Here is a 55,969-nt window from a genome sequence, read left to right as displayed (position 1 = left end):
GAGCCGTCATTTCGGCCCTCTCTCCCGGCCTCGGCCATCTCGTACCATTCGATTAAATTGCTCCTATGTATATTAGCACTCGCTCAATTAAGCGCGCCGACAATGTCGGTGCGGCGGGCCAAAAACCAAAGGGTGTTGTCATGCGAAGTGATTTCGCCGCGGCGCGCGAGCTTTTGGAGTGCGCACAAAACCGCCTCTGCGGCGCGGATGAAACGAGCCGACGCGTCAACGAGGCCCTCGACGCGCTGATTGAAGAAATAGCCATCGCGGAATTCCGCAAGGCGCCACTGACGGTCGTGCCGTTTCCGCGAGCGCGGCCGCCTAAGCATGTTCGGTAGAGCGCTGATCGCCCGCGTTGACGAAGAGCCGGAAACTGGTGTTTCCGCAATCGCCCGTTGGAGCGTCGTTGAACGACCAAGCCGTTGACGATAGAGTTGCCGGGCAGTGGTGCTCTGAAACTCCGGAACCGATCCATGTCACGCTGTGGAGATGTCTACGAGAACAAGGTGACCGGCGAATATGCGGTCATCCTGCGTGGCACCGAAGACCGCGGCCAGGGACCTGGCATCGCTCATCTGACCGCCCGGCCGGGAGCCGCAGTGGTGGGCGAGCACTTCCACCCGAACCTGACGGAACGGTTTACCGTCCTCCGTGGCCGTCTCGACGCTTGCATCGCCGGGAAGACTTTGTCCCTGGAGCCTGGCCAATCCGCCACGGTCGAAGCAGGCGTCGCACATGATTGGTGGAACAGCAGCAAAACCGAAGAAGCGCATGTCCTGGTCGAAGTCGACCGGGCGCCAGGTGCGGACAATGTCGACCCGAACCGTTTCGAGCTGCTGATCGGCATGCTCTTCGGCTTGGCCAATGCCGGCAAGGTAGACAGAAAAGGTAGACCTTCGCCGCTTCAGGCAGCAGTCATCGCCAGGGAATTTGCCGACGTGATCGTCTTCACGCACCCGCCACCTGCGATTCAGCGAGTGGCGCTGGGGATCCTGGCGCCACTCGGCCATCTGCTTGGCTATCACGCGATCGACCCCGTCTACTGCAAGCCGCACGGGCATGTCATGCCGGCTCCTGAAATCCTCGCTCGAGCAGGCCTAACGGCTGGGTGATCCGGGTCCATACTAGGCGTTCGGCATTTTTTGTCGGCAGGATGCTGCCATGTCGCGAACTCTGATCGTGGTTGGTCTCAGCATAGTTGCCATAGGCCTGCTGTGGCCTTGGTTGGCTCGGACCGGCCTTGGCAGGCTGCCCGGCGATATCGTGATCGAGCGTGAGAACTTCAGGCTTTATGTCCCTATCACCACGGGGATACTGGTCAGCATCGTGCTCTCGGCCATTCTATGGCTGATCAACCGGTAGGCGATGCTCCGGCTGCGGCGATTTGTGTTGCAGGCCCAACTCGCCCTTGATCTTCTTACACTCCGATCGCCGCCACCAATATCCTGTTTTGCCGGCGTATTGCAGCGCGCAGCTCGGCAATCCTCGCCTCCTCGCGCTTCACGAATTCGATGAACATCATGTTCATGTTGTTGAAGATGAGTTCGCCGAGCGCCGGCCCGTCGATGTCGCGGCGCATCAGGCCGAGCGCCTGTAGCCTGGCGATCGGATCTGCTCGGTCAGGGCGCGGTCTAGCGCGGTATAGGCCTGGCCGAACGGGCTGTCGGGCAGTTGCGTCGAGATCGCCATCGCCTGCCGCCACATCTCCTTGCTGAGATAATGCAGCGAATGCTCGATATAGATGCCGAGCAGCGTATCGAGAGCGTCGCCGACATTGGCCGGCGGGTTGACGACGACGCCGCGCCCGGCATTGAGCACCTCGTTGACCTCCATCGAGACGATGGCGCCGAGGATGTCGCCCTTGTTCTGGACGTATCGGAATGAAGCTACGGCAACATTGCTTTACCATCGATCGTGAGCGGAAACGATGCTCTCAGCGCCGTGGATTTCACGGGACAGCATCAGGTCGATCATATCAAGGATCTTCGTCCTTGCCTCCGGACTTTTCTCTGACGAGACATACTCTCGTTTCAACATATCCTGCAGACGATGAACGTCGGTGCCCCGTCTTCCATTTTGATTACCATTTTTCGAGAGATCGATTATTGTTTGCCCTGCTGCTTCCACAACTAGGTCGAGGACATCACAGGTCGCGCCTTCGAGCATGTGAAGCACCGCAAAACCGCTGTCCGCGTATGCCGGAGATCGTAAAAACTCGCGGGTTAGATCACGGTATCGCGCGACTTCATCAGGGTTAATGCGCCGGAACGCGTCAGCCGCTTGGCTGCGGACTTCTTTGTCTTCGTCAGAAAAGAAACGCCTCAACAAAATATCGGCGCGATTAGCATGTTCCGCCCATGTCAGCACGTCTCCAGCGACGTCTGCCATCAACCTTCTATGGTCAACGCTCTTCGCACTCAGGTCGTCCGCATCTTGCGAGAATTCTGGGTGCCGGAAGCTTTCACCGAAAACGAACCAGGCCGCTATGAGTTCTTTGGTCCGATCCCCGCTTCCCAGAAGGTGCGAAATGAGCTCTCTGCCCAACTCAGGTAACCAACTCAGTACATAGGGGAACAGGCTGACACCCGTATGGGTAACAAGGGGCGCAAGGCGATTTATATGGGTCTCAATAGGTGAACCAGAAGCTATTCCCACGAGCTTTCTTAGTGTCGATTCAAATCGATTTTTGTCTGCATTGAACAAAGGCGTCAGCGGTTTCATCATGCAGCAGCGTACGCCAATGAGCATTTCTTGCTCAACGGCGATGTCCAAAGCATGCCAAACTGCGGACTCAAGTTTCGGCACGTGCCAGAGAACGACTCCCAACGCCTCCCAAGTCCAACCGCGCACGCCGTTGAGGCCTCGGATATGAAGTCCGCCGCCCCGTTGAATCAAATGATCGATGGTCAGCGTTTCACGCGCGACGCTAGTTGTGTCGGCATCTTCACTCTCGCTGGCTTCGCCATACATGGCATACCAGATCAAGGCATCTGCGATATCCGACGTTGCAGCTAAGTGCGGATGATTGATGAGGAGACGGGCGATTTCATTGCCGTATGGCCTTCCGTCGAGCTGATGTGCATGACGAATAGCGGTGATCAACCATTCGTCCAACGCGTTCTCCGCGTCGGCCAAACCTGACAATATGTGTCCGGCGTAGCTCTTATGGGCGGCTTCAGGAATTTGCAGCAGGAGCGCTGAAAATCGCTCGGGGTTTTTCTTGGCTGCTTCCTGGAGTTCGCCTGCCAACTGCCTCGCTCCTCCATCGACGAATCCCCGACCGCGCCGCCTGTCTTCATCATTGTCATAACGCTCAATGGCAGAAAGCCAGTGACGGTCGGACATGCGTTCGCAACTGTGTCGTTTGATCGGAGAGCCAACAAAATGTGCTTCGACTTGCGATGGTTCATCGACCTGCCAACCGCGAAATTTCCTCCTGAGTTGTGAGAGCTGTAGCCTGCTGGTCTGGCTTAGGCGGTCCTCTCCAATTGTTTCCAGAATGCACCACCGTTTGTGGCCAGAGCGGTTCAATGCATGAAGTGCGCTCCCTCTTGTCCAAAACGGGCCGGTCTCTCCTGCCTCTTTGATGCGACGCAGTAACCGCGACGCGTGTTCGATTTCTTCATTTTGCTGGGAGATACGATCTTCAATTAGACACCTTTGATCAGCGACAAGGTGAGGAAAAACTTCACGGCAGGCTGTAGCCAGCGACATCCAATCGGCCCCCTGCCAGCCTGATTCAAAGGCAAGCTTGTTGGCCACGAGGTTAGGCAGTCGCTCGGCCAGAGCGGTCGGATTTGCTTGGATGGTTTCCAAGTGGATATGCATGAAGCACTCATGCTTATCCGGATCCAACCGAGCTAGGAATTCGGCCGCGTCGGATGGATCCTTCTCCGCCACTTTCTTTAAGGCCGCGACGTAGACCCCCAGAAAATGGTCAAAGCCAAAGCGATTGCCTGAATAGCTTCTATAGTTAAATGAATACCAGCTTGAGCCGCCTCGCCCTTCAGCTATAACCAAATCAACAGCGCGTGCCAAAGCGCCAGTGAAACCTATTGCAAGGGCTTTCGGAGCTTTCTTTAGTAGCTCCTCCAATGAATACCCTTCGATGACTTTCTCCTGATCGCGATCAAATGGATTTTGACCAGGATGTTGGGCATACCAGGCATCGAAAATGGCCTCAATTAGCTGCCCGCATTTCTCCGGTGATTTTTCTCCCCAAACGTGAAGTAGCATCGTGATACGATCACGCCCGCGGTCTTTGAAAAGCTCCAGTGGGTGTGATGCGACAACATCGCAACAAAGCTGAAGGAGATCATCGTCGGATTGCTTCCGATGGACAAATCCGAACCAGCTTACCAATTGCTCCGCTTTTGCAGCATCGCCGGCCCACCACCTGCGAAGCAGTTCACTAATTTCCCGCGGCCTCTCGCCTGCTATGCTGGACAACCACCAAAGAAGAGTATCCGTGCGCTTTTCCGATCGGCATTCCAGTTCTGTATAAATCCATTGCTTCGCGCTGAGGAAATCAAACCAAACGTGGCTCGATAGAACCGCGCGGCGAAACAGCTGGTTGTATTTATCCGGTAAGGTGTCGAGATCTTGAACGATTTCAAACTCACGGTCGGTCGGAGTTTCGATGGTCGTTAGCCACTGGCAAATGGCGAATTTGATGTGAAAACGGATCTTTTCACCGAACAGCAGCGATGACAATTCATCCGCATAACGCGAGAAATCATTCTGCCGAAGCGCCTCGAGAATTTGCCGGACTTGAGTCCGGCGGAAGAGATGCTGTTCAGTCTCGCGGAGCATGTCGGCCAAGCGCTGTTCGCGAAAGACAAAAGATCGTGCAAAGATATGATCGAAAAAACTCTCGTGAAAGAAATTCACTCGGCCACGCGACAGTACGATAAGCCCCTCGGAGGTCAGGACATCTATGGCCCTTGGGAATGGGTCGAGGACCGAGATTGGGGCATCAAGTTGCTGGCGCTTGCTCATCCATTCGCACATCGCTCCAAGAGCCTGTACGACCGTCCATGCGGGTCTAAGCGTTTTGGAGATGACCCGCTGTTTCTTTTCAATCAACTTTTCATGCAGAGCCGATCGAGATTGGAAAACGAGATGTTTCTCATCGATTTCCAAGAAAACCGCGAGATTGATGGGAAGCTCCAGGAGGCGACGCTGAGGTCCGCTCAATTGATCAACAGGGACATTCTTTGAGACTAAAATCGGCTCGACATCAGTGCCCCAACTGAAGAGCGGGACGTCAATTTGCTTCGCTCGCCGCACTTCCTTCAACTGCTTCAGCCGTGGATCACTTTCGAGGTCAAAGGTCCTGCAAATCACCACGACTTTGATACTCTGAAAATTGTGAGCATCGGCAATCAGCCGGAATATGACCTCTTTGACCTTTCCGTCTCGGCCAGAGACTTCGCTGATAGCGTCAACTTGATCTATAATCAGGACAGATCGAGTAGATGGAAACGCACCCTTCAAGGTGCTCGCGGGACCTTCTTCCCGGCCGAATAGGTGCCTTCCGAGTTCTTCCCTAGTGCTACAATGCAGGCATTGATCGACCCGAAATGCTAGGTGCGGAATCCCGAATGATACCAAGTCGGATATTGCGGAACGGACGATTCCGGATTTTCCGGAGCCCGCCACGCCTGTCAGCAATATTAGCTCTGCACCGTTGGGATCGAGAATTTCCTGGATCAACAGGTGACTCTCGCTTCGTTGGATCACTTCCCCACCAGCGCCAAAAGGCACATAGGTGCCAAGATATGCCTCCGTTTCTTCTTTGAGCCTTTCTCCGATTGTTGGATCAAGCGCCCAATCCTTGATTGTCAGAACGCCGTTTTCCCTTATTAATGATCGCAGTGATGCGCCTGTCAGCAGCTTGTTGAAATTTTTCTCGGCAATATCTCGCAGGTTTGCAAAAGCACTCGCTCCGCCATTCAAAAAATAAAGATCGCCGAACGACTGGATCGTCCACTCCAAGGTTGTTTCTGAAATTGTTACTACATGGCTCCTCTGAAGCCACTCATACGCCGTGTCAGGCGACGTCGTCGCCCACTTTGCCAAGAGCTGTTGAAAGGCGTCGTTTTGGTCTTGCGACAGGGCGTCGAGGAATTGGCGCGTGCCATTTGCTAACCGAGCCTTTTCCGTCAGCTTATGGAAGGTGCCAGCGTTATCTTGCGAAACGAAATGACAATGAGCGGTGGCATCTTTGGATAAGCGGTTCGCAAAAGCGCTCAAAATACCTTCACGACCGAGGGCGCCGATTGCCCAATTTCCCCCTGGAGACGATATCTTAGTCTGATGCCACTCAGTGAGACCATCCCTCCTTATGCCGAATTCGAAGCCGTGGAATTCGGTATCGATATTTTCGAATTGAAGCCATTCAGCCTTCCCGCTGAGCACGTCCATCAGGGAACGAACAAGCCATTTCGCTTCATAGCGATTTCCAAGTTTGTCCGCGATGCCTCCAGGTATCATGTACGACAGTCCGCAACGATGGTTGCTATCTTTAACAATAGAATCGGATCAATCGGGAACGGTAGGCGTACTGCTTGGGAAATGTCTATGACATGCAAGCCTGCGTGCGATCGAGATTGATCTTGGCTGAGGCCTAGCGTCGTTGATTTTAGCCGCTCCGTACGACCGGACCAGGCTTTAGCGTCCGATCGTCGGTCCGAGGCCGACAGTCACCGCAGGGCTCGCTTTTCACCCCTCACGTCGCAATCGCCGCCACCAATATCCTGTTCTGCCTGCGTATCGCCGTGCGCAGTTCGGCAATCCTCGCCTCCTCGCGCTTCACGAATTCGATGAACATCATGTTCATGTTGTTGAAGATGAGTTCGCCGAGTGCCGGCCCGTCGATGTCGCGACGCACCAGGCCGAGCGCCTGCAGGCGGACGATCAGCGCGCGGATCTGCTCGGTCAGGGCGCGGTCCAGCCCCGTATAGGCCTGGCCGAACGGGCTGTCGGGCAGTTGCGTCGAGATCGCCATCGCCTGCCGCCACATCTCCTTGCTGAGATAATGCAGCGAGTGCTCGATATAGATGCCGAGCAGCGTATCGAGAGCGTCGCCGACATTGGCCGGTGGGTTGGCGACGACGCCGCGCCCGGCATTCAGCACCTCGTTGACCTCCATCGAGACGATGGCGCCGAGGATGTCGCCCTTGTTCTGGTAGTAATTGTAGATGGTACCGACCGAGACTTCGGCCTGCGCCGCGATGGTCTCGATCTTGGCGCCTTCATAACCGGCATCGCGGAAAAGCGCCGCCGCCGCCTCGATGATGCGGCGGTGCCGATCCGCCTTCTGCCTTGCCCGCAATCCGCTCATAACGGCTGTTTGCCACAAAAACAGAATTGACTCAATTTTAGAATTGGTTCAATTTTTCCTACAAGCCAAAAAGGCAAGGGAGAACACTCGATGTCCGTCAATCCAAAGACCCCCAATCCAACCGTCAGGAATCCGCTTTCCGTTCTGAAGAGCCATCTCCAAGGCGCGTGTGCCGCGGCAGCACTGCTGCTGGCGGCGGGCAGCCTCGCTCAGGCGCAGGATCTCAACGCGCTGATCTGGTGCGATCACGCCGATCCGGCGCTGCTGCAGCCGTTCGAGGAAGCGAACGGCGTCAAGGTCAATGTCAAGGAGTTTGAAGGCACGGGCGCCGGCCTAGCGATCGTCGAACAATCGCAGCCCGGCGACTGGGACGTGATGGTGATCGACAGCATCGACGTACCGCGCGGCGTCGAAAAAGGCCTGTTCGAGCCGCTACCGGAAGACAAGCTGCCGCTGGCTGACCTGTTTCCGCAGGTGAAGATGGATAGCTCCACCGTCGTCGACGGCAAGCGTTACGGCATCACCGAAAAGTTCGGCTACAACACGATCGGCTACAACAAGACCAAGGTCGACCCGGCCGACATGCAGTCGCTTGCCGCGCTGACCGGCGACAAATACAAGGGCAAGATCGCCATCTACGATTATTACCTGCCGGTCATCGGCATGGCCGCACTGGCGATCGGCAAAAAGACCGCCGACCTGACCGAAGCCGACCTTCCCGCCATCAAGGAAGAGCTGCTCAAAATGAAGGCCAATGCCAAGCTGGTCGGCGAAGTGACCGCCAGCCAGACGGCGCTGGCGACCGGCGAGGTCGACATTCTGGTCGGCGGCGGCGAATGGGTGACGGCGGGGCTGGCCAAGGAAAACCCTGCCCTCGACTTCTCGATCCCGAAAGAAGGCGCCGTGCTGTGGTCGCAGTCGCTGGCAATGTTCAAGGATTCCAAGAACAAGGAGCTGGCGCTTAAATTCATCCAGTACATTATGAGCCCCGAAGGCCAGGCGCGGCTCGCCACCTCGTCCTGCTATTGGGGCATGCCGGCCAACAGCAAGGCGGCGTTGAGCGACGAGCAGAAGAAGATCCTGCGCTTCGACGAGCAGCCGGAATTCCTCGCCCGCGCCCAGTCCTATCCTGCGCCGAACGCCGACCTCGACAAGAAGATGCAGGACGTCTGGACCGAAATGCTGCAGGCGCAATGACCGGCTGCCGGTCGTGAACGCCGTCAACAGTGGGCGTGCCCTGCCCTGGGCGCTGGTCGCGCCGGCGCTCGGCTGGACGCTGGTGTTTTTTGTGCTGCCCTTCGTCGCCATGGCGGTATCCAGCCTGACGGCACATGAAGGCGGCGGCTTCACGCTGTCCAACTACAGCCAGTTCTTTGCCAATCCGTCCTACTGGCAGGCGATGGTGAACTCGCTGCAGGTCACAGCGATCGTCACCGTGATCTCGGTGCTGCTTGCCTATCCTTTTGCCTGGATCCTGGCCGAACAGGTGCCGGAGCGCTGGCAGCGGCTGGCGCTGATGCTGGCGGTGCTGCCGTTCTGGACCTCCTATGTCGTGCGCTCCTATTCGTGGCTGCTGGTGCTGGCGCAAAACGGCGTCGTCAACCGCGCACTGACAGGCTCTGGCCTGTCCAGCGAACCGCTGCAGCTCGCCAATACGCGGCTGGCCACCATCACCGGCTTCGTGCATTTCTTCGTCATGCTGTTGACGCTGACGATCTTCGCCAATCTGAAGCAGCTTAGCCCCAGTTATCGCAAGGCCGCCGCCGACCTCGGCGCCGGGCCGGTTCGGACTTTCCTGCATGTCGTTCTGCCGCTGACGCTCCCCGGTATCATGGTCGGCGCCTTCCTCACCTTCGTGCTGTGCATCGGCGACTACATCACGCCGCAGATCCTCGGCGGCAACAACGAGCTTTTGATGCCGCAGCTCGTCATGATGCAGATCGGCCGGCGCGGCGACTTTCCGCTCGCTTCGGCGTTGTCGATCATCCTGATGGCGGTGGTCACCATTACCTATCTCGCCTGCTCCCGCTGGCTGAAGATCGAGCGGGCCTGACCATGCGCGCGCTCATCCGCCTCGTCTCCGGCCTTTACGCCATCGCAATCTACGGCTTCATCTTTCTACCGGTCATCGTTCTGGTGCTGTTTTCGCTGCAGGCGACGTCGTTTCCGATCCCGCCCTTCACCGGACCGTCGCTGCGCTGGTACGAGGCCGTGCTCGCCGACACGCGGCTGACTTCGGCTCTGGTCAATTCGCTGCTGGTGGCGGTCGTCTCCTCGGCTGCCGCCGTCACGTTGGGCTTTCTCTCCGCCTGGGGTTTTGCGCGCTTCGCTTTGCCGGGCTCGGGCCTGATGCGCGGGCTGATCACCTTGCCACTGACCGTCAGCTATCTCATCATCGGCATGGGGCTGCTGGTGCTGTTCAACTGGGCCGGCGTGCCGAAGTCGCTCACTGCCGCCGGAATCGGCCACGTCGTGATCAACCTGCCGCTCTGCTTTGCCATCGTCTACAGCCAGATGGGCGACCACCAGATCAACATCGAGCGCGCCGCGCGCGACCTCGGCGCGCCCGAATGGAAGGTGCTGCTGCTGATCACCGTGCCTGTCATGGCACCGGCGATCTTCGCCGGTTTCTTTCTGTCGATGACCTTCTCCTGGGACGAATTCGTCATCTCGTTCCTGTTGACGCGCTTCGATACGACGCTGCCGGTCGAGATCTGGAACCTGCTGCGCTCCGGCCTCAATCCCAAGACCAACGCCGTCGGCTCGCTGGTCTTCGCCGTCTCCATCGTGCTGGTGGTATTGTTCGAGCTGATGCTGTTGCGGAGGAAGCCGGCATGAGTGCGCCACTGGTCGATATAAGCTCCGTCTCGCATCGCTTCGGCCAGCATACCGTGCTGAAGAACGTCTCGCTGACGATCGAGCCTGGCAGCTACACGATCCTGCTCGGGCCGTCCGGGTCCGGCAAGACGACGCTTCTGTCCATCCTCGGCGGCTTCGTCACGCCGAGCGAAGGCAAGGTGCTGATCCGCGGCGAGGACTGCACTGCCGTGCCACCGGCGAAGCGGCCGACGACGACCGTGTTCCAGGACTACGCGCTGTTTCCGCATATGAGCGTCGGCAGCAATGTCGGCTTCGGCCTGCGCATGCGGGGTGTCGATGCCGCAACCCGGGCAGCAAGGGCGCGCGAGGCGCTGGCGCTGGTTGGGCTGGCCACTGCCTTCGACAAGAAGCCGCACCAGCTTTCCGGCGGTCAGCGGCAGCGCGTGGCACTGGCGCGCGCCCTGGTGGTCGAGCCGGCGGTGCTGTTGCTCGACGAGCCGCTCGGCGCGCTCGACCTGAAATTGCGCCGGCAGATGCAGGACGAGTTGAAGGCGATCCAGAAACGCGTCGGCACCGCCTTCATCCACGTCACTCACGATCAGGAAGAGGCGATGGCGCTGGCCGATCATTGCGTGGTGATGAATGACGGGCGCATCGAGGACGAAGGACCGCCCGAGCGCGTCTATGCACGGCCAGCGACGCGCTTTTCCGCGACTTTCATGGGCGAAAGCACACTGTTATCGGGAACGGTGACCGAGGCGAAGAGCGGCAAAATCACCGTCACCACGAAGCTTGGGTCGCTCTCGCTGCCCGGCACATTGCCGCCCGGCTTGGCCGTTGCGCTGGCCATCCGCCCGGAGCATCTTGTTCTCGGCGCTGCAGGCGGTGCTGTGGCGCTTGGCATGGTCAAGGTCAGCGACGTCGTCTTCCAGGGCAGCTTCAAGCGTGTGCTGGGGACCTCCACGACCGACCCGGCGCTGCACTTCATCGCCAAGGTCGCGGCCGCATCGGCCGTCCAGCCGGGCGACGTTGTCGCGGTATCGTGCGATGCTGGCGACATCATCCTGCTTGCGGACCAAACATGAGCACGCTTCCAATCATCGACGCTCCTAACTGGTACGAAACTATCCGCATGGGCGATGGCGTGACGCTGATCCACGAGCCGTGGATCAAGCCGTTCTTCCGCTGCAACATCTGGCATGTGCGCGGCCGCGACCGCGATCTTCTGTTCGACACCGGCCTCGGCCATTTCAGCCTGCGCCGCCACGTGCCGCTGGTCACGCAGCGCAAGCTCACCTGCGTGGCCAGCCACACGCATTTCGATCATATCGGCTGCCATCACGAATTTCCCGACCGCTGCGTCCACCCGGCCGAGGCCGAAATTCTCGCCGACCCGCGCAACGAATGGACGGTTGCCGACCGCTATGCCACCGACGAGATGTTCGACGGCATGCCGCAAGGCTGGGACACGAAGCGCTACCGGATCCTGCCCGCACCAGCCGGCCGGTTGCTCGAGCAAGGCGACATCGTCGATCTCGGCGACCGTGCCTTCGAGGTCATCCACACGCCCGGCCATTCACCCGGCGGCATTGCGCTCTACGAAAACAGGACGGGCATCCTGTTTTCCGGCGACATCATCTATGACGGCCCGCTGATCGACGACGTCTATCACTCCGATATCGACGATTATGTCGAAACGCTGCTGCGCATGCGCGATCTCGATGTCTCGGTCGTGCACGGCGGCCATTTCCCGAGTTTCGGCAAAGTTCGCTATCGCCAGCTTGTCGACGAGTATCTCGCGCAAAAGCGCCAGGCCGGCTGCCATCTGTTGCAAGCCCGATAAGCACTGGCGCTGTGGCGTCAAAGCGCCCTTTGCGGACAGGGTGTCCCCGCCGCGTCGCCGCAGCGCGAGGCCGTGGGCTCGGGTCTAAAGCTCTTTTCCTCCGCCTGGCGCACCAGTTCCGCGAAAGCCAGGGCAAAACTTGCCAGCATCAGGAAGACAATAATCAAGCGTGCCAGCGGCAATAGATCGGCCTCGACTGGTTAGCCCCCACGCCGCCCGTCCGCTGCCGGCTAACATGATCGATATGGCTTTACGAGAGTTTAAGGCGAGTCTTAACCATCACATCATTTTGTCCTCCGACATGATGCGCGAGTGCGGCTTGTTTGGTCGCCATCTCCAGGCACCTCCCTCCCTTTGCAGAAATGCCCACCCATGCTAACCCGGCGCTGGCGCGGCCCAGCAACCGGTCGCCGCCAATCGGTCGCCAGACGGTCGTCGCCAATCGGTTGTCGTTGAGAGCCATGAGCAAAACCGCCAGCCGTTTCGCCTTCGTCTCATCCGGTACAGCCGACGCCAATGCAGCGCTGGAAAGCCTCTCTGCGCGTTACGGCCAGGCCTCCGTCGAAGAAGCCGGGATCGTCGTGGCGCTCGGCGGCGACGGCTTTCTGCTGCAGACCCTGCGTGAGACGATGAGCACGGGAAAGAAGGTCTACGGCATGAACCGTGGCACCATCGGTTTTCTGATGAACGAATACCGCGCCAGCGGCTTGACCGGGCGCATCGCGGCGGCCGTTGCCGAAACGATCCGTCCGCTGGAGATGCAGGCGGTGACGGCCGAAGGCGAGACGATTTCGGCGCTCGCGATCAACGAGGTCGCGCTTTGGCGCCAGTCGTACCAGACGGCCAAGATCCGCATCACCGTGGATGGGCAAGAGCGGCTAGAGGAATTGCACTGCGACGGCGTGATGATTGCGACGCCGGCCGGCTCGACCGCATATAATCTGTCGGCGCACGGGCCGATCCTGCCGCTCGACGCTCCGCTGCTGGCGCTGACCCCGGTCAGCCCGTTTCGTCCGCGCCGCTGGCGCGGCGCGCTGCTCTCCAACAAGGCGATCGTGCGTTTCGACATTCTGGAGCCGGAAAAGCGGCCGGTGAATGCCGCCGCCGACCACACCGAGGTCAAGGCGGTGACGACGGTCACGGTGAGGGAATCGCCGACGGCAACGGCGACGCTGCTGTTCGATCCCAACCATTCGTGGAACGAGCGCATTCTCGCCGAACAGTTCAGGTATTGAACAGACCGTGCAAATAAAAACCCGGCACGAGGCCGGGTTCCTATTTGACAACACAAGTGTTGCGGCGGCCGATCGTTGCGATCAGAACTTGTAATTCAAGCCGATGACTCCGGTGTGTATGCGGACCTTTGCTTCGACATTCAGGCCGGTGTCGACTGTATAATCGCTCTTGCCCAGATCGAAATATTTGTATTCGCCCTTAAGCGACCAGTGATCGGTAAAGGCATATTCCAGGCCCGCGCCCAGGGTCCAGCCTGCTCTGGTTTTCGAGGTGCCGTTGGTCCCGATCGGACCGCTTGTGCTAATCTCAACCCTGCCGAAGCCGAGACCGCCGGTACCGTAGATCAGCAGCCTATCCATCGCATAGCCAATTCGGCCACGCAGCGATCCGAGCATCTTTACATCGGAATCGCAAGAGAAGGTGGGGTTCGGACAGTCCGTGCCGCCATCGATATGGGCGGCCGAGATGTCCGCCTCGACGCCATAGACTATATTTCCGCTCTGGAAATTGTAACCGGCCTGGACGCCGCCCAGGGCGCCGCTGCCATCATGATCAGCCGTCCCGCCACCAGTATATTCCCAGTCTACTTTGCTGCTGCCACCGCCGACATGTGCGCCTAGATAGAGGCCCGTCCAGTTATACGTTGATGCGACCGGCAACTCCACGACATCGGCCGCGATCGCCGGAGTCAAGGCCGCTGCCAGAAACGCAGCGGAGAGAAAAGCTTTCTTCATAATGTGGCCCCCCTAGCCAAGAAAATGGATGAATCGTTTGTGGCTAGTTTTCTGAGTTATTTCAAATCTCAAATGATACTTTGGCGTGTGGTCAGAATGAATGCACCCTGGCGTTGCTGATCTGCAACACCTGCGCTGATGCGAGAATGTCGCCTTGCTGAACAGCGGGCCATCGACGAGCGGTAACCATCGCGATTAAGCTTACGGCTTCACAATCGCACCAATGCCGCCCGTTTGTGTTGACAAATCGTGGGCTTGCGCCTACCTGCAATACCAATCTTGCAGGCGCGCGGCGCTTGCCGCGACTGCATATGTTGCGCCCCCGAACCAGCCAAAGACAGCCAAACTTGTCCTCAGACACCCAGATCGCTCAAGAAGCGTTGACCTTCGCAGACCTCGGCCTGTCGCCGAAGGTCCTTTCCGCAGTTACCGATGCCGGCTACACCGAGCCGACGCCGATCCAGGCTGGTGCTATCCCGCACGCCTTGCTCGGCAAGGACGTGCTGGGCATTGCCCAGACCGGCACCGGCAAGACGGCGTCCTTCGTCCTGCCGATGCTCACCCGGTTGGAAAAGGGCCGTGCCCGCGCCCGCATGCCGCGCACGCTGATCCTCGAGCCGACGCGCGAGCTCGCCGCGCAGGTCGAGGAAAACTTCGTCAAATACGGCAAGAACCACAAGCTCAACATCGCACTGCTGATCGGCGGCGTGTCCTTCGACGAGCAGGACAAGAAGCTCGAGCGCGGCGCCGATGTGCTGATCGCGACCCCCGGCCGCTTGCTCGACCATCGCGAGCGCGGCAAGCTCCTGCTCAACGGCGTCGAGATCCTCGTCATCGACGAGGCCGACCGCATGCTCGACATGGGCTTTATCCCCGACATCGAGCGTATCTGCGAGATGATCCCGTTCACCAGGCAGACGCTGTTCTTCTCGGCGACGATGCCGCCGGAAATCACCAAGCTCACCGAGAAATTCCTGCACGCACCGGTGCGCGTCGAAGTGTCGAAGGCAGCATCGGCCGCCACCAACATCATCCAGCGGCTGGTGAAATCCGGCCCGAAACCCTGGGACAAGCGCGAGACGCTGCGCAATCTGATGAAAGCCGAGGATGCCGAGCTGAAGAACGCCATCATCTTCTGCAACCGCAAGATCGAGGTATCGGAGCTGTTCCGCTCGCTGCTGAAATATGACTTCGACGCCGGCGCCCTGCACGGCGACATGGACCAGCGCGCGCGCATGCAGATGCTGGCCAATTTCCGTGACGGCAAGCTGCGCTACCTCGTTGCTTCGGATGTCGCGGCGCGCGGCCTCGACATTCCCGATGTCAGCCATGTCTTCAATTACGACGTGCCGATCCACGCGGAGGATTACGTCCACCGCATCGGCCGTACTGGCCGCGCCGGGCGCTCGGGCAAATCCTTCACCATCGCGACCAAGTCGGACACCAAATACATCGACGCCATCGAGCGGCTGATCGGCACGAAGATCGAGTGGCATGACGGCGATTTGTCGACGGTCGTTGCCAGCGAAGGCGGCGAGGATGAGGCCCCGCGCCGTGGCCGCGGTGCGCCACGCCGTGCCGGCCGCAAGGACGACGCCAAGGACAGGGGCGAGCGCAAACCGCGTGAACGCCACGCCAGGCGCAGCGAAGAAGCAGCGCCGGAAGCAGTTAGCGAGGAACAGCCGGTCGTGGCCGAAGCCACCGTCGCCGACATCGACGAGCGACGTACCCGCAAAGAGGCGATCCGCTCGGAAAACAGCGAGCGCCAGGCGTCATCTGAACGCAAGGCTTCGCCCGATCGCAACGAACGGCGCGCGCCGGAACGGGGCGACACCAGGCCGCAGCGCGAGCGCCCTGCCCGCCAGCGCCAGGAAGACAATGACGCGACCGTCGGCTTCGGCGACGACATGCCGGCCTTCATGCGGATCGTGGCCAAGGTCTGACACGGCTCGCGCGCGGCCCCGCCGACGCGCGAAGCACCCTCTTTTGAGAAGTACTGCTCTCGGTAATCTTGTGGCGTTGCTGCGAGGCGGTCGATTTTGGTGCTGCCGGCGATCCGTATGCCGCTAGGCTCGCTATGTAGCTAAAGATCCCTGAGCTCCAGGCGGGATGCCAGCAGGTCCAGAAAAGCGCGAACTTTGGCTGAGGACGACCTGCCTTCCGGCCACACGGCGTGTATCGGCACCGGCACCGGCTCGAATTCGGTTAGAACCAGTTCCAGGCGGCCATCGTCCACCAGGTGCTTTACCTGCCAAAGCGGCGAGTAGCCCAGACCCAATCCGTGAACCGCGGCCGCATAGATCGATATCATCAAATTCGACCGGAAGGTGCCCGCGACCTTCACCGGCCGGGGCTTGCCTTCAATCTGAAACATCCATTCGCCTGGGCGGCCGTCGACGGTTCGTACGATGCATTGATGCTCACGCAATTCGAGCGGATGGGCCGGTCGGCCGTGTTGCTGGAAGTAGGCAGGTGCGCCGAACACCACGCGCCGCAGCGCGCCCAGGCGCTTCGCACGTAAATTGGAATCCGGCAAATTGCCGATTCTTACCGCCAGATCGAGACCCTCGGCATCGAGATCGACAAATTCATCGGAAAGCTTGAGGTCAACCTCGACCCGGGGATATGTCCGCATATAGTCGGCGATAACCGGCACGAGGAAGTCCGGGCCGAACAGCACCGGGGCACTGACACGCAGGATGCCCGATGGCTCAGACCGTCGATTGGCCGCCTGAAGCCTGGCTTCGTTAATTTCCTCGACGGCGGGTTTGATGCGCTGGAAAAAGGCCGCTCCGGCTTCGCTCGGCGTCGAGCGGCGTGTCGTCCTGTGCAGAAGCTCGACCCCGATTGATTCCTCCAATGTCGCCAGGGACCGGCTGACCGACTGCAGTGAGCGGTTCAGCCGGCGTGCGGCAGCCGTCAGACTGCCATGCTCGACAATGGCAATGAAGGCTTCGAAATCATCTATCCGGCTCATCGCTCATCGCTCCTTTCTACCGAAAATCGGGAGAAACTATCGCAACATCGATCAATTGTAACGAAGTTCGCTAGATTTTATCTTCCCTGCACAGGCCGAAAGGCAGACTCGAAGGAAGGAGATCGTCATGCGAACACCCAGTCCAACGGTCCTGGTCGTAGGCGCCGCAGGCCGCGTTGCCGGTTTGGTGGTGCCTGAACTCGTCCGCCGCAATGCCAGGATTCGGGCGCTTGTTCGTGACGCCGCGAGTGCCGAAAAAGCCCGGAAAGCCGGCGCATCCGAGATCGCGATCGGAGATCTGCGCAACCATCGGAGCCTTGAGCAGGCCGTGGAAGGTGTCGACGGTGTCTTTCACATCGGACCGGCCTTTGCTCCCGACGAAGCCGCCATGGGGGTTGCCATGGTTGAGGCAGCGGCGCGAGCAGGCGTTCGAAAATTCGTCTTTTCGTCGGTGATCCAGCCGACCAATACGAGGCTGGAAAACCATGCAAGCAAGGTACCCGTTGAAGCTGCCCTCTATTCGACGAACATGGAGTACACCATTCTGCACCCGGCCAATTTCATGCAAAATATCTCGGCGGCCTGGCCGTCCGTCGTCGAGCACGGCGTTTTCGCCGAGCCGTTTCCAAGGACGGCGAAGCTCGCCCGCGTCGACTATCGCGATGTGGCTGAAGTGGCGGCAATCGCATTGACCGAAGCGCGTTTGTCCTATGCGACCCTCGAGCTGTGCGCCGACGGTATGCACAGCCGCGAAGAGGTCGTCGCCATGATGAGCGAAGCGCTTGGCCGGCCGGTTTCGGCGGGCGAGCCGACATTTCAGGACTGGGCGGCGAAGGCCCGCCTTCCCTATACCGACCGGCAGTTGCAGATGCTGGCCAAAGTACACAGCCACTACGCCAAATACGGCCTCGGCGGGAACAGCCTGACGTTGCGTGCCGCGCTTGGCCGCGAGCCGCGTTCGCTGCGAAGCTTCATTCGGGAATTGGCGCTGCAGACGGCATATGCCGCCTGATCGTCCTCACAGTAACGCTGACGCACATTTTTTCTGATTGGGAGATTTCGATGCAAGCATCACCGGATCGAGCCTTCAAGTTGAGAAAGCTGCCGCCCTCCTACGGCGCGGTGGTGATGCCGTTGGTTCTTTCGATTCTGATGTCCTCGATTGTCTCGGCGGTTTCGACGGCAATCGGCGCAGGCTGGACAAACGGGTTTATAGCGGCCTGGAGCTATGCATGGGGCGCTTCATGGCTTGTCGCGTTTCCCAGTCTGCTGATTGTGCTTCCGATCGTGCGTCGGATCGTTGCCGCGATTGTCGATCAGCCGGCCCGGTCCTGACATCACGAACGAAGGGTGCCGGCGGCCGGAGGGCCGGCATAGCCATTAGAGCGGCCCCTTGCGGGGCTGCGGCCGGTTCGTGCGCTTGCCTCAGGTAAGCGGCGACAGCTGGATCTCGACGCGGCGGTTCTGAGCCCGGCCGGCAGCGGTCGCGTTGGAGGCGATCGGACGCGTCTTGCCGAAGCCTGTGACGGCGAAGCGGCGGGAATCGACACCCTGTCCGGACAGATAGTTGGCGACCGCCAAAGCACGGCGCTGCGACAGGTCGAAATTGTGCTCGTCGCTGCCGGTCGAGTCGGTGTGGCCGAACACGTCGACGGTGGTCTGGCGGAACTTTTTCAGCACAAGGGCCACCGAATTCAGCACCGGATAGAAACCGGCCTTCACCGCGTCCTGGTCGACGTTGAAGGTGATGTCGGACGGCATATTGAGGATGATCTGATCGCCGGAGCGGGTGACGCTGACGCCTGTGCCCTGAAGCTGTCGGCGCAGTTCGGCCTCGTTCTGGTCCATGGTGGCACCGATGGCACCGCCGGCAAGCGCGCCGATGCCCGCGCCGATCAGCGCGTTGCGGCGGTCGTTACCGCCGGCAAGCATGCCGAGCCCGGCACCCGCCAAAGCACCGAGACCGGCGCCGGCAGCGGTGTTGGAAACCTTCTGTTCCCCGGTGTAGGGATCGGTGGTGCATGCGCTCACGAGCACAGCCGTCGCCACGACGGCGAGCACAATCTTTTTCATATGGTGGTCCCTCTCCATTCCACGGCCGCGCAACGGCGCACCGCATCAGCCCTTCCAGCGACTTGTAACATGAAATGCGGCGAAAAGCGGACCAGCAAAAGCCGCTGCCGCGGCTTTCCCCGGCTCAATTCCACACGCCTGCAGCGGCTCGCGCGACCACCGCAATTCGACCGGCTACCAGAGATTCTTGCCGTCGATGACCACCACTTCGACCTTGTCGAGATCGAAATCGTCGAACAGCCGCGAGTTCACGCTGATCTTCGGATTGTCGAAATTCGGCTCGCCTGTCGACCAGTCCGGCGTCTCGGTGAAGGTGCCACAGCCGCAGGTGGCGCAAAAGCCGTGTTTTATGGTTTTCGATCCCCACTGGTAGAACGAAACATTCTCCGGCGGGCTGGTGAGCCTGAATTGCGATGGGGTGTAATAGGCCCACAACGAACCGCGTTTTGAACAGAAGGAACAGGTGCATCGCGTCACTGTCTGCGGCGCTTGCGAGACCTCGAACGTCGTCGCCTTGCAGTGGCAGCTTGCCTTGATCGTCATGGATTGGTCCCTCACAATGCCGCCCGTAAGCAAAGGCAGCATAAAGAAACGCTCCTGACAACTGCCTGTCAGCGACCTGTGAGCCTGCGATGCACAGGTTAAAAGTGCTGGAGTGCCGACCGAAGGCTCATCGATCCAAAGCCGCCGCACACCCCCGGGTCAGCCCGTCGGCAAGCTTTCGGGCGTCATGCGCTAATAGGACGATGGCGGCACGAACAGGCAGATGGTCTTTCCGTCATTGGCACCGGCAACGGAGCACCAATGATATTCGCCGTCGGGCGAATTCTTGATCCGCTTGTCGCTATAGGCCACGACTTCCCCGGTTCCTTTGATGACATAGCCCTCGGGACGTTCGCTGATCGATGTCTGAGAGACCTCGCGGCAATCATAGCCCGAGCAGCAGGAGAAGGGATAGCTCCAGCCTTGCGGCATGGCCGCGGTCGGCTTGGCATCATGCGCCAGAGCAGGCGCCGCAAATGGAATGGCGGCAGCTATCAAAACCACTGCCGCGACAAGTGAATTCAGGAGTCGGCGCGCCGTGCGGGCGACTGGGGCCGGTCTGGTTGTGAGAGCAGGCATGAGCGCAGTTCCTATCAACGGTTGTCAAGCATTTCGCTTGCCCGTTCCCGGAACGTGTCTTCCCAGTGGCCGGATCGTCAGGTCGCAGATACGCCGCGTCCGGCCATAAATGCTTTTTTCCTCCCCAGCGCATGAATGCTGGGCTGATTCCTTGGTCGGCGCAAGCAATTGCTGTCGCAACCGAACGCCGACCTCTGCAGCCGGAACCAACCTGCCGTCCTGATTGACGAAACCTGGTCAACCCCGGCAGCGGGATCGCCCAATAACGGGATTTGGCTCGCGCTGGTTCCAGGCTTGGCACCGGCGGCCCGCGGCATCCGCGTCAAAAGCGGAAATCGATTTTTGAAAAATCCGATGAAAAACAAAGTTGTAGAACGACAGGTAAGTGCAAATTGAGAGCTCGTCACTCTCGCGCGATGGCCGTAACTCTCGCGTGATGAACCCACATTCCTGCCGGATTGGTGCCCGGCGGCCTCAGTCGATATCGGCCACCGTTTCGCCGGCGCCACCTTCGATCCGCTGCGACAGCGAGGCTTCCATGAAATCGTCGAGGTCGCCGTCGAGCACGCTCGACGGGCTGGTGCTCTCGACACCGGTGCGCAGATCTTTCACCAGCTGATAGGGCTGCAGCACGTAGGACCGTATCTGGTGGCCCCAGCCAATATCGCTCTTCGACGCTTCGGTGGCGTTCGCCACCGCTTCGCGCTTCTTCAGCTCTTCCTCGTAAAGCCGCGAGCGCAGCATTTCCCAGGCCTTGGCCTTGTTCTTGTGCTGGGAGCGCTCGGCCTGGCAGGCAACCGCGATGCCGGTGGCGAGATGGGTTATGCGCACCGCCGAATCGGTGGTGTTGACGTGCTGGCCGCCCGATCCCGACGACCGATACGTGTCGATACGGACGTCGGATTCGGAAACGTCGATGTCGATCGTATCGTCGATGACGGGATAGACCCAGACGCTGGCGAAGGAGGTGTGGCGGCGCGCATTGCTGTCATAGGGCGAAATCCGCACGAGACGATGCACGCCCGATTCCGTCTTCAGCCAGCCATAGGCGTTGTGGCCCTTGATCAGCAGCGTGGCCGACTTGATGCCGGCTTCTTCGCCGTCATGCACTTCAAGCACCTCGACCTTGAAGCGCCGGCGCTCGGCCCAGCGCGTATACATGCGCAGAAGCATCGAGGCCCAGTCCTGGCTTTCGGTGCCGCCGGCGCCGGCATGGACTTCCAGATAGCTATCGTTGGCGTCAGCCTCGCCCGACAGCAGCGTTTCGATCTGGCGCGCCTTGGCCTCGCCGCGCATCGAGCGGATTGCCGCTTCGGCCTCCGCGATGACGCCCTCGTCGCCCTCTTCCTCGCCAAGCTCGATCAGGCCGATATTGTCTTCCAGGGCCTGGGTGAGGCCTTTGACCGCGGCAATGCCTTCCTCGAGGCCCTGACGCTCGCGCATCAGCTTTTGTGCTTCCAGCGGCTCGTTCCAGAGGCTCGAATCCTCGGCACGGACGTTCAGGTACTCAAGCCGCTTTATGGCTTGGTCCCAGTCAAAGATGCCTCCTCAGCAGGGTGATCGCCTGCCTGATCTCGTCGACAATATTTTGCGTTTCCGCGCGCATGGCTGGCTGTTCTGTCCTGTTGCTGGATGGCGGTTTGATGGCGCGATACATAGGGACGGCACGGTCTCCTGTAAAGCGCCGGCCCCTGTAATGTACCGGCCCCTGTAAAGCGGAATGGACCGGCTCGACCATCATCGTCAAGCCGACCCGACCCGATGTAGCGATTGTCAGTAGAGCCCGCCGCCGCCCGACTGGATGGCCTGGTTGGCCTGCGGCGACAGCGCCCCGCCGGTGGCGTTGGAGCCGTCCGCACCCATGCCGATCACCCAATAGCTGTCGGCGGGACCGGTACCCGGCTTGAAGGCTTCGATGATGGTTCCGGCGTCGCCCGCGTTGGCTCGCATGCCGGTCTTGCGATTGATCGCAATCAGCTTCATGCCGTCCGGAACCTTGAAGTCGACATTGGGCGTGCCGTCCAGCGCCACGCGCATGAAATCCTTGAAGATCGGCGCGGCAAGGCCGCCGCCGGTCGCGCCCTTGCCAAGGCCCTTCGGCTGATCATAGCCCATATAGAGGCCGACAACGAGGTTCGGCGTATAGCCGATGAACCAGGCATCCTTTTCGTCGTTGGTCGTTCCGGTCTTGCCGGCGATGTGACGGCCGAGCTCGTTGATGGTGGCGCCGGTGCCGCGTTGCACGACGCCCTCCATCATCGATGTGATCTGGTAGGCGGTCATCGGATCGAGCACCTGCTCGGAATTGTCGACCAGCTCCGGCTCTGGCTGGTTCTGCCACTCGGCGGCGTTGCAGTTCGAGCAGCCGCGTTCGTCCTGCCTGAAGACGGTCTTGCCGTAGCGGTCCTGGATGCGGTCGATCAGCGACGGCTTGATCGACTTGCCGCCATTGGCCATGATCGAATAGGCCGACACCATGCGCATCACCGTCGTCTCGCCGGATCCCAGCGCCATCGGCAGATACGGCGCCAGGTGGTCGTAGACACCGAAACGCTCGGCATATTCCACGACCAGCTTCATGCCCATGTCGTTGGCAAGCCGCACCGTCATCAGGTTGCGCGATTTCTCGATGCCGGACCGCAACGTCGCCGGGCCGGCCACCGTTCCGTCGTAATTCTTGGGCGTCCAGGTCGTGTTGCCGCTCTGGATGGTGATCGGCCCGTCCATAATCACGGAGGCGGGCGTATAGCCATTGTCGAGGGCGGCCGAATAGACGATCGGCTTGAACGACGACCCCGGCTGGCGCATGGCCTGCGTCGCCCGGTTGAACTCCGACTGCGCGTAGGAGAAACCGCCGACCATGGCCAGGACGCGTCCGGTATGCGGGTCCATGGCGATCAGGCCGCCTTCCACTTCGGGAACCTGGCGCAAGCTGTAGTTGTTGTCCGAGCCGTCGTTCTTCTGCACGAAAATCACGTCGCCCGGCTTCAGCACGTCGGCCGGCGACTTCGCCTTGACGGTCCTGCCGTCGACGACGTGGCGCATGGCGAAGCTCATGTCTTCCTTGCTGACGGTGCCTTCGACGCGGTCCTTGACGATTTCGCCGGAGATCTGGCGCGTCGGCTGCAGGCCGATGGACAGGCCGGTGGCCGAGCTGTCGAGCACGACGGCGAGCGACCATTCCGGCACGTCCTCCAACCGCTTGACGTTGCCCAGCGGCACGCCCCAGTCGCCGGAAACGTCGATGCTCGTGACCGGCCCGCGGTAGCCGCGCAGCGTGTCGAACTTCATAAGTCCGTTCTGCATGGCCTTGCGGGCAATCAGCTGCATCTTCGGATCCAGTGTCGTGCGGACGGAAAGGCCGCCTTCGTAGAGCGCATTCTCGCCGTAGCGCGCGATGATCTGGCGACGCACTTCCTCGGTGAAATACTCCCCGGCGAAGAGATAGTTGCCGGTGCGGCGCGGCGTGACGCCGAGCGGCTCGGCCTTGGCCTTCTCGCCTTCCTCATGCGTGACGTAGCCGTTCTCGACCATCTGGTCGATGACCCAGTTGCGGCGCTCCAAGGCGCGATCGGCATGCTTGAAGGGATGGTAGTTGTTCGGCCCCTTCGGCAGGGAGGCGAGATAGGCGGCTTCGGCCACGGTGAGCTCGTTCACCGATTTGTCGAAATAGGTGAGCGCAGCACCGGCGACGCCATAGGCGCCGAAGCCGAAGAAAATCTCGTTGAGATAGAGCTCGAGAATGCGATCCTTCGAGTAGGCCTGCTCGATGCGGAAGGCGAGGATCATCTCCTTGATCTTGCGCTCGTAGGTCTGGTCTGAAGACAACAGGAAGTTCTTCGCCACCTGCTGGGTGATCGTTGAGGCGCCGACCTGGCGCTTTCCCGAACCAACATTCTGCAGGTTGACGACAATGGCCCGGCCAAGGCCGGTCACGTCGATGCCGGGGTGATTGTAAAAATTCTTGTCCTCGGCCGACAGGAAGGCCGCCTTGACACGATCCGGGACCGCCTGAATCGGCAGATAAAGCCGCCGCTCACGCGCATATTCGGCCATCAGCGCGCCATCCGACGCGTGGATGCGGGTCGTCACCGGCGGCTCGTATTTGGCCAGCACCTCGTAATCGGGCAGGTCCTTCGACAAATGGCCGATATAGATCGCCACGCCCGCCGCGACCAAAAGGGCCAGCGTCGTGCCGATGCCGAAGAAATAGCCAATGAGACGAATCATACCCGCTCCAGTCCTTGGTTCGGGAATTTCCTAAACGAAGCCGCCCTTCACGCAAGCTTTCGGGACGATCCCAAACCGTAATCGCAAAATCCATGTCGCGACCATGTGGGCAAAATACGGCAGCGCGGGATTTCGGTTTCGAATGCCGGAAATAAAAGCACAGGGTGTTGTCGCCGTGCAACGCTGCTTCAGGTTGTGGGCGCCGGCGGACATTTCAGCCTCCGGCCCCCGTTCCGCCCTTGGCCGAAGCAAACAGGGCAACGGCGTTGGTTATGCTCTGGGTCGCCTTGCTGCGCCAATCGGCGCTGAGCAACTGCGCTTCGTCCTTGGCGTTCGACAGATAGCCGAGTTCGACCAGCACGGATGGAACGTCCGGCGCCTTCAGCACCTTGAAGCCAGCAGAACGCTGCGGGTTGTTGATCAGACCGACGCTGGTGGAAAGCTGGCCGACGAGAGTATGGGCGAAGCTCATCGAAAAATTATGCGTCTCGCGGCGGATCAGGTCGATCAGGATATCGGTCACTTCCTTGCTGTCGTCCTTGATCTCCATGCCGGCGAACTGGTCGGAAAGATTTTCACGGTCGGCAAGCGCCTGCGCCTCGGGATCGGAAGCCTTGTCGGACACGGTGTAGACGGTTGCGCCGCGAATGCCCTTGAGGCTGATCGTGTCCGCATGGATCGAGATGAGCAGGTCGGCCTCATGCTGGCGGGCAATGCGCACGCGGTCGTCGAGCCGCAGGAACTCGTCCGTTTCGCGCGTCAGGAACACGTCGTATTTGCCGCTGGCGGCGAGCTTGTCGCGCAGTTCCATGGCAAAGGCGAGCGTCACGTTCTTTTCGACCGTACCGTTCAGGCCCTCGGCACCGCCGTCGATGCCGCCATGGCCGGGATCGACGACGACGGTGAAACGATGGCCCGGATTGGAGACCGGCCCGGTACCGACCCTGCCGGCCTTGTCGGCGGAGACCGTCGAACCGGTGGTCAGCGCCTGATTGGCGAGCGCTGCGTCGAATTCCCGCTGCGAGGCCGCCGACATGTCGATGGCGATGCGGTAGCCGTTGCCGTCACCGTTCTTGAGCACGTCGAGATTGTCGACGGCGAACGGTCCCTTGCCGGTGAGAATCAGCCGCGATTTCCCCTCGCCGAGCTCGCCGTAACGCACCGTGCGGACAAGGCCGCGCGGCTTTACATCCCTGGCATTGAGGGCAAATCTGGTGGCCGGCAGATCGATGACCAGGCGATTGGGGCCGCGCAGCAGGAACCATTTGATGTCGGGTTCGCGGTCGAAATTGATGACGATGCGCATCTTGGTGGCATCGCCGGCCATCTTGTAGCTTGTGGCGCCGAGCGGTACGTCGGCAGCACGCGAAAGCGGCGAAAAGACCAGGCAAGCCAGGATCAGCGGCAGCAGGCAGGCGGTGCGGAACAACCAGCCTCCATGATGACGGCCCTTGTCTGCGAAGCCTGCCAGTCCCATCTTTCTACCAATCGCTCCCGTTGGCGTCATGCCCGATCGCTTGTCGAAGTGCCCTATTGCTTGTCAAAGTGCTGCCAGGCCGCGAACTCGATTAACGATTGGTATCCAGAGAAGGTTAACCAAGCCTTTTCATGGAAGGCTTGGAACCTGGGCTTCCGCTGCGGAACGGCTTTTTGCCGGCATCGGGAATCGGGGTTGCCTTCCAACCCGCCAAATCATAAAAGCGATGGTGGATCACTGCAATCCTGGAACCGTCCTCCTCCGCAGCTTCCTGCTACAGGTCAGACGCAAGACGGCTCCTTTCGCTTCAGGCGAAGAAGGCATCGGTGATCGCGACGATTTTCGCAGGCGTGCTCCCGTGGCGGGGGACTCGCCTGCGTGAGCAAAACGGCCGGGATTGTCCCGTGCCGGCTCTGTATGAGCAAACAAGCTGGTCCGGTTTTTTCCGGGCTTTGGTTCAAAAGGTTCTGCTGGTGACGATGGCTTCAAGCGCAATCATGGAAAGGTCCGCAACAAACCGCGCCACTACGGCTGCGGGCGGCACCGCCATGGCGCTCAGGCAGCGGCCGGCGGACGTTCAATTGTCCGGCACCCATGTTCCAGGTCCACGGCAGCGGGCATTGCCTCGCAAGCTGCGGCCGACGGCTGCCGGGAGGAAACGAAATAATGCCCAACAAAATGCTGATAGACGCCTCCCACCCGGAGGAAACACGCGTTGTCGTCGTTCGCGGTAACCGTATTGAAGAATTCGACTTTGAATCCCAGGACAAGAAGCAGCTCAAAGGAAACATCTATCTCGCCCGCGTAACGCGCGTCGAACCTTCTCTTCAGGCAGCCTTTGTCGAATATGGCGGCAACCGTCACGGTTTCCTCGCCTTCAGTGAAATACACCCCGACTACTACCAGATTCCGGTCGCCGACCGTCAGGCGCTGCTGCGTGCGGAAGCACAGGAAGCCCAGGACGAAGAGGACGAGGAAGCCGCCGAAGGCGAGGACCGCCAGAGCCGCGACCGTGGCAAGCGCGGACGCCGGCGCGGCGGCAAGAGCCGCGACCGCGGCGAGCACAGGCGCGAGGCAGGCGCGGCCGACGGCGAGAATGGCGAGAACGGCGAAGATGCCGTCGCAGAAAAGCTGGATGCCGTTGACGACAACACCATGTCCGACATTGCCGGACAGAGCGAGGGTGCCGCCGGGCAGAGCGATGAAGCCGCCGATCGCGGTGAGACCGAGCCGTCCGAAGGCGGTTCCAGTTCCATCGCTGCCAGCGTCGATGCCGACGTAATCTCGGAAGCCGTCCCGCAAGTCGAGGTAAGCGGGCCCGAGACAAGCGGGACCGAGACAAGCGGCGAAGCAACCTCCGAAGACAATGATCGCGGCATGCTGGAAGAGGTGCAATCCTCGCATCCGGACGATCACGAGGTCGAATCGGTCGGCGCCGAGGACGCGCTGGAAGAAGTGCGCAACCGCCGCAAGCCGGTCCGTCGCCAGTACAAGATCCAGGAGGTGATCAAGCGCCGGCAGATCCTGCTGGTGCAGGTCGTCAAGGAAGAGCGCGGCAACAAGGGTGCAGCGCTGACCACCTACCTGTCGTTGGCCGGCCGCTATTCGGTGCTGATGCCGAACACGGCCCGCGGCGGCGGTATTTCGCGCAAGATCACCAATGCGCAGGACCGCAAGCGGCTGAAGGAAGTGGTCGCCGATCTCGAAGTGCCGCAAGGCATGGGTGTCATCCTGCGTACGGCAGGCGAAAGCCGCACCAAGGCAGAGATCAAGCGCGACTACGAATATTTGATGCGGCTTTGGGAAAACGTCCGCAATCTGACGCTGCAATCCACGGCCCCTGCCCTGGTTTACGAGGAAGGCAGCCTGATCAAGCGCTCGGTGCGCGACCTTTACAACAAGGATATCGACGAGATCCTGGTTTCCGGCGAAGAAGGCTACCGCGAGGCCAAGGACTTCATGCGCATGCTGATGCCGAGCCACGCCAAGGTGGTTCAGCCGTTCCGCGACACGACGCCGATCTTTGTGCGCAACGGCATCGAAGCGCAACTCGACCGCATGCTGCAGCCGCAGGTGACGCTGAAGAGCGGCGGCTACATCATCATCAACCAGACGGAAGCGCTGGTCGCCATCGACGTCAATTCGGGCCGTTCCACCAAGGAGCACTCGATCGAGGACACCGCACTTCACACCAATCTGGAAGCCGCCGAGGAAGTCGCCCGGCAATTGAGGCTGCGCGATCTCGCCGGCCTCATCGTCATCGACTTCATCGATATGGAAGAGAACCGCAACAACCGCTCCGTCGAGAAGCGGCTGAAGGATCACCTCAAGAACGATCGTGCCCGCATCCAGGTCGGCCGCATCTCGCATTTCGGCCTGATGGAGATGTCGCGCCAGCGCATCCGCGCCAGCGTGCTGGAATCGACGATGAAGCCTTGCCCGCATTGCGGCGGCACCGGCCATGTGCGCTCCGATTCGTCGGTCGCGCTGATGGTGGTGCGGGCAATCGAGGAATTCCTGCTCAAGGATTCGCGCAGCCACATCACGGTGCGGACGCCGGCGGCGACCGCGCTCTATGTGCTCAATCACAAGCGCGGCACGCTGGTGGAATTCGAGCATCGCTTCGGCGTGACCATCACCATCGAAGCCGATGACGCGGTCGGTGCACAACACTATGCCATCTTCCGCGGCGCGCTGGCCGAAAAGCCGGAAGGCTTTGTCGAGGCGCGCACGTTCCCGGCCTATGTCGAGCCGGAAGAACCCGAGGACGAGATCGTCATCGAAGAGGAAGACGAGGCACCGGTGCAGGCCGAGCAGCCACGCCCTGCCCAGCAGCCGCAGCAGCCAAGGTCCGGCGAGGACGGCGAAGGCCGCGATCGCAAGCGCCGCAAGCGCCGCAGACGGCGCGGCGGCAAGGATCGTGAACATGGGGATCGTGAACACGGGGATCGTGAGCACGGGGAACGCGAACATGGCGATCGCGAGCATGGCGCTGCTGTGGAAGGTGCTTCCGTTTCGGCGCCGATAGACGATGCCTTCGTCGCCGCCGGCGATCAAGGTGCCGAAGCGGAACGTGAAGCGCCGGCCGGTGTTGCCGAAACGGCGGAAGCGGCGGACGACGGTCACGGCAAGAAGCGCCGGCGCGGCAAGCGCGGCGGCAAGCGCAATCGCCGCGAAGAGGGCGAAGGCGAGATCGAAGCCAGCGCCGGCGAGCCGGCCGCCATGACGGAAGGTGCGGTGTCGGAAGCACAGCCCGTGACCGGCGAGCCGGAAGGTGCGCCGCCGGCCGAAGAGCTTGCGGTGCGTGCTCCGGCGAACGACGACACGCCGAGCGCCGAAAAGCCGAAGAAGCCGCGCCGCGCCGCCAAGCCGAAGAAGGTTGCGGCGGAAGCAGTTGCCGAGATTGCGGGCGCCGAGACATCGGCTGCCGAGGCCGCCTCCGTGGCTTCCGGCGAGACCCCCGCACCGGTGTCGCAGGAGACCGAAGTGGCGGCTGCCGAGGAAGCGCCGAAGGTCCGGCCGTCGCGGCGCAAGCCGGTACCGGTGGATGCTCCGGTCGTGCCGGTCGTCTCCTCGATCGTCCCGGACGAGGCAAAGGCCGACGAGGCAAAGACCGAGGAAGCAAAGGCCGAGGACAAGCCGAAGCGTGCCGGCTGGTGGCAACGGAAGGGCTTTTTCTAAGCCTTTCCGCGCATTAGCCAGACTTTCTGATTAAAAAATCCCGCGTCGCCGATCGGCTGCGCGGGATTTTTTTTGCCCCAATTCAGGCGACAACACTATGGTGACTATACTATGGTGACTATGGCGCGAAGATCGACCAGTTCATCGTCTTCGCCAGTTTTTCCAGCGCGATCGAACCCAGCCTGGAATTGCCGTTGGCGTTGAGGCCTGGCGACCATACGGCAAGCGAGGCAACCCCCGGCACGATCCCCAATATGCCGCCGCCAACGCCGCTCTTGCCGGGAATGCCGACGCGGAAAGCGAAGTCGCCGGAGCCGTCATAGTGGCCGCAGGTCAGCATCATCGCTCCGATGCGGCGGGCGCGCTCGGCCGACACGACGGAATGCCCGGTCGCCGGGTTCTTGCCGCCATTGGCGAGGAAGCGGCCGGCCAGGGCCAGTTGCCGGCAGCTCATGGCGATAGCGCAATGGTGGAAATAGACGCCCAGCGCCAGTTCCGGCGCATGGTGAAGATTGCCGAACGATTTCATGTAATTGGCAAGCGCGAAATTGCGAAAGCCGGTGGCGCGTTCGGACGCCGCGACCTCGCGGTCGATGACGATGGTGTCGTCATCGGCCAGGAACTGGATGAAGCGCAGGATCTCGCCGATCGCCTCGCGCGGCTGATGGCCGGCAAGCAGGATGTCGGAGACGACGATGGCGCCGGCATTGATGAATGGATTGCGCGGAATGCCGTTCTCGTGCTCGAGCTGGACGATCGAGTTGAACGGATTGCCCGAAGGTTCGCGCCCAACCCGCTGCCACAGCGCGTCGCCGACATTGCCGAGCGCCAGCGTCAGCGTGAACACCTTTGAGATGCTCTGGATCGAAAACGCCTCGTCGGCGTCGCCCGCGGTCAGCATGCGGCCGTCATTGGTCACCGCGGCAATGCCGAATTTTTTCGGATCGATCTTGCCGAGCTGGGGGATATAGCTGGCGACGTCGCCGCGATCGGTACGCTCCGCCATTTCGGCAGCGACCTCGCGCAACGCCTGTTCAAGCTGGGGCGCCTGTTCAAGCTCCGGCATCGTCGCCCCCGCTACTTCAGCCAGCGTTCGATACGCGCCATCGCCTCGACCATGTCGTCGTGGCTGCCGGCATAGGAAAAGCGCATCGTGCGATGGCCTTGCAGCGGGTCGAAATCGCGGCCCGGCGTCGCCGCCACATGCGCCTCGGCAAGCATCCTGCGCGCAAACGCCATGCTGTCATTGGTGTGCCTGGTGACGTCGCAGAAGGCGTAGAACGCGCCGTCCATGGGCGCGGCCAAAGCAAAGCCGAGCTCCGGCAGGCGTTGTATCAGGAGCTCGCGGTTCCAGGCATAGCGCGCCTTCACCGCTTCCAGCTCTGGCGTCGCCTTGAATGCCTCGATCGCGGCAATCTGGGACAGTTCGGGCGGCGAGATGTAGAGGCTCTGGGCGATGCGCTCGACTGGCCGCACCAGTTCCTGCGGCAGCACCATCCAGCCGATGCGCCAGCCGGTCATGCAATAATATTTCGAGAAGGAATTGATCACCGTCACATCCGCGCCGAAAGCAAGCGCCGTCGTGTCGGGCGCCGCATAGGCCAGCCGGTGATAGATTTCGTCCGAGATGACGGCGATGCCGAGCTCTTGCGCCGTTTTGACCAGCGCCTCGAGATCGCCGGCGGGAATGACCGCGCCGGTCGGGTTGGCCGGGCTGGCGAACAGCACGCCCTTCAGCGGTTTTTCGCGATGCGCGGCTTGCAGGTGCTCGGCATGCAGATAGGCGGCGCCGTCCAACTCGATCTCGACGATGTCGATGCCGAGCGCGGCCATGATGTTGCGATAGGCAGGATAGCCGGGCGCAGCGATGGCGACGCGGTCGCCTGGATCGAACATTGCCAGGAAAGCGAGGTTGAAGGCAGCCGACGATCCGGTGGTGACGGCTATCCGCTCGGGCGAAACGTCAAGCCCGTAGTGCTCGCCATAATGCGTCGCGATCGCCTTGCGTAGACCGGCGAGGCCCAGCGCGTCGGTATAGCCGATGCGGCCTGCTTTCAAGGCATTGGCCGCCGCTTCGCGAACCCCGGCCGGCGCCGGATCGGAAGGTTGGCCGACGGCCATAGAAACGACCGGCAGGCCCTTGGCTTTCAGCCGATTCGCCTCGGCCAGGATGTCCATGGCATGGAACGGTTCGACCGCGCCGCGGCGCGAAAGCGAAACAACCATTTTTCAATCCACCACACTTGTCCACACGTGCCGGCCATGCTGGCCGCGCCGCACAAATGCCCGATTGGTGTGGGGATCACAAGTTCGGTAAGTTTAGGCTGCCGACTTTTCATCCTTCGCCCACTCGTCTACCAGTGGACCTGCCATGTTGAGCCGACCCAAATCGACGATCGCCAGGACAGCGCGCGCCCTCGCGACGCTGTCGCTTGCTGCGGTGGTCGCCATGGCCGGCTCGGTCAATGCCTTTGCGCAGAATGTGCCGGTTGTGCGCGATGCCGAGATCGAGGCGCTGGTGCGCGATTACGCGCGGCCGATCTTCAAGGCGGCGGGCTTGTCGGGCGACGCCATCAACATCGTGCTGGTCAACGACCAGAGCTTCAACGCCTTTGTTGCCGGCCGCCGGCTGTTCATCAACACCGGCGCGCTGATGACGGCCGAAACGCCCAACGAGATCATTGGCGTCATTGCCCACGAGGCCGGCCATATCGCCGGCGGACACCAGCAGAAATTGCGAGAACAGCTCGAGCGCGCCAAGACGATGGCGATCCTGGCGACGCTGCTTGGCGCCGGCGCCATGGTGGCCGGCGCCACCAGCAACAGCCGCGGTCTCGCCGGCGCCGGCATGGGCGTGGTGGCCGGCGGCGGCGAGATGGCGCAACGCAGCATCCTCGCTTATCAGCGCACCGAAGAGATGACCGCCGACCGTTCGGCGATCACCTATCTCAATGCAACCGGCCAGTCCGGCATGGGCATGCTGAAGACGTTTGGCCGCTTCCAGAACGCATTGTCGCTCTCGGGCGCGCAAGTCGATCCCTACAGGATCAGCCATCCGATGCCGCAGGAGCGTATCGCCAATCTCGAAGTGCTGGTGAAGCAGAGCCCTTACGTCGACAAGGTCGACCCGCCGGCACTGCAGCAGCGCCATGACATGATGCGCATCAAGATCGCCGCCTACATGCAGGGCCAGGCGGCGGCGTCGCGATTGATGCGAAAGAACCCCGGCAGCCTCGCCTCACGCTATGGCGACGCGCAGATGACCTATCTGTTCGGCAATCTGGCGTCGGCGCTCGCCAAGACCAACGCGTTGATCAAGGAACAGCCGAAAAATCCCTATTTCCAGGAATTGCGCGGCGACATCCTGATGAAGGCGAACCGGCCGAAGGATGCGGCGGACGCCTATGCCAAGTCGGTCAGCCTCGATCCGGCGCGATCGGGGCTGCTGCCGGTCTCTTACGGCCAGGCGCTGATGGCGATCGGCACGCAGGATTCGCTGAAGAAGGCGGTGGCGCAGATCAACACCGGCCTCGGACGGGATCGCGAAAACGCCGCCGGATACCGCTATCTGGCACAGGCTTACGGGGAACTCGGCAACATCCCGGCCGCCGAGCTTGCAACCGCCGAAGGGCATTTCTATTCCGGCGACTACAAGAATGCGAAAATCTTCGCCATGCGGGCGCAGCAGAGCATGAAGCGGGGCGAGCCGGGCTGGCTTCGCGCGCAGGACATTATAAACTACGCACCATCAGGTAAGAAGAAGTGAACCTTTCGGACGCAGGCTGCGACACAGCCAAACCGGGCGGACCCGAACACAGGCAAGAGGATCGAGGATCATGACAAAGGCAATTCTGCTGGGCATTACCGGAGTGGCAGCGGCTCTCGCGATGCTGGCGTTCGGCTTCGTCGCCGGCAATCCGCAGACGGCGAAGGCCGGCACGGCACAGCTTGCCCAGACGACGTCCTCAGGTACCAAGCTCGACCGTGCCGAAGTCGAAGGCATCGTCCGCGACTATCTGCTGAAGAACCCGGAAGTGCTTCTGGAAGCCCAGCAGGCACTCGAGGCCAAGCAGAAGGAAGAACAGCGCGTCGCCAGTCTCGGCGTCATCAAAGACGCCAAGGACCAGATCTTCAATTCCTCATTCGACGGTGTTGTCGGCAATCCGAACGGCAAGGTCACGATCGTCGAATTCTATGATTATAATTGCGGCTACTGCAAACGCGCCATCGACGACATGCGCGCGCTGACCAAGGCCGATCCGGACCTGCGCTTCGTACTCAAGGAGTTCCCGATCCTCGGCCCGGATTCGCAGAAGGCGAGCGTCGTCTCGATGGCCTTCCATTTGATGAAGCCGGAGAAATACGGCGAATTCCATAATGCGCTACTCGGCGGCCAGGGGCGCGCCACCGAGGCGGCGGCAATCAAGGTGGCGCTGTCGCTCGGCGCCGACGAGGCGGCGCTGCGCGAAAAGATGAAGGACCCGAGCATCACCGAGGCCTTCTCCAAGACCTATGATCTCGCCACCAAGCTCGCCATCACCGGAACGCCGTCCTATGTCGTCGGCAACGAGGTGGTGTTCGGCGCGCTTGGCCAGGAAGTGCTGGCCGAAAAGATCGAGGCGGCGAAGGCCGCGCTCTGATCAGCATTCGGGTTTCGATTAGGCTGCGGGTTTCCGGCACGGGCCGTTTTCCGGCTGTTGTGGACGGCGAAAGAACGCACTTGCGCTCTTTTCGCCAGCGTCTATGCCCATTATAGAGGGTCCGGCGCGCCGGCTTAGCCGCGCCGGGAAAGGTCGGCATTTTTTGAAAACGGTTTTCGTCCTGAACGGCCCCAATCTCAACGCGCTCGGCAAGCGCGAGCCGGGCATCTATGGCGGCAAGACGCTTGCCGCGATCGCCGACGACTGCAAGCAGGCAGGTGCCGCACTTGGGCTGGAGATCGATTTCCGCCAGTCGAACCATGAGGGCGACCTCGTCGACTGGATCCACGAGGCCGCCGACAAGGCCGCCGCAATCGTCATCAATCCGGGCGCCTACGGCCATACCTCGATCGCCATTCACGATGCCATCCGCGCCGTCGCGCCGCTGCCGGTGGCTGAGGTGCATCTCTCCAACATCCACGCGCGGGAACCATTCCGCCACGTCTCCATGGTCGCGCCGGTCGCCGTCGGCATGATCTGCGGGTTCGGGCCGCTCGGCTACACGCTGGCGCTGCAGGCGCTGGCTGCACGCCTATGACCGGCCAACAAACAGAAGGCTCGAAAATGTCGATAAAGAAGAACGGTGTTGACCAGCAGCTGATCCGCGATCTGGCGGGCATACTGAACGACACCAACCTGACCGAGATCGAGGTCGAGCTGGGCGATCTGAAGGTGCGCGTCTCGCGGCAGGCGCCGGCCGTCCATGCGGTCGCCGCAACTCAGCCGGCCTATGCCCCGGCAGCCGCGCAGCCCGCGGCAGCGGCCGCCCCGGCGACGCCCGAAGTGTCGAAGAACGCCGTCGCCTCGCCAATGGTCGGCACCGCCTATCTGGCACCGTCGCCGGACGCCAGGCCGTTCATCGAAATCGGCCAGAAGGTCAAGGAAGGCCAGACGCTGCTGATCATCGAAGCAATGAAGACGATGAACCAGATCCCCTCGCCGCGCGCCGGCACGGTGACGGCGATCCTGTTCGAAGATGCGCAGCCGGTCGAATATGGCATGCCGCTCGTCGTGATCGAGTAGAGCCGGGAACAGGCGAAAGATGTTCCAGAAAATCCTCATCGCCAATCGCGGCGAAATCGCCCTCAGGGTGCTGCGCGCCTGCAAGGAGCTCGGCATCCAGACGGTGGTGGTGCATTCGACCGCCGACGCCGACGCCATGCATGTGCGTCTCGCCGACGAGAGCGTCTGCATCGGCCCGCCGCCGTCGCGCGACAGCTATCTCAACATCCACCAGATCGTCGCCGCCTGCGAGATCACCGGCGCCGACGCGGTGCATCCCGGCTACGGTTTTCTGTCGGAGAACGCCAAGTTCGCCGACATCCTCGCCGCGCACAACATCACCTTCATCGGCCCGACCGGCGACCATATCCGCATCATGGGTGACAAGATCGAGGCCAAGCGTACCGCAAAACGCCTCGGCATTCCCGTGGTGCCCGGCTCCGACGGCGCGGTCACCGAGGACAAGGAAGCCAAGCGCATTGCCGCCGCGATCGGCTACCCCGTGATCATCAAGGCATCGGCCGGCGGCGGCGGGCGCGGCATGAAAGTGGCGCGTAGCGAGGCCGATCTCGAGGTGGCGCTGCAGACGGCACGCTCGGAGGCGGGTGCGGCCTTCGGCGACGACGCAGTCTACATCGAGAAATATCTGCAGAAGCCGCGCCATATCGAAGTGCAGGTGTTCGGCGACGGCGCCGGGCGCGGCGTGCATTTCGGCGAGCGCGACTGCTCGCTGCAGCGCCGCCACCAGAAGGTCTGGGAAGAAGCGCCCTCGCCGGCGCTCAATGCCGAGGAGCGCGCGCATATTGGCGGCGTCTGCGCCAGGGCGATCGCCGATCTCGGCTATTCCGGCGCCGGCACCATCGAATTCCTCTATGAGGACGGCGAGTTCTATTTCATCGAGATGAACACGCGCCTGCAGGTCGAACATCCGGTGACCGAGGCGATCACCGGCATCGACCTCGTGCACGAGCAGATCCGCGTCGCCTCGGGCGGCGGGCTTTCGGTGCGCCAGGAGGATATCCGCTTCCACGGCCATGCCATAGAATGCCGCATCAATGCCGAGGATCCGCGCACCTTCACCCCCTCGCCGGGCACCATCACCCATTTCCACACGCCGGGCGGGCTCGGCATCCGCGTCGATTCCGGCGTCTATTCGGGCTACAAGATCCCGCCCTACTACGACAGCCTGATCGGCAAGCTGATCGTGCATGGCCGCAACCGCGTCGAATGCATGATGCGGCTGCGGCGCGCGCTCGACGAATTCGTCGTCGACGGCATCAAGACGACGCTGCCACTGTTTCGCGACCTCGTTGGCAACGCCGACATCGCCAATGGCGACTACGACATCCATTGGCTGGAAAAATACCTGGCCGAAGGCGAGTGATACAGGGCGAAGCGATGACCCGTCCCTACGCACCCGGTTATCGCATCCCGACCGACCTTTTGCTCAAAGCCTATGCCTCCGGCGTCTTCCCGATGGCCGAAAGCGCCAATGACCCCGAAGTATTCTGGGTGCGGCCGGAGACGCGCGGCATCATTCCGCTCGACGGGTTCCACATACCGAAAAGCCTGAGAAAGACGATCCGCAAGAACCTGTTCGAGTTCCGCATCGATTTCGACTTTGAGGCGACGATCGAGGCCTGCGCTGAAAGGCGCGAGGAACGTCGCTCGACCTGGATCAACGCGCCGATCCGCGAAGCCTATATCGAGCTGCATCGGATGGGCCATTGCCATTCGGTCGAGGCCTGGCACAACGACCGATTGGTCGGGGGGCTCTACGGCGTATCGCTCGGCCGCGTGTTCTTCGGCGAGAGCATGTTCGCCAGGGAGACCGACGCGTCAAAGGCCTGCCTGGTTCACCTCGTCGAACGCCTGAAGGCGCGTGGCTTTGCACTGCTCGATACGCAGTTCACCACCGAGCATCTCAAACGCTTCGGTGCAATCGACGTGCCGCGCGGCAAGTACGAGAAGATGCTGGCCGAGGCGCTGAAGGGCGAGGCCGTGTTTTTTCCATAACCTGGAATGGTTCATCGTTTCACATAAACGCAATTCCGGAAAGCCGTTCACACTTTCCTGGACTTGCTCTTGCGGCCGGTCAGCCTTTTGCTGCCGTCACCAGCGGCGTCTGTGCGTGGAACATCATCTTCCAGCCATTGACGCGGTGGACATAGCCGGTGCTGACCAGCGCCGCATAGGCTTCGCCATCTTGCCGCGTCGCACGCGCCTCGTAGGTCAGCATGACGATGTCGCTGCCCGGCTCGATGATGCCCTTGAGGTCGATGTCGAGATCGCGCCAGCGGTTCGGGTCCGTGACAGTTGCGGCCAGATCGGTATTGCTCATCACCCGCGCCATCTGCGGGAAGGCCACCAGGCAGTCGGTATCGGCATTGGCCTTGAAATAGTCGGCACCGCCGCTCCAGAATCCCCTTTCGATGTCGAGAAGTTCGTTCTTGTTGGCCATCATCATGGCAACCTCCTCCGTAGAGAGGCACCAACGCTCGGGCAACGCGGCGGTTCCGCAGGGCGCGGTATCCGCCGCGCACTGACAGGTTCTAGTTGGTTTTGGGGGCGGCGGGTGCCGGCACATCGGACTTCTGCTTGCAGCCCTTCAGCCAGATATCATAGACGGCATGCTCGACGGCGTTGATCCCGGGGCTTTCGGCAAACATCCAGCCGGTGAAGATACGGCGTATTTTCCGGTCGAGCGTGATCTCGTCGACCTCGACGAACGAATCCGTCTTCGGCTCTTCGTTTTCGGGCCGCGAATAGCAGATGCGCGGCGTCACCTGCAAAGCGCCGAACTGAACTGTCTCGTCGATATAAACATCGAAGGTGATGATACGGCCGGTGATCTTGTCGATGCCGGCGAATTCAGCGACTGGATTGGTGATGCGCTCGGATACTGCCGGTGCTGCAGGCGCCACCGACGCGTCCGGCGCAGGCGGCGCCAATTCCTGCGCAGTAGCAAGCGCCACCATAGAAGCGAGAACGACCGCGGTTAATCCGCCCGTCAAAATTCGGCTGAACATGCTCATGCAAGGTCCGGTGGTTTGCGCCCGGGGTGATTCTCTTAACGCCAAGGCTAGTTGCTGCTGTCGGATCAGCAAACAGCTAAACAGCAATTGTGGCGACAAAGGACCGCCCCCGTGGGGACCGCGCCCTTGGGGACCGCGCGCGTGTCGCGGCGATCGATCACGAACCAGGCGTCCAGGCGTCGTAGTCGCCCGTCACCTGCGGACGATGCTGGTTGGTCAGCACCGAGCCTTTCGGGCGATAGGCCGCGGGGCTGCCGGTGAGGTTCGGCACATGCGGCTTTTGCCAGTCGCGTGGCTTGTAGTCTTCGCTTGGCGGCGCAACGTCGACACGATGATGGATCCAGCCATGCCAGCCGGGCGGAATCGCCGAGGCTTCCGAATAGTCGCGGTAGATAACCCAGCGACGGGTGCGGCCTTCCGAATCGACGCCGCCCTCATAGTAGACGTTGCCGACCTCGTCCTGCCCGACCTTCTTGCCTTGCCGCCAGGTGTGGAAGCGCGTTCCCAATGTCTGGCTGTTCCACCAGGTGAAAAACTGCAGAAGGAAAGTCTTCATCCAAATCCTCGTGGCAAGTCCTTGAAGCAAGTCCTCGCGGCGGCTGCGGCGCCTGTTCCTGCTTATGGCGTCACGGCATTGCGAAGGCAAGGGTCTTGCCGCAACAGGCGAGCAAATGGCTGACGGGAAAGCGATACGTTCACGCTATTTTCGCGGCCGTCCGAAGCAGATGAAATAGGTTGTTGGCAACCTTACGCAGCGTTATTCTAGCAGTTGAAGCTTCGTTGCCTCAAGGACGGCAAATGAGAGGGGCTCATGTCATCGCTGGCGGGCACGGCCGGTCGCGCATTGCCGCAGGTCGTTGAGGCGATCTACGATTCGATTGCCGACGTCGACCGCTGGCAGGCGACACTCGAGGCCATCTGCAATCTGGCGGAAGGCCAGCTTGCCATGCTCGCCGTCATCGACACGATCAGCAGCTCCGCGCGATTTTCGGTGTCCTGCGGCGATCCCGCAGTTCTTGAGCCGTTGAAGCATGACTACGGCTCGCAAGTGCCGTTCTATGCGGCGGTTCCCAAGATGGAGATCGACGTGCCGTTCACCGTCGATTCGATCTACGCTTTGCAAGGCCCGGATACGCGACAGAGATGGCTCGAAAGCCGCATCGTGCGCGAATGGGTGCAACCCAACCGCCTGGACGATTTCTTCTGGGTGGCGTTGATGAAGCGGCCGACCCGGATCGGCACGTTGATGGTGGTGACCGACAAGGACAGGCGCCAGATTTCCCGCGAGGATCTCGAGCTTGTCAGCCTGCTGGCACCGCATGTGCGGCGCGCGGTGACCATCGGCGACCTGTTCGAAGCCGAGCGGCGCAAGGCCGAAATCTTCCGTTCCATCATCGAAAGCCTCGACCATCCGGTGCTGATCGTGGCCGAAGACATGACCATCATCTTCGCCAACCCGTCAGCCGAAGCGCTGCTCGCCGAAAACATCTCGGTCGCTTGCGTGCGCGGACAGCTTTCCTTCACCTATGCCAACGCCAACGCCGCGATCGGCCGTGCCGTCCAGCTCGGCACGCGCGACGAATTCGCGCTCGGGCCTTGTGGCATCAACATTCCCCTGGCCAGGACGGTCGTTCCGGCAGTGGCCCATGTCATGCCGCTGGCGCGGCGTGAAATCTCGGCGCGCATCTCGCAACGCGCCGCCGCAGCGATCTTCATCGCCGCGGCCGGTTCGACACCGACCCCGGCGCTGGACGCCATTGCGGCGCTGTTCGGACTGACCGCGGCAGAAAGGCGAGTCGCCGGTCACGTTGCCGCCGGCCTGACGCGAAAGGAAATCGCCGCGGCCGGCGGCGTCTCGGCCGGCACCGTCAAGTCGCAGCTGGCGACGATCTTCGACAAGACCGGTACCGGCGATCAGCGCGAGCTCGAACTGTTGATGCGCGAATTGTCACCGCCGTTGCGCTCCAGTTGATTTGCGCAGATTCCTCGAACCGGCGGTGGTCCAAATGACTCGGCAGGTAAGTTTTTCAAACCTTTGACACCATCGTCCGCAAAATCTGGGAAATGAAACCGGCATCGTTGCAATTCGGCCAAAATCATGGTGCGGTCGTTCGCGGTCCAGAAACGCGGCACTATGCTCGGCTGGAATGAAAATGGTTTCTGGCGCGGATCTCGATCTTTGACACCGACATCTACCGAGCGGCTGCTCCCCTACCTCTTTCTGCTTGGGCTGATCGTAATCGCGGTCGCTTTCCGGCCACTGCTGCCCGTCGACGAAACTCGATATCTCAGCGTCACCTGGGAAATGTATCTGAGCGGACAGATCTTCGTCCCGACGATGAATTTCGCGCCCTATCTGCAGAAGCCGCCACTGCTGTTTTGGCTGATCGACCTTGTCTGGAACATTTTCGGCGCCAGCCGGCCGGCGGCGATGCTGGTCATCTTCGCCGCCTCCTCGCTCGTCATCTGGCTGACGACGGCGTTGGCAAAGACCCTGTTTCCGGGCCGCGACGACATCGCTCGGCGCATCCCCTGGCTGGTTGCCGGAAGCAGCGTGTTCGTCATCTATTCGACGCTGATCCTGTTCGACCTGTTGCTGACGGTCTTTGTGCTCGCCGCGCTGTTGTCGTTGATTGCCTTTGCCCGCAGCGGCAACCGCTGGCAGGCCGTTCTGGCCGGGCTGTTCATCGGCATGGGCGTGCTGACGAAAGGCCCAGTGGTGCTGATCCATATCGGCGCGCCCATCCTGTTCTACCCGTTCTGGCGCGACCGGCGGGCGGGACTGACGACACCGAACTTCCTCGCTGGAGTGGGCCTGGCCCTGCTCGCCGCACTAATTCCGGTGGCGATCTGGCTGGTGCCGGCGACCATCCTGACAAAAGGCAATTTCGTTTATGATCTCGTCTGGAACCAGTCGGCGGGGCGCGTCACCGGCAATTTGCGCAATTCGCATGGCCGGCCGTTCTATTTCTATCTGCTGCTGCTGCCCGTCATGTTCATACCGTGGATCTTCATACCCGAGGTGTGGCGGTTGAAGCTGCGCACGCGGATACGCAACCTGATCGACGCGAAGTCGCCGGATCTGCGCGCCTTGCGCCTGCTGTCATTCTCGTTCGTTGCCGTGTTTCTGGTGTTCAGCGCGATATCCGGCAAGCAGCCTCATTATGTCGTGCCGATGTTGCCGTTCGTGGTCATCCTGTTCGGCTATTTCATGGCGGAGATCCCGCTCGCCAGGCTGAAGAGCTCGGCCATCGTCATGCTTGTCATTTTCGGCATTGGCCACGCGGTGGCATCGGCAACCGCGTTCAAACGCTATGATCTGACGCCGCTCGCCAACTTCATCTACGAGCGAAAGGATGCGGACTGGGCCGTGGCTTTCGACTATCAGGGCGAAGTCGGCTTCCTGGCCCGGTTGCAAAAGCCGTTCGAAAGCACCGACAAACCGGAAGAATGGCTTGGCTCGCATCCCAGCGGCTATGTCATCGACAAGGTTTCCAAGGATCCCGGCACTGCAGGGCAAATCGCGTTCCGGCTTCGCGTCGAACGCGGCTATCTCGTCGTGCTGAAGGGACAGCATTGACGATCGTCATCGGTATGCGAGTTCGTCCCCCGCGCGGGAGATGAAGGCGTTGCTGCTTCGTGGTTCCATCGCTCGATAGAACCGGGAGGTATTCATGCGCAAGCTCATCTCGACGACGCTTTTTGCCGTATCGCTCGCTGTGGCCGGCCTTGCCGCCGATCCGGCATGGAGCTTCAAATGTCAGTCCGGAACGATTGGGCAAGGCAGTTGCTCCTGCTCCGGGACCGCCGACTGCACCGATATGCGGCATTCCAAAATGTGCAAGGGCGACCTGAACTGCGGTTCGGGCAAATGCTCCTGCACGGCCGCATTGGTAGTCGACCCCGGCCCGAAAACCCCCAAGCCCAAGGTCGTCGCGCCGATGGCGACAACCAAAGGCGTCGTGAAGCAGTAGATATCCAATCCGAAAGGACGGCGGCTCGACGTCGCTGGGCCGGCCCGATGTTTCGCGGTTCGTCCCCCATGCGGGCGATGAACCGCTGTCGAAGAAATGGTGTTGTCTAGCCGGAGGGTGGTTTCCAACCGAAAGAGCGAGGATACCATGTTGAAAACCTGCACGATGCTGTTCTTCTGCCTGATGGCGGCCGCCGCGGCCGCCCAGCCGCCGCCGTCGGGGCCGCCGGTTCCCAGTGCGGCACTTGCCCCATGCAACGCCACACAATCGAACAGGCCCTGCAAAGCCGAACTCGGCGTGTTCCTGATCACCAACACCGTCCGCAACCTGGCGCAAGCCAAGGTCGACGCCACCAACGCACAGCTGGCCGCCCAGGGACGATCATCACGCGCATCGATCGAATCGCAGAAGCAATGGCGGCCGTCGCGCTTTGCGACGCAGATGCTGAACCAGCCGAACAGCTGGTTTGTCAAAGTTCCTTACATCCTGACCATCAAAGTCTCGATCCCGGTGACCTCCGACCGCCACATCGGCATTCCCATAGACGTCAACGTCTTCTGCAGCGGCTGGCAGACCGATTCCAGCCAGGTCATCATTCGCTCGCAACCCGGCCCGGCGAGCTTCGAGGGCGGCAACATCCTCGAAGACGTTTTCAACGTCGGCAACTACATCGACGCTCAGGTACGCAGCTCGTTTTCGGCACCTCTGCCGGTGACGACGCCGGTTCCAAATTCGAAATGCTCGGCAATAGACGGCTCCGACGCCGGCACGCAGGCCACCGGCGATGATCTCATCTTCTGGACGGTGCCGCGGCGCAACCTGGTGGTGACGGACGCCATAGCCAAGCCGACGGTTGAAGTGACCTTCGACAGCCTCACACGCCTGCCAGCCCGCGACTTCCACAACAATGTCGTCTATGCGGAATCCGAGGCCATAAACCTCAACGTCTATGCCAATGAGGATGGCCGTCAGAAGGCGCTGACGATGCGCGAAGGCGACTTGGCTGCGCTGAACGTTCCCGCAGTACGGCTGGACGCGCGAAAATACGATTCGCTGGTCGTCATCGGCAATGTCGACCAGCCGCCGAACGACCCCAGAGACAGCGCCTTCGCAGTAGCGGCCAAGACTGCGGGATTCGGTGCCGGTTCCAAGATCATGCAGATCCCGAAGTGGTATTCGAGGCCGCCGGACCAGTTCAATCCCAAGCCTACATGGATCAGAGTTCCCGGCTATGAGCTGCACTATACGGTACGCTATCTCAACAGTGGCGGGCTGGCCGTCGATGGTGGAACCAGTACGGTCCGGCCTCCAAAAGTCGCCGTTCCGATAGAGACGCTCATCAAGCCGAAAACGCCCTGACGCGGCCGCTCGCGGATGACGGCGGCGGTTCAGACCGCTACCGCCTTCCCCCGCGCGGCAGATGCGGCAGCACCGGCATCATGGCCTGATCTTGCCGGAACAAACGCGCCGCTGCGCCACGAGCGAGCGGCGCCATCGATGGAGACAAACGATGCAGCACCTTCCCCTCACCATGCCCGCCGTCAGGATCATTGCGGCAATCTCGCTGCTTGCCTTCCCGAACTTCCTGCCGCCGGTCACGAGCCCGGCGAACGCGCTGCCGGTCAGCCAATCCTGCCGGATCACCACCTATTACAAGACTGCGGCAAAGGCGACGGAGGTTGGCGTGCGCTCGACGTGCCAGGGCGTCAAAAAATGGGGTGTCACCTCGAAATATTACGAGGTGGAAAAAATCGAAGCCGCCACGCCCCCGCACACGTCGGGCGGCGGCGGCAGCCTGCCGTGCGAGTTTCTCGCTGCCGGCTGCTCCAACCTGCCTGAGAAACGCAACTGAGCGCCAGGCAAACGAGCTAGCCGATCGCCTTCTCCAAAACCAGCGCCGGCAATCCCGAGGCGCCGCCGCAATCGGCCGTGTTGCCGGCGGGCAAGAACCCCCTCGAGCGGTAGAAGGCGACAGCCGGAGCATTTGCTTCCTCGACCTCGACACGCAGCGTCCGGGCCTCCGGAAAGCTGGCCGCGATCTCGTCCAGCAGCGCCTGGCCGATGCCTTGCCTCTGCCAGGCCGGATGCACGTAAAGCTGGTTCAGCATGACGATCCTGGCATCCGTGGTAGCGGCGGCGAAAGCCATGCCGCCGATGTTTTTGCCGTCGTCGGCGACCAGGAACTCCGAGTTCGGCCGCGTCAGCCGTGCCTTGAGCGCGGCGATAGAATGCCATTCATCGGTGATTTCGGTGACCCGCGCCCCGCCGTAAATGGCATCATAGGTGGCATGCCATGTCTCGACCAGCAATGCGCGCACCGCCGCAAGATCGCGCTCGCCGGCGGTGCGGACGAACATCCTACTCGATCCCGAGCCTGGCCTTGACCAGCTCGTTGACCGCCTGCGGATTGGCCTTGCCGCCGGTCGCCTTCATCACCTGGCCGACGAACCAGCCGGCCATGGTCGGCTTGGCGCGCGCCTGTTCGACCTTGTCCGGGTTGGCCGCGATCACCTCGTCCACCGCCTTTTCGATGGCGCCGGTATCGGTGACCTGCTTCATGCCGCGGCTTTCGACCAGCTGACGCGGATCGCCGCCCTCGTTCCAGACGATCTCGAACAGATCCTTGGCGATCTTGCCGGAGATGGTGCCTTCCTTGATCAGATCGATGACCGCGCCGAGCTGATCGGGCGAAACCGGAGCATTTTCAATACTCTTGCCGGCTCTGTTCAACGCACCCAGCAAATCGTTGATGACCCAGTTGGCGGCAAGCTTGCCATCGCGACCAGCGGCCACCTTCTCGAAATAGTCGGCGACCGCCTTTTCCGATACCAGGATCGAGGCGTCGTAGGTCGACAGGCCGAGCGAGGTGATCAGCCGCGCCTTTTTCGCGTCGGGAAGTTCCGGCAGGTCCTTTGCCAGCACGTCGATATAGGCCTGGTCGAATTCCAGCGGCAGAAGGTCGGGATCGGGGAAATAGCGGTAGTCGTGCGCTTCTTCCTTGGAACGCATCGAGCGCGTTTCGCCCTTGTTGGGGTCGAACAGCCGCGTTTCCTGGTCGATCTTGCCGCCGTCCTCCAGGATGGCGATCTGGCGGCGCGCCTCGTAGTCGATGGCCTGGCCGATGAAACGGATGGAGTTGACGTTCTTGATCTCGCAGCGCGTACCGAATTCGCCGCCGGGCCGGCGCACCGAGACGTTGACGTCGGCGCGCAGGGAGCCTTCGTCCATATTGCCGTCGCACGTGCCGAGGTAGCGCACGATGGTGCGCAGCTTGGTGACATAGGCCTTGGCTTCATCGGCGGAGCGCATATCCGGCTTGGAGACGATCTCCATCAGCGCCACGCCGGAGCGGTTGAGATCGACATAGGACATCGTCGCATGCTGGTCGTGCATCGACTTGCCGGCGTCCTGCTCCAGGTGCAGGCGCTCGATGCCGACCTCGATGTCCTCGAATTCGCCCTGCCGGTCCGGGCCGACCGAGACGATCACCTTCCCCTCGCCGACGATCGGCTGCTTGAACTGCGAGATCTGGTAGCCCTGCGGCAGGTCGGGATAGAAATAGTTTTTCCTGTCGAAGACCGATTTGTGGTTGATCTCGGCCTTCAGGCCCAGCCCGGTGCGGATCGCCTGCTTGACGCATTCCTCGTTGATGACCGGCAGCATGCCGGGCATCGCCGCGTCGACCAGGCTGACATTGGCGTTGGGCGCGGCGCCGAAAATGGTCGAGGCGCCGGAAAACAGCTTTGCCTGCGAGGTCACCTGCGCGTGGACCTCGAGGCCGATGATGATCTCCCAGTCGCCGGTGGCGCCGGGAACCAGGCGCTTGGCGTCGGGCGTGCGGGTGTCGATAATGCTCATAAGGGCCTGCATACTGAAATTGCGGATATGCGAGAACGCATATTTTGCTGTGCAACTTCGCTAGTGCAAACCGCCAAAAGAGACAAGCGCAAAGCCGCAGGCGCCGACGCGGCACAGGCCCGCACCTGCCGCGACGAACTGCGATAGCAGCTTGAAAAATCGACCTGCCGGCAACCCGGCCGCCGTCACCTATGCCGTGGCGATATAGGCCCTGATCTCCTCGGCCTCGCGCTCGACATCCTCGATGCGCCGCTTGACCACGTCGCCGATCGACACGATGCCGTCGAGCAGCCCGTTCTTTTCCACCGGCAGATGGCGGAAGCGGCCCTTGGTCATGATCTCCATGACCTCGTTGACGGTGTGGTTCTCATTGCAGATCTTCACCTTGGGCGTCATCGCCGAGCGGACGGCAAGGTCGAGCGCCGCCGCCCCCTCCTTGGCGAGAACCCGCACCACATCGCGCTCGGAAAGAATGCCGACGATCTTGTGATCGCCGTTGGTGATGACCAGCGCGCCGATCCTGTGTTCGGAAAGCATGCGGATGGCTTCGCTGAGCTTTTCGTTCGGCCCGAGCGTCACCACGTCGTGGCCTTTTGCCTCGAGAATTGCCTTAACAGTCATGGCGTCCTCCTCTGCATTTCCTGCCGGCTCCTGTCCTGGCCGGCTTGGCCTGGGATGAACATGGTGCGCCGCGAACGGTTGCATTTCAAGTGCGGCCGTCTCAGGTCTCCGGCTCGTCCGCCTGCCGGGGCACCTGCTCTCGCCGATCAAAAAACCGCAGGCCGAAAAAGCCGGCAAGAAAGCCGCCAATATGGGCTTCCCAGGCGATCTGGCCGTCAATGCCAGGCGCCAGGCCGAAGAGGCCGGTCGCGAGGTTGATCACCATCCACATGGCGAGAAAGGTGACGACGCCGCGCGAGCGCAGCACCGCCGCCATCGGCAAAGGCTGGCCGGCGAAGGCGGCCTTGCCCGACGATCGGTCAATGCGGAAGCCGTAGCGTGCCGCCGCGCCCATCATGCCGGAAATCGCGCCGGAGGCGCCGACCAGCGGCGCCTCGCCAAGCGGGTGCATGGCCCAGAACAACGCCACCGCCGCCAGTCCGGTCGCGGCGAAGAACAGGCTGAAGCGCAGCGCGCCGAAGCGGTTGGCCAACGGTGAGCCGAAGGCCGCGAGCCACACCATGTTGATGGCAAGATGGGCAAAGCCGCCATGCAGGAAGGCATAGGTAAAGGGGCTCGAAAACGCGAAGAAATCCAGATCGAAGCGGCCCGAATAGCGGATGGGGATAAAGGCAGCCCGGACAAGCAGTTCGAAGTCCTGGTCGTCGGTCAGCCAATAGACCCGGATCAGATGGACCGCGACGCAGATGCCGATCACCGCCAGCACCACGGGCGGCAGGTTGAACACCGGTTCGCGGCGCTGCTCCGGTTCGCGGGCGGCAGGCCCACCCTGACCCTGCTCGATCTCCGGTGGGCTTTCTGGGTCGCTCATATGGCTTGCACTCAGTCGCTGGATTGGACTTGGCGAGCATGTAGATCACGGCCAACCGAATCACAAACGGCGAATCAGCAGCCCCGAATCAAAAAAAGAAGCCGTCCAAGGTTTCCCTTGAACGGCTGGTCGAGCCCCCTTGCTCCCCCTGAACTCTTGACTGAAGTGCTGCCGATCGTCGCAAAACGACCGCTTCTGGAGTGGTTTTGGTGTGCCACAGGCCTGGCCGGCGCGCAACGTAAACCAGTTGTTAACCTTAACCGCCCCGACCCGTGAACAAGTATTAACGATGCTGGCACGCATCCTGCTCCGCAACGCATGTAGGTCTTCGGAGGGCGCCCTTCTGTTCACCGATGGGACATCAGAAGACAGAATGCGCGGAGCAGCATTAGCATGAACCAGACCGGATCGATCACGCTGTTCCATTATTGGAACCGGTTGCGTGACGGACGCCCTGCCCCGAAGCGCTCGGAAGTCGAACCCGCCGACATCAAGTCGCTGCTGGCCGACACGTTCATCCTGGAAAAGGACACGCGCGGCGAAGCGGTGTTCCGGCTCGCCGGCACCAGGCTCTGCGCGGTCTATGGCCGCGAACTCAAGGGGTTTTCATTCCCTTCGCTGTGGCGCGAGAAGGACCAGCGGCTGATCTCGAAGCTGACCGATGGCGTCTTCGACCTGAAATCGGTGGTGCTCATCACCTACGAGGGTTTCAGCCGCAGCGGCCGTTCCAACAGGTTCGAGCTGCTCGCGCTGCCGCTCGACGGCGGTGTCGAGAGCCCGCGTTGCCTCGGTGTTATAAGTGCCGTCGAAAAGCCCTTCTGGCTGGGCGCCGACCCGGTTCTCGACGCGCTGATCGATTCGATCCGCGTCGTCGATCCCGACAAGGAGCCGATGTTCCCGGGGAACCGGCCGGCGATAGAGGTTCCCTCGCTCGCCCCGTCGGAATTCGACCCGCCCGAGACGATTTCGGCGCTCGGCCAGGCCCGCCGCATCCGTCACCTGGTCGTCTTCGACGGCGGACGCGAGGAATGATGCCTAAAGCTTAAAGCAATGGCGCCGGGCTTTCCCCTTTGTTAACCTGCTTTGTTGTAGTTTTCCGCTGAAATTCCCCGCATCCATGCGCGGAATGCCGAACGGGGTATGGCAGTGATGAGGTCAGCGGCGGTCGACCATGCGCCGTCCCAAGCTGAAAGGCGTAACTTTCAGCGCGTCCGCGTGAAAATTTACGGACGCTTCATGCTGGAAGACCGCACCGAACATCCCTGCCAGGTGGTCGACATGTCGCCCGGCAACGTTGCGCTGCGCACCGAGCGCGCCGGCCTGGCTGGCGAAAAGGTCATTGCCTATATCGATCACATCGGCCGCATTGAAGGCGTCATCACCCGCACTTTGCAGGATGGCTTTGCGATGACCGTCATCGCGTCGGACCGCAAGAGGGACAAGCTCGCCGCGCAACTGACCTGGCTTGCCAACAAGCACGAGCTCGACCTGCCGGAAGACCGCCGCCATGAACGCGTGGCGCCGCGCAACCCGACGAGCGTGCTGCAGCTTGCCGACGGGCGCCAGTACCAGTGCCGCATCATCGACCTGTCGCTGTCTGGCGCGGCGATCGAGATCGACGTCAAGCCGGCCATCGGCGTCCAGGTGACGCTGGGCACCATGCGCGGCCAGATAGTGCGGCATTTCGAAGATGGCGTCGCCATCGAGTTCGCCGTCATCCAGCGGCCGGAAACGCTCGATACCGAATTCAGCTCGTCGCGCGGCTGACGCGGAAGCGTCAGCACTATAGGGAAGAGAGAGGCTGGCGATCCTTCGCGCCCCCCTCTGTCTTGCCCTCTTTGCCACCATTTGGCATCTCCCCCACGAGGGGGGAGATCGGCTTTCAAAACGGCTTTCACCAATCTCAAGCGTCGCAGGAATGAGCGGGCCGCCGGAACTGCCAATCTCCCCACTTGTGGGGGAGATGTCCGGCAGGACCGAGGGGGCGCTGCCCCGCTGTCGCGGATGCACCCGAAGGGCACCCTAACAATTCTATACTCAATTGCGTCAAATTTTATGTTTATTCTACTGGCGTTTTACTTAATGTCTACTTCGCGCTTTTGCGTCAAATAAATCCAGCCGTGTCATTGTCTCCTCAAACGGGGAGACTGAATAATGAACAGGATGAGGGGCAAGCTGTTGCTGGCGGCAATAGCGATGCAGCTTTTCGGTTGGGGGACTGTAAACGCGGCGGAGCCGGCCTTCATGCACACCGGCGGCCGCACCACGCAGCCGGTCGGACACTACGAATTGTGCCAGCAGCTTCCGCAGGAATGCAATCAGAGGACGCCTGGCCGGGCACCCGTCGAGCTGACCCGCAAGCTGTGGGCGACGATCGTCAAGATCAACAATTCGGTCAACAGCAGGGTCGCGCCGCGCACCGACATGGAAATGTGGGGCAAGGAGGAAGTCTGGTCCTTTCCCAATAGCGGCTTCGGCGACTGCGAGGACTATGCGCTGGAAAAGCGCCGCGAGCTGATGAGCATCGGCGTGCCGGCCGGCGATCTGCTGATGACGGTGGTGCGCCAGCGCAATGGTGACGGCCATGCGGTGCTGACCGTGCGCACCAGCCTTGGCGAGTTCATCCTCGACAATCTCCAGCCCAAGGTGCTGTCCTGGACCAATACCGGCTACACCTACCTGAAGCGCCAGTCCGAGCGGAATTCCGGCGCCTGGGTGACGATCAACGACGGCCGCTCCGACGCGGTCGCCAGCGTCCGCTGAGGACGCCAAGGCATGTCGCCCAAAAGCGCGTAGCGGTTTTGGGCGACATGCATAAAGCAGAGGTTAAGTGCGTCGCATGACTTCGCGCTTTAGGAGAAACCCGGTCGAGTCCCCACCCTCCCCGTCCCCAACGACCGGGTTTAAGGAGCCGGCCCCGTCCCCGGGCCGGCTCCACCATTTCTGGCGGAACACATCTCGATACAGTTATCTCGGCTTTGCCTCCAACTGCGCTTCGTCATCCAAGCTGTCTCACGATCGTTTGTGGGATACGAGCTGCCGTTTGCCGTCGAAACGCTGTTACTTGCCCCTGATACGGAACGCGTCGACAAAGGCGGAAAACGCCGGAGAGGGATGGCGCCGGCTTGGATAGTACAGGTGGTAACCCTGGAACGTCGGGCACCATTTGGTCAGGACTTCCTGGAGAAGGCCACTCTCAATGTGTGGAAGGACGAGTTCGCGCGGCAGATAGGCCAAGCCCACTCCGTCAAGCGCGGCCTGGATCGCCGGCCCCATGTTGTTAAGCGTCAGTTGCCCCTCGACCCGAGCACTGAACTCGCGCGCTCCTTCCCGCAATTCCCAGGCATAGACCGATCCTGACGTCGGCAGCCGGTAGTTGATGCAGTTATGGCCGGTCAGCTCCTGCGGCGTCTCCGGCGGTGTCCGGTGGGCGAAGTAATGGGGTGAGCCGACCACAGTGTAGGTGACGTCGGCTCCGATGCGCACGGCTACCATATCCCGGGCAATGGACTCGCCCAGACGCACGCCGGCATCGAACTGGCGCTCGACGATGTTGGTGAAGGCGTTGTCGACCACCAACTCGACATTGATATCGGGGAAGTCGCTCAGGAACTTTGGCAGCCGGGCGCGGAAGACAATGTCGACCGAATCGTCGGTACACACCAGGCGAATGTTGCCGGACGGCCTGTCGCGAAGGACGCCGAGAGCGCTGACCTCAGCCGCGATGCCTTCGAAATGCGGTTCGATGCCTTCCTTGAGGCGTTGACCGGCCGCCGTCGGGGCCACGTCGCGCGTGGTGCGAGACAGAAGACGGACGCCAAGCCGCGACTCCAGCGACTTGATGGTGTGGCTAAGGGCCGAAGGAGTGACCCCGAGCTTGGCGGCTGCTCGGGTGAAGCTCCGCGTCCGGGTGATCTCCAGGAACGCGCGCATTTCGGCGAACTCGTCGCGTGGCATTGATGAGCCTCATTCACAACCACATCAAAATTATACCCGCTAGTCGCATTTAGCCAGCCCGACTACTTAGTTCGGGAACGGACAGGAGACTGCCTTATGACTATCGATTTCGTGCTGGACGAGGCCACTGCTGCTGACAGCGGGACGACCCCATGGTCTGCGGTGGTCTGCCTGTCGCTGCTGACCTTCCTTCTGGTCGGACTGGAGTTCCTCCCGGTGAGCCTGCTCACCCCGATCGCTCAGGATCTGGCCGTCTCCGAGGGTCAGGCAGGCCAGGCAATCGCGGTATCCGGATTCTTCGCCGTGGTTACCAGCCTCTTCGGCAACTCGCTGTTGCGAAACGTCGATCGACGGACGGTGGTTCTGGTCTATACGGCAGTGCTGGCCGCATCGAGCCTGGCGGTGGCGCTTGCTCCCAACTTCCTGGTCTTCCTGGCCGGGCAGGCGCTGGTGGGCATCGCGATCGGCGGTTTCTGGTCACTGTCGACGGCCATTCTGGCCCGCCTGGCCGCGGGACCCGACCTGCCCAAGGCCATTGCCTTGCTCCAGGGTGGCACTGCCTTCGCATTGGTGATCGCCGCGCCCGTCGGCAGCTTCCTCGGATCGCTGATCGGATGGCGGGGAACGTTTTTCGTCACTGTCCCCATCGGCCTTGCGGCGCTCGTGTGGCAGTTGGCCGTTCTCCCGAAGATGCCGCCGACAGAGATCGCCTCGGTGTCGAGCATGTTCGGCCTGCTGCGGAATCGCAGATTCGCCATCGGCATGGGCGCGACCGGGCTCGCTTTCATCGGGCAGAACGCGCTCTCGATCTATCTGCGGCCGTTTCTGGAAAACGTGACGGGCCTTGAGGTCAACACCCTCTCACTGGCTCTATTGGGCGTCGGCCTCGGTGGCGTGGCGGGACTGTCGATTGTCGGCTTCATACTCCGGCGGCACCTCACAGCCGTGCTGATCGGGCTGCCGAGTGCACTCGCGGTCTTCGCTCTACTGCTGATTGCCTTTGGACCGTTTGCACGCGCCACGGCCGGCCTGCTGGTTCTTTGGGGACTGTTCGCTACCCCGATCCCGGTGGCGTGGAACACCTGGATGAGCACGCTCATCCCTGAAGACCTGGAGGCCGGGGGCGGACTCCAGGTCGCCCTGATCCAGTTCGCGATCGCAGGCGGCGCTATTGCAGGAGGCCTGCTGTTCGACGTGGCCGGCTGGTGGAGCGCCTTCCTTCTCGCCGCCGTCCTGCTCACGGGATCGGCCTTGCTCGCCGCCTCGGCCGGCCCCCGCACCTGAACTCTTTCAATTCTTGTCAAGGAGAATCTCATGTCCGAAGGAATCGAGAACAAGGTCGTCGTCATCACCGGTGCCAGCAGTGGCCTCGGTGAAGCGACGGCACGCCATCTTGCCGCACGAGGCGCTTCCGTGGTCCTGGGTGCACGGCGGTCACACCGCATCGACGCCCTTGTCCAGGAACTGACCGCCGCTGGGCACAAAGCCAAGGCCGTTACTACGGACGTCACCGACGCCGGCCAGGTCCAGAACCTGGTGAATACGGCGGTCCGGGAATTCGGCCGCATCGACGTGATGCTCAACAATGCGGGCCTCATGCCGTTGGCCCCGCTCGAACGGCTCAAGGTCGACGAATGGGACCGGATGATCGACGTCAACATCAAGGGCGTCCTTTACGGCATCGCGGCCGCGCTTCCGTACATGAAGGAGCAGCGATCGGGGCACATTATCAATGTCTCGTCCGTATACGGCCATGTGGTCGACCCGGGTGCGGCGGTCTATTGCGCCACCAAGTTCGCGGTGCGTGCGCTATCCGAGGGTCTGCGGAAAGAGGTGAAACCCTACAATATCCGCACCACGGTGATCTCGCCGGGCGCTGTCAGCACAGAGTTGCTCGAGCATATCAGCGAGAAGGATATCCAGCAGGGGACCAGGGACTTCGTGAGCAAGATCGCCGTGGGGCCAGATACGTTTGCCCGAACGGTCGCCTTCGCGATCAACGAGCCCGACGACGTCGATATCAACGAGATCTTGTTCCGGCCGACCGCCCAGCCGGTTTGACTTGGAAGGGGTTATGCTTCGGTATCTCAAGGCGCGGCTCCGCCATTTCCGGGTCGGCTAGACCTTCTTCAGCCCCGCCCTGAACCGCCTGCCGTTTGCCACATAATGCGCGGCCGAGGCGCGCAGCCTGGCGACTGCGTCCTCGTCGAGCATCCTGACGACGCGCGCGGGCGAGCCGACGATCAGCGAATTGTCGGGAAATTGCTTGCCTTCGGTGACCAGCGCGCCGGCACCGACCAGCGAGTTGTTGCCGATCTTCGCCCCATTCAGCACGATGGCGCCCATGCCGATCAGGCTGTTGTCGCCGATCGTGCATCCGTGCAGCAAGGCACGGTGGCCGATCGTGCAGCCTTGGCCGACGGTCAGCGGAAAGCCGGCGTCGGTGTGCATGATTGTGTGCTCCTGCACGTTTGTGTCGGCGCCGACGACGATCGGCTCGTCGTCGCCGCGGACGACGACGCCGAACCAGAAGCCGGCATTGCGGCCGATCCTGATATTGCCAATCAGCGTGGCGTCGGGCGCGATCCAATTGCTGTCGGCGTCCTCGAAGGCGGGCGCTTTTCCGTCAATCGCGTAGATCGGCATTGCTGTCTCCAGATCGTCTCACACCGACAAGCTGCCAGACCCTAGAAGCGAAGCCGCCCAGGACGCAATGGCGATCACCACCATGCCCAGCGCCAGCGCCCAGATGGTCGCCGTACAGCCGCAGGAGATCAGCCCCAGCACCGAGATGCGACGCTCGCGCCAGGCGTCCAGCGCCTCGTTGGCAAACATCAGCGGCCCGGCGCAAGCCGTCGCGGCGAGCGAGCGCAGCATGTGCTTCGACGATACATAGGGTTGGACGAAGGCAAGCCTGCGGCCGGCGATCAGCTCCATCGCCGATCCGGCCAGGCCGCAAGCCGTCAGCCCAGCCATAAAACTGAATATGATTTGTTCGACCGGGCCCATCTTTACCCTCCGTTTACCATGAAATTGCACAGTCGCCCGCAAAGCTGCGAAGCAAGAGCCGTGCCGCGTCGAGATGTGCCGTTCAGGTACACCCGATGGGACGGCAAACGAGGGTCGCGATGAAGCAGGCAGCCGCCACTGAGGGCCCGCAACTCAGCGTCGTCGATTCGACGCTGATGAGGCGGGTGTTTTATGCATTCGCGACGCTGGCGCTGGTTTCGGTGGCGATCAGCCTCGGGGGCAAATGGTTCGGCCGCTCGATCGCCATGGCCGGGTACACCGACGACACCACGGTCCACAGGGTCGTCATCGGCAACAACGTCATCGCCGTGCCGGCCAATGTCATCCGCTTTGCCCAGGCCCGGCGCGACGGCATCGCCTCGCGACTCGACCTCTATCTGCGCTATCCCGAGATGGACGGCTACAGCGAGGCTGCCCGCAACGACTTCAACCACACGGGACCCAGCAAGGACATCGTCTTCCTGTCGTTCGAGCCGCAGATGATGTCGCGCGACATGAGCGGCCGCTTCGCGCCGATCTACAGCGCGCTGATCGCCAAGCCGGGTACGCCCGGCCCTGGCGGCACCACGCTTTACGCCTTCAGCGAGAAATCAGGCTATCTCAACGAAGTGCTGGCGGTCGCCGATCGCCCCGGCAAGGATCCGTTCGTCGCACGCTGCCTGAGCGGCCCGAGCGCGGACGAATCGCTGGCGCCCTGCGAACGCGACATCCTGGTCGGCGACAATCTCAGCCTCACCTACCGCTTCCCCCGGGAATTCCTGGGCGACTGGCAGGGGCTCGACGCGGCGATTTCTGCCGAAGCAGCGCGTGTGCAGAAGACCGGGCGATAAGCAACGAAACGAGCCGTTCCGTAGCGATCCTTCGCGCCCCTCTCTGTCCTACCGGACATCTCCCCCACAAGGGGGAGATCGGCCGTCATCTTGGCTTTCGCCAATCTCCAATGTTGCAGGAAGAGCGCAGCGCCGAGGCTGCCAATCTCCCCCCTCGTGGGGGAGATGGCCGGCAGGCCAGAGGGGGGCGCTGTCCCACCGGCGTCCTGCAAGGTTCCGTATCGCCGCAGCACTTGAGGCGTAGCGGCCAGCTAAACTCCCAGCTCAGGCCAGATCGATGTCGAGGATCGCCATCGAGAAATTATAGTCGCCGTCGTCCTCGTCCTTGAAGACGATGCCGAGGAACTCGTCTCCGACATAGACCTCGGCCGAATCTTCCTTGCGCGGCCGCGCCTTCACTTCGAGTTTAGGGTTCTGGAAGGTGCGCTTGAAATAGGCATCCAGCTTTCTGATTTCGTCCGGCTTCAACAGTCTTCTCCGATCGTCGGCTTCTTCGTTTGAGCGCGCTTCTGGCACGTCGACAATGGCCATGTAAAGGCAAGCCGGCATGGGG

General features: G+C 61.6%; 56 protein-coding genes. 30 read left to right on the top strand and 26 right to left on the bottom strand.

Annotated elements, in window-relative coordinates; translation table 11 throughout:
• Positions 1-140: 140 nt before the first annotated feature.
• From NKH49_RS15660 to NKH49_RS15650, 3 genes are all read left to right on the top strand, one after another.
• Entirely contained in the window at positions 141-338 is a 198-nt protein-coding gene (locus NKH49_RS15660; protein WP_084641813.1) for a hypothetical protein, read from the top strand.
• Positions 339-473: 135 nt separating this feature from the next.
• Positions 474-1,112: a cupin domain-containing protein gene (locus NKH49_RS15655; protein WP_352819665.1), complete on the top strand. Its 639-nt coding sequence runs from the start codon at positions 474-476 to the stop codon at positions 1,110-1,112.
• A 49-nt stretch (positions 1,113-1,161) separates the two neighbouring features.
• Positions 1,162-1,362 (top strand): DUF2905 domain-containing protein, encoded by a 201-nt coding sequence (locus tag NKH49_RS15650; RefSeq protein ID WP_023679908.1) that lies wholly within the window; start codon positions 1,162-1,164, stop codon positions 1,360-1,362.
• Positions 1,363-1,417: 55 nt separating this feature from the next.
• Here NKH49_RS15650 and NKH49_RS15645 read toward each other — a convergent pair whose 3' ends face one another.
• The 4 genes from NKH49_RS15645 to NKH49_RS15630 all read right to left on the bottom strand — a co-directional run bounded on the left by NKH49_RS15645 (position 1,418) and on the right by NKH49_RS15630 (position 7,345).
• Positions 1,418-1,579 carry a hypothetical protein gene (locus tag NKH49_RS15645; protein ID WP_352819663.1) on the bottom strand — a complete coding sequence of 54 codons (162 nt, stop codon included), beginning with the start codon at positions 1,577-1,579 and terminating at the stop codon, positions 1,418-1,420.
• A complete protein-coding gene (locus tag NKH49_RS15640; RefSeq protein WP_352926558.1) occupies positions 1,579-1,833 on the bottom strand; it encodes a hypothetical protein in 255 nt (84 codons plus the stop codon). The genes NKH49_RS15645 and NKH49_RS15640 overlap by 1 nt, the downstream gene beginning before the upstream one ends.
• Positions 1,834-1,902: 69 nt before the next feature.
• On the bottom strand, positions 1,903-6,495 hold the full coding sequence (locus NKH49_RS15635) for an AAA family ATPase (protein WP_352819398.1): 4,593 nt from the start codon (positions 6,493-6,495) through the stop codon (positions 1,903-1,905).
• Between the two features lie 235 nt (positions 6,496-6,730).
• Positions 6,731-7,345, bottom strand: coding sequence for a TetR/AcrR family transcriptional regulator (locus NKH49_RS15630; protein ID WP_352819396.1), 615 nt, complete (start codon positions 7,343-7,345; stop codon positions 6,731-6,733).
• A 90-nt stretch (positions 7,346-7,435) separates the two neighbouring features.
• On the opposite strand from NKH49_RS15630, the gene NKH49_RS15625 reads away from it, so the two are divergent.
• The 6 genes from NKH49_RS15625 (at position 7,436) to NKH49_RS15600 (ending at position 13,243) form a co-directional block, all read left to right on the top strand.
• Complete coding sequence (locus NKH49_RS15625) at positions 7,436-8,542, top strand: polyamine ABC transporter substrate-binding protein (protein WP_352819756.1); 1,107 nt, start codon at positions 7,436-7,438, stop codon at positions 8,540-8,542.
• Positions 8,543-8,555: 13 nt separating this feature from the next.
• The gene (locus tag NKH49_RS15620) at positions 8,556-9,398 is read left to right on the top strand and encodes an ABC transporter permease (protein ID WP_352926554.1); all 843 of its coding nucleotides are present in this window, start codon (positions 8,556-8,558) and stop codon (positions 9,396-9,398) included.
• Between the two features lie 2 nt (positions 9,399-9,400).
• The gene (locus NKH49_RS15615) at positions 9,401-10,183 is read left to right on the top strand and encodes an ABC transporter permease (RefSeq protein ID WP_352501653.1); all 783 of its coding nucleotides are present in this window, start codon (positions 9,401-9,403) and stop codon (positions 10,181-10,183) included.
• Positions 10,180-11,250, top strand: a complete 1,071-nt coding sequence (locus NKH49_RS15610; protein WP_352614188.1) for an ABC transporter ATP-binding protein — start codon at positions 10,180-10,182, stop codon at positions 11,248-11,250. The genes NKH49_RS15615 and NKH49_RS15610 overlap by 4 nt, the downstream gene beginning before the upstream one ends.
• A complete protein-coding gene (locus tag NKH49_RS15605; RefSeq protein ID WP_352926551.1) occupies positions 11,247-12,008 on the top strand; it encodes an MBL fold metallo-hydrolase in 762 nt (253 codons plus the stop codon). The genes NKH49_RS15610 and NKH49_RS15605 overlap by 4 nt, the downstream gene beginning before the upstream one ends.
• Positions 12,009-12,469: 461 nt before the next feature.
• On the top strand, positions 12,470-13,243 hold the full coding sequence (locus NKH49_RS15600; RefSeq protein ID WP_023679915.1) for an NAD kinase: 774 nt from the start codon (positions 12,470-12,472) through the stop codon (positions 13,241-13,243).
• 81 nt (positions 13,244-13,324) lie between these two features.
• On the opposite strand, the gene NKH49_RS15595 is transcribed toward NKH49_RS15600, so the two are convergent.
• Positions 13,325-13,978: an outer membrane protein gene (locus tag NKH49_RS15595; RefSeq protein WP_352451078.1), complete on the bottom strand. Its 654-nt coding sequence runs from the start codon at positions 13,976-13,978 to the stop codon at positions 13,325-13,327.
• Between the two features lie 347 nt (positions 13,979-14,325).
• Here NKH49_RS15595 and NKH49_RS15590 point away from each other — a divergent pair, with 347 nt between their 5' ends.
• On the top strand, positions 14,326-15,921 hold the full coding sequence (locus NKH49_RS15590) for a DEAD/DEAH box helicase (RefSeq protein WP_352541366.1): 1,596 nt from the start codon (positions 14,326-14,328) through the stop codon (positions 15,919-15,921).
• 140 nt (positions 15,922-16,061) lie between these two features.
• On the opposite strand, the gene NKH49_RS15585 is transcribed toward NKH49_RS15590, so the two are convergent.
• Positions 16,062-16,955 carry a LysR family transcriptional regulator gene (locus tag NKH49_RS15585; protein WP_352541367.1) on the bottom strand — a complete coding sequence of 298 codons (894 nt, stop codon included), beginning with the start codon at positions 16,953-16,955 and terminating at the stop codon, positions 16,062-16,064.
• A gap of 127 nt (positions 16,956-17,082) precedes the next feature.
• Between NKH49_RS15585 and NKH49_RS15580 the strand changes: the two genes are divergently transcribed.
• Positions 17,083-17,967 (top strand): NmrA/HSCARG family protein, encoded by an 885-nt coding sequence (locus NKH49_RS15580; RefSeq protein WP_352541368.1) that lies wholly within the window; start codon positions 17,083-17,085, stop codon positions 17,965-17,967.
• 50 nt (positions 17,968-18,017) lie between these two features.
• Positions 18,018-18,290 (top strand): DUF2798 domain-containing protein, encoded by a 273-nt coding sequence (locus NKH49_RS15575; RefSeq protein WP_023679921.1) that lies wholly within the window; start codon positions 18,018-18,020, stop codon positions 18,288-18,290.
• A 90-nt stretch (positions 18,291-18,380) separates the two neighbouring features.
• On the opposite strand, the gene NKH49_RS15570 is transcribed toward NKH49_RS15575, so the two are convergent.
• From NKH49_RS15570 to NKH49_RS15540, 7 genes are all read right to left on the bottom strand, one after another.
• Positions 18,381-19,028 (bottom strand): YiaD family glycine zipper/OmpA-like lipoprotein, encoded by a 648-nt coding sequence (locus tag NKH49_RS15570; RefSeq protein ID WP_352541369.1) that lies wholly within the window; start codon positions 19,026-19,028, stop codon positions 18,381-18,383.
• Positions 19,029-19,202: 174 nt separating this feature from the next.
• Positions 19,203-19,571: a GFA family protein gene (locus tag NKH49_RS15565; protein WP_023679923.1), complete on the bottom strand. Its 369-nt coding sequence runs from the start codon at positions 19,569-19,571 to the stop codon at positions 19,203-19,205.
• 192 nt (positions 19,572-19,763) lie between these two features.
• Positions 19,764-20,150 (bottom strand): hypothetical protein, encoded by a 387-nt coding sequence (locus tag NKH49_RS15560; protein WP_031212810.1) that lies wholly within the window; start codon positions 20,148-20,150, stop codon positions 19,764-19,766.
• Between the two features lie 474 nt (positions 20,151-20,624).
• A protein-coding gene (gene prfB, locus NKH49_RS15555; protein WP_352451084.1) for a peptide chain release factor 2 occupies positions 20,625-21,756 on the bottom strand; the annotation gives its coding sequence in 2 pieces (ribosomal slippage) (positions 20,625-21,689 and positions 21,691-21,756; 1,131 coding nt in all).
• A 167-nt stretch (positions 21,757-21,923) separates the two neighbouring features.
• Positions 21,924-24,380, bottom strand: coding sequence for a penicillin-binding protein 1A (locus NKH49_RS15550; protein ID WP_352926546.1), 2,457 nt, complete (start codon positions 24,378-24,380; stop codon positions 21,924-21,926).
• A gap of 30 nt (positions 24,381-24,410) precedes the next feature.
• Positions 24,411-24,593 (bottom strand): hypothetical protein, encoded by a 183-nt coding sequence (locus NKH49_RS15545; RefSeq protein ID WP_352457449.1) that lies wholly within the window; start codon positions 24,591-24,593, stop codon positions 24,411-24,413.
• A gap of 1 nt (position 24,594) precedes the next feature.
• Positions 24,595-25,857 (bottom strand): N-acetylmuramoyl-L-alanine amidase, encoded by a 1,263-nt coding sequence (locus NKH49_RS15540; protein WP_352926586.1) that lies wholly within the window; start codon positions 25,855-25,857, stop codon positions 24,595-24,597.
• 666 nt (positions 25,858-26,523) lie between these two features.
• Here NKH49_RS15540 and NKH49_RS15535 point away from each other — a divergent pair.
• Positions 26,524-29,538, top strand: coding sequence for an Rne/Rng family ribonuclease (locus NKH49_RS15535; protein WP_352926543.1), 3,015 nt, complete (start codon positions 26,524-26,526; stop codon positions 29,536-29,538).
• Positions 29,539-29,656: 118 nt separating this feature from the next.
• On the opposite strand, the gene NKH49_RS15530 is transcribed toward NKH49_RS15535, so the two are convergent.
• Positions 29,657-30,604: a glutaminase gene (locus NKH49_RS15530; RefSeq protein ID WP_352501649.1), complete on the bottom strand. Its 948-nt coding sequence runs from the start codon at positions 30,602-30,604 to the stop codon at positions 29,657-29,659.
• Between the two features lie 11 nt (positions 30,605-30,615).
• A complete protein-coding gene (locus NKH49_RS15525) occupies positions 30,616-31,764 on the bottom strand; it encodes a pyridoxal phosphate-dependent aminotransferase (RefSeq protein ID WP_352926540.1) in 1,149 nt (382 codons plus the stop codon).
• Between the two features lie 145 nt (positions 31,765-31,909).
• Here NKH49_RS15525 and NKH49_RS15520 point away from each other — a divergent pair, with 145 nt between their 5' ends.
• The 6 genes from NKH49_RS15520 (at position 31,910) to aat (ending at position 37,256) form a co-directional block, all read left to right on the top strand.
• Positions 31,910-33,304, top strand: coding sequence for a M48 family metalloprotease (locus NKH49_RS15520; protein WP_352684843.1), 1,395 nt, complete (start codon positions 31,910-31,912; stop codon positions 33,302-33,304).
• 70 nt (positions 33,305-33,374) lie between these two features.
• A complete protein-coding gene (locus NKH49_RS15515; protein WP_352926537.1) occupies positions 33,375-34,178 on the top strand; it encodes a DsbA family protein in 804 nt (267 codons plus the stop codon).
• A 163-nt stretch (positions 34,179-34,341) separates the two neighbouring features.
• Positions 34,342-34,776: a type II 3-dehydroquinate dehydratase gene (gene aroQ / locus NKH49_RS15510; protein WP_023717478.1), complete on the top strand. Its 435-nt coding sequence runs from the start codon at positions 34,342-34,344 to the stop codon at positions 34,774-34,776.
• A gap of 26 nt (positions 34,777-34,802) precedes the next feature.
• Entirely contained in the window at positions 34,803-35,261 is a 459-nt protein-coding gene (gene accB / locus NKH49_RS15505) for an acetyl-CoA carboxylase biotin carboxyl carrier protein (RefSeq protein WP_352926534.1), read from the top strand.
• 19 nt (positions 35,262-35,280) lie between these two features.
• Entirely contained in the window at positions 35,281-36,624 is a 1,344-nt protein-coding gene (gene accC / locus NKH49_RS15500) for an acetyl-CoA carboxylase biotin carboxylase subunit (protein WP_023674822.1), read from the top strand.
• A gap of 14 nt (positions 36,625-36,638) precedes the next feature.
• Complete coding sequence (gene aat, locus NKH49_RS15495; RefSeq protein ID WP_023674821.1) at positions 36,639-37,256, top strand: leucyl/phenylalanyl-tRNA--protein transferase; 618 nt, start codon at positions 36,639-36,641, stop codon at positions 37,254-37,256.
• Between the two features lie 79 nt (positions 37,257-37,335).
• On the opposite strand, the gene NKH49_RS15490 is transcribed toward aat, so the two are convergent.
• The 3 genes from NKH49_RS15490 to NKH49_RS15480 form a co-directional block, all read right to left on the bottom strand.
• Positions 37,336-37,704: a hypothetical protein gene (locus tag NKH49_RS15490; protein ID WP_023674820.1), complete on the bottom strand. Its 369-nt coding sequence runs from the start codon at positions 37,702-37,704 to the stop codon at positions 37,336-37,338.
• Positions 37,705-37,792: 88 nt separating this feature from the next.
• Positions 37,793-38,275 carry a DUF2155 domain-containing protein gene (locus tag NKH49_RS15485; protein ID WP_023674819.1) on the bottom strand — a complete coding sequence of 161 codons (483 nt, stop codon included), beginning with the start codon at positions 38,273-38,275 and terminating at the stop codon, positions 37,793-37,795.
• A gap of 157 nt (positions 38,276-38,432) precedes the next feature.
• A complete protein-coding gene (locus tag NKH49_RS15480) occupies positions 38,433-38,831 on the bottom strand; it encodes an NADH:ubiquinone oxidoreductase subunit NDUFA12 (RefSeq protein ID WP_352926531.1) in 399 nt (132 codons plus the stop codon).
• Between the two features lie 255 nt (positions 38,832-39,086).
• Between NKH49_RS15480 and NKH49_RS15475 the strand changes: the two genes are divergently transcribed.
• The 5 genes from NKH49_RS15475 (at position 39,087) to NKH49_RS15455 (ending at position 44,101) form a co-directional block, all read left to right on the top strand.
• A complete protein-coding gene (locus NKH49_RS15475) occupies positions 39,087-40,247 on the top strand; it encodes a helix-turn-helix transcriptional regulator (RefSeq protein ID WP_352926528.1) in 1,161 nt (386 codons plus the stop codon).
• Positions 40,248-40,454: 207 nt separating this feature from the next.
• On the top strand, positions 40,455-41,855 hold the full coding sequence (locus tag NKH49_RS15470; protein WP_352835973.1) for an ArnT family glycosyltransferase: 1,401 nt from the start codon (positions 40,455-40,457) through the stop codon (positions 41,853-41,855).
• 94 nt (positions 41,856-41,949) lie between these two features.
• A complete protein-coding gene (locus NKH49_RS15465) occupies positions 41,950-42,249 on the top strand; it encodes a hypothetical protein (protein WP_352472757.1) in 300 nt (99 codons plus the stop codon).
• 150 nt (positions 42,250-42,399) lie between these two features.
• Complete coding sequence (locus NKH49_RS15460; protein WP_352926525.1) at positions 42,400-43,608, top strand: hypothetical protein; 1,209 nt, start codon at positions 42,400-42,402, stop codon at positions 43,606-43,608.
• 151 nt (positions 43,609-43,759) lie between these two features.
• Entirely contained in the window at positions 43,760-44,101 is a 342-nt protein-coding gene (locus tag NKH49_RS15455) for a hypothetical protein (RefSeq protein ID WP_352501642.1), read from the top strand.
• Positions 44,102-44,117: 16 nt separating this feature from the next.
• Here the strand turns inward: NKH49_RS15455 and NKH49_RS15450 are convergent, their stop codons facing one another.
• The 4 genes from NKH49_RS15450 to NKH49_RS15435 form a co-directional block, all read right to left on the bottom strand.
• Positions 44,118-44,606 carry a GNAT family N-acetyltransferase gene (locus NKH49_RS15450; RefSeq protein ID WP_352926522.1) on the bottom strand — a complete coding sequence of 163 codons (489 nt, stop codon included), beginning with the start codon at positions 44,604-44,606 and terminating at the stop codon, positions 44,118-44,120.
• Between the two features lies 1 nt (position 44,607).
• Positions 44,608-46,107, bottom strand: a complete 1,500-nt coding sequence (gatB, locus tag NKH49_RS15445) for an Asp-tRNA(Asn)/Glu-tRNA(Gln) amidotransferase subunit GatB (protein WP_352774566.1) — start codon at positions 46,105-46,107, stop codon at positions 44,608-44,610.
• 189 nt (positions 46,108-46,296) lie between these two features.
• Positions 46,297-46,728 (bottom strand): CBS domain-containing protein, encoded by a 432-nt coding sequence (locus tag NKH49_RS15440; protein WP_023674810.1) that lies wholly within the window; start codon positions 46,726-46,728, stop codon positions 46,297-46,299.
• A gap of 100 nt (positions 46,729-46,828) precedes the next feature.
• Complete coding sequence (locus NKH49_RS15435; protein ID WP_352819365.1) at positions 46,829-47,599, bottom strand: rhomboid family intramembrane serine protease; 771 nt, start codon at positions 47,597-47,599, stop codon at positions 46,829-46,831.
• A 393-nt stretch (positions 47,600-47,992) separates the two neighbouring features.
• Here NKH49_RS15435 and NKH49_RS15430 point away from each other — a divergent pair, with 393 nt between their 5' ends.
• The 3 genes from NKH49_RS15430 to NKH49_RS15420 all read left to right on the top strand — a co-directional run bounded on the left by NKH49_RS15430 (position 47,993) and on the right by NKH49_RS15420 (position 50,362).
• Complete coding sequence (locus tag NKH49_RS15430; protein ID WP_023674809.1) at positions 47,993-48,631, top strand: PAS domain-containing protein; 639 nt, start codon at positions 47,993-47,995, stop codon at positions 48,629-48,631.
• A gap of 117 nt (positions 48,632-48,748) precedes the next feature.
• Positions 48,749-49,366 carry a PilZ domain-containing protein gene (locus NKH49_RS15425; RefSeq protein WP_352541383.1) on the top strand — a complete coding sequence of 206 codons (618 nt, stop codon included), beginning with the start codon at positions 48,749-48,751 and terminating at the stop codon, positions 49,364-49,366.
• 396 nt (positions 49,367-49,762) lie between these two features.
• A complete protein-coding gene (locus tag NKH49_RS15420; RefSeq protein ID WP_352451124.1) occupies positions 49,763-50,362 on the top strand; it encodes a transglutaminase-like cysteine peptidase in 600 nt (199 codons plus the stop codon).
• A gap of 297 nt (positions 50,363-50,659) precedes the next feature.
• On the opposite strand, the gene NKH49_RS15415 is transcribed toward NKH49_RS15420, so the two are convergent.
• Positions 50,660-51,556, bottom strand: a complete 897-nt coding sequence (locus tag NKH49_RS15415) for a LysR family transcriptional regulator (RefSeq protein ID WP_352472747.1) — start codon at positions 51,554-51,556, stop codon at positions 50,660-50,662.
• Positions 51,557-51,652: 96 nt separating this feature from the next.
• Here NKH49_RS15415 and NKH49_RS15410 point away from each other — a divergent pair, with 96 nt between their 5' ends.
• Together NKH49_RS15410 and NKH49_RS15405 are read left to right on the top strand one after the other, a co-directional pair.
• Positions 51,653-52,840, top strand: coding sequence for an MFS transporter (locus NKH49_RS15410; RefSeq protein ID WP_352819363.1), 1,188 nt, complete (start codon positions 51,653-51,655; stop codon positions 52,838-52,840).
• Between the two features lie 30 nt (positions 52,841-52,870).
• A complete protein-coding gene (locus NKH49_RS15405; protein WP_352541386.1) occupies positions 52,871-53,617 on the top strand; it encodes an SDR family oxidoreductase in 747 nt (248 codons plus the stop codon).
• Between the two features lie 57 nt (positions 53,618-53,674).
• On the opposite strand, the gene NKH49_RS15400 is transcribed toward NKH49_RS15405, so the two are convergent.
• Together NKH49_RS15400 and NKH49_RS15395 are read right to left on the bottom strand one after the other, a co-directional pair.
• Positions 53,675-54,202, bottom strand: coding sequence for a gamma carbonic anhydrase family protein (locus tag NKH49_RS15400; protein WP_352766737.1), 528 nt, complete (start codon positions 54,200-54,202; stop codon positions 53,675-53,677).
• An 18-nt stretch (positions 54,203-54,220) separates the two neighbouring features.
• Positions 54,221-54,565: a DUF6949 family protein gene (locus NKH49_RS15395; protein WP_254817711.1), complete on the bottom strand. Its 345-nt coding sequence runs from the start codon at positions 54,563-54,565 to the stop codon at positions 54,221-54,223.
• Positions 54,566-54,684: 119 nt separating this feature from the next.
• Between NKH49_RS15395 and NKH49_RS15390 the strand changes: the two genes are divergently transcribed.
• The gene (locus tag NKH49_RS15390) at positions 54,685-55,416 is read left to right on the top strand and encodes a hypothetical protein (RefSeq protein ID WP_352926516.1); all 732 of its coding nucleotides are present in this window, start codon (positions 54,685-54,687) and stop codon (positions 55,414-55,416) included.
• 264 nt (positions 55,417-55,680) lie between these two features.
• Here the strand turns inward: NKH49_RS15390 and NKH49_RS15385 are convergent, their stop codons facing one another.
• Complete coding sequence (locus NKH49_RS15385) at positions 55,681-55,884, bottom strand: DUF3126 family protein (RefSeq protein WP_023674799.1); 204 nt, start codon at positions 55,882-55,884, stop codon at positions 55,681-55,683.
• Between the last annotated feature and the right edge of the window lie 85 nt (positions 55,885-55,969).

This window comes from Mesorhizobium sp. M1088 (genome assembly GCF_040318575.1).
Lineage (GTDB): Bacteria > Pseudomonadota > Alphaproteobacteria > Rhizobiales > Rhizobiaceae > Mesorhizobium.
The sequence above is the reverse complement of the archived record's forward strand: the minus strand, read 5'-3'. Positions and strand labels throughout refer to the sequence as shown.

Coding starts and splice junctions, on each gene's coding strand:
- NKH49_RS15455 (WP_352501642.1), top strand. CDS start 43,760: ATGCAGCACCTTCCCCTCACCATGCCCGCCGTCAGGATCATTGCGGCA.
- NKH49_RS15605 (WP_352926551.1), top strand. CDS start 11,247: ATGAGCACGCTTCCAATCATCGACGCTCCTAACTGGTACGAAACTATC.
- NKH49_RS15400 (WP_352766737.1), bottom strand. CDS start 54,202: ATGCCGATCTACGCGATTGACGGAAAAGCGCCCGCCTTCGAGGACGCC.
- NKH49_RS15655 (WP_352819665.1), top strand. CDS start 474: ATGTCACGCTGTGGAGATGTCTACGAGAACAAGGTGACCGGCGAATAT.
- NKH49_RS15530 (WP_352501649.1), bottom strand. CDS start 30,604: ATGCCGGAGCTTGAACAGGCGCCCCAGCTTGAACAGGCGTTGCGCGAG.
- NKH49_RS15525 (WP_352926540.1), bottom strand. CDS start 31,764: ATGGTTGTTTCGCTTTCGCGCCGCGGCGCGGTCGAACCGTTCCATGCC.
- NKH49_RS15465 (WP_352472757.1), top strand. CDS start 41,950: ATGCGCAAGCTCATCTCGACGACGCTTTTTGCCGTATCGCTCGCTGTG.
- NKH49_RS15420 (WP_352451124.1), top strand. CDS start 49,763: ATGAGGGGCAAGCTGTTGCTGGCGGCAATAGCGATGCAGCTTTTCGGT.
- NKH49_RS15475 (WP_352926528.1), top strand. CDS start 39,087: ATGTCATCGCTGGCGGGCACGGCCGGTCGCGCATTGCCGCAGGTCGTT.
- NKH49_RS15565 (WP_023679923.1), bottom strand. CDS start 19,571: ATGACGATCAAGGCAAGCTGCCACTGCAAGGCGACGACGTTCGAGGTC.
- accB (WP_352926534.1), top strand. CDS start 34,803: ATGTCGATAAAGAAGAACGGTGTTGACCAGCAGCTGATCCGCGATCTG.
- NKH49_RS15480 (WP_352926531.1), bottom strand. CDS start 38,831: ATGAAGACTTTCCTTCTGCAGTTTTTCACCTGGTGGAACAGCCAGACA.
- NKH49_RS15425 (WP_352541383.1), top strand. CDS start 48,749: ATGAGGTCAGCGGCGGTCGACCATGCGCCGTCCCAAGCTGAAAGGCGT.
- NKH49_RS15520 (WP_352684843.1), top strand. CDS start 31,910: ATGTTGAGCCGACCCAAATCGACGATCGCCAGGACAGCGCGCGCCCTC.
- NKH49_RS15575 (WP_023679921.1), top strand. CDS start 18,018: ATGCAAGCATCACCGGATCGAGCCTTCAAGTTGAGAAAGCTGCCGCCC.
- NKH49_RS15560 (WP_031212810.1), bottom strand. CDS start 20,150: ATGCCTGCTCTCACAACCAGACCGGCCCCAGTCGCCCGCACGGCGCGC.
- NKH49_RS15550 (WP_352926546.1), bottom strand. CDS start 24,380: ATGATTCGTCTCATTGGCTATTTCTTCGGCATCGGCACGACGCTGGCC.
- NKH49_RS15635 (WP_352819398.1), bottom strand. CDS start 6,495: ATGATACCTGGAGGCATCGCGGACAAACTTGGAAATCGCTATGAAGCG.
- NKH49_RS15410 (WP_352819363.1), top strand. CDS start 51,653: ATGACTATCGATTTCGTGCTGGACGAGGCCACTGCTGCTGACAGCGGG.
- NKH49_RS15435 (WP_352819365.1), bottom strand. CDS start 47,599: ATGAGCGACCCAGAAAGCCCACCGGAGATCGAGCAGGGTCAGGGTGGG.
- NKH49_RS15595 (WP_352451078.1), bottom strand. CDS start 13,978: ATGAAGAAAGCTTTTCTCTCCGCTGCGTTTCTGGCAGCGGCCTTGACT.
- NKH49_RS15490 (WP_023674820.1), bottom strand. CDS start 37,704: ATGATGGCCAACAAGAACGAACTTCTCGACATCGAAAGGGGATTCTGG.
- NKH49_RS15415 (WP_352472747.1), bottom strand. CDS start 51,556: ATGCCACGCGACGAGTTCGCCGAAATGCGCGCGTTCCTGGAGATCACC.
- NKH49_RS15600 (WP_023679915.1), top strand. CDS start 12,470: ATGAGCAAAACCGCCAGCCGTTTCGCCTTCGTCTCATCCGGTACAGCC.
- NKH49_RS15545 (WP_352457449.1), bottom strand. CDS start 24,593: ATGTCCGCCGGCGCCCACAACCTGAAGCAGCGTTGCACGGCGACAACA.
- NKH49_RS15540 (WP_352926586.1), bottom strand. CDS start 25,857: ATGGGACTGGCAGGCTTCGCAGACAAGGGCCGTCATCATGGAGGCTGG.
- NKH49_RS15515 (WP_352926537.1), top strand. CDS start 33,375: ATGACAAAGGCAATTCTGCTGGGCATTACCGGAGTGGCAGCGGCTCTC.
- NKH49_RS15440 (WP_023674810.1), bottom strand. CDS start 46,728: ATGACTGTTAAGGCAATTCTCGAGGCAAAAGGCCACGACGTGGTGACG.
- NKH49_RS15390 (WP_352926516.1), top strand. CDS start 54,685: ATGAAGCAGGCAGCCGCCACTGAGGGCCCGCAACTCAGCGTCGTCGAT.
- NKH49_RS15535 (WP_352926543.1), top strand. CDS start 26,524: ATGCCCAACAAAATGCTGATAGACGCCTCCCACCCGGAGGAAACACGC.
- NKH49_RS15585 (WP_352541367.1), bottom strand. CDS start 16,955: ATGAGCCGGATAGATGATTTCGAAGCCTTCATTGCCATTGTCGAGCAT.
- NKH49_RS15640 (WP_352926558.1), bottom strand. CDS start 1,833: ATGGAGGTCAACGAGGTGCTCAATGCCGGGCGCGGCGTCGTCGTCAAC.
- NKH49_RS15570 (WP_352541369.1), bottom strand. CDS start 19,028: ATGAAAAAGATTGTGCTCGCCGTCGTGGCGACGGCTGTGCTCGTGAGC.
- accC (WP_023674822.1), top strand. CDS start 35,281: ATGTTCCAGAAAATCCTCATCGCCAATCGCGGCGAAATCGCCCTCAGG.
- NKH49_RS15430 (WP_023674809.1), top strand. CDS start 47,993: ATGAACCAGACCGGATCGATCACGCTGTTCCATTATTGGAACCGGTTG.
- NKH49_RS15610 (WP_352614188.1), top strand. CDS start 10,180: ATGAGTGCGCCACTGGTCGATATAAGCTCCGTCTCGCATCGCTTCGGC.
- NKH49_RS15650 (WP_023679908.1), top strand. CDS start 1,162: ATGTCGCGAACTCTGATCGTGGTTGGTCTCAGCATAGTTGCCATAGGC.
- gatB (WP_352774566.1), bottom strand. CDS start 46,107: ATGAGCATTATCGACACCCGCACGCCCGACGCCAAGCGCCTGGTTCCC.
- NKH49_RS15485 (WP_023674819.1), bottom strand. CDS start 38,275: ATGAGCATGTTCAGCCGAATTTTGACGGGCGGATTAACCGCGGTCGTT.
- NKH49_RS15580 (WP_352541368.1), top strand. CDS start 17,083: ATGCGAACACCCAGTCCAACGGTCCTGGTCGTAGGCGCCGCAGGCCGC.
- NKH49_RS15405 (WP_352541386.1), top strand. CDS start 52,871: ATGTCCGAAGGAATCGAGAACAAGGTCGTCGTCATCACCGGTGCCAGC.
- NKH49_RS15450 (WP_352926522.1), bottom strand. CDS start 44,606: ATGTTCGTCCGCACCGCCGGCGAGCGCGATCTTGCGGCGGTGCGCGCA.
- aat (WP_023674821.1), top strand. CDS start 36,639: ATGACCCGTCCCTACGCACCCGGTTATCGCATCCCGACCGACCTTTTG.
- NKH49_RS15395 (WP_254817711.1), bottom strand. CDS start 54,565: ATGGGCCCGGTCGAACAAATCATATTCAGTTTTATGGCTGGGCTGACG.
- NKH49_RS15660 (WP_084641813.1), top strand. CDS start 141: ATGCGAAGTGATTTCGCCGCGGCGCGCGAGCTTTTGGAGTGCGCACAA.
- NKH49_RS15615 (WP_352501653.1), top strand. CDS start 9,401: ATGCGCGCGCTCATCCGCCTCGTCTCCGGCCTTTACGCCATCGCAATC.
- NKH49_RS15630 (WP_352819396.1), bottom strand. CDS start 7,345: ATGAGCGGATTGCGGGCAAGGCAGAAGGCGGATCGGCACCGCCGCATC.
- NKH49_RS15625 (WP_352819756.1), top strand. CDS start 7,436: ATGTCCGTCAATCCAAAGACCCCCAATCCAACCGTCAGGAATCCGCTT.
- NKH49_RS15645 (WP_352819663.1), bottom strand. CDS start 1,579: ATGCGCCGCGACATCGACGGGCCGGCGCTCGGCGAACTCATCTTCAAC.